General features: G+C 70.7%; 51 protein-coding genes and 2 tRNA genes (2 of these 53 cut by a window edge). 11 read left to right on the forward strand and 42 right to left on the reverse strand.

The annotated features are described in order from the left end of the window. The 3 genes from AB0I16_RS08525 to proB form a co-directional block, all read right to left on the reverse strand. Positions 1 to 600 carry the 5' portion of a glutamate-5-semialdehyde dehydrogenase gene (locus AB0I16_RS08525; protein WP_363248545.1) on the reverse strand. The gene continues 693 nt to the left of window position 1, outside the view, so 600 of the gene's 1293 nt are visible here — the first part of the coding sequence; the start codon lies at positions 598 to 600; the stop codon falls past the left edge of the window. A gap of 82 nt (positions 601 to 682) precedes the next feature. Beyond that, the gene (locus tag AB0I16_RS08530) at positions 683 to 1171 is read right to left on the reverse strand and encodes a hypothetical protein (RefSeq protein WP_363248546.1); all 489 of its coding nucleotides are present in this window, start codon (positions 1169 to 1171) and stop codon (positions 683 to 685) included. 217 nt (positions 1172 to 1388) lie between these two features. Then, positions 1389 to 2516, reverse strand: coding sequence for a glutamate 5-kinase (gene proB, locus AB0I16_RS08535; RefSeq protein WP_363248547.1), 1128 nt, complete (start codon positions 2514 to 2516; stop codon positions 1389 to 1391). Between the two features lie 310 nt (positions 2517 to 2826). Here proB and AB0I16_RS08540 point away from each other — a divergent pair, with 310 nt between their 5' ends. Next, positions 2827 to 4917 carry a hypothetical protein gene (locus tag AB0I16_RS08540; RefSeq protein WP_363248548.1) on the forward strand — a complete coding sequence of 697 codons (2091 nt, stop codon included), beginning with the start codon at positions 2827 to 2829 and terminating at the stop codon, positions 4915 to 4917. A 143-nt stretch (positions 4918 to 5060) separates the two neighbouring features. On the opposite strand, the gene obgE is transcribed toward AB0I16_RS08540, so the two are convergent. The 18 genes from obgE to AB0I16_RS08630 form a co-directional block, all read right to left on the reverse strand. Beyond that, positions 5061 to 6500, reverse strand: coding sequence for a GTPase ObgE (gene obgE / locus AB0I16_RS08545; RefSeq protein ID WP_363248549.1), 1440 nt, complete (start codon positions 6498 to 6500; stop codon positions 5061 to 5063). Between the two features lie 160 nt (positions 6501 to 6660). Further along, positions 6661 to 6915, reverse strand: a complete 255-nt coding sequence (gene rpmA, locus AB0I16_RS08550; RefSeq protein WP_062773847.1) for a 50S ribosomal protein L27 — start codon at positions 6913 to 6915, stop codon at positions 6661 to 6663. A gap of 14 nt (positions 6916 to 6929) precedes the next feature. After that, a complete protein-coding gene (rplU, locus tag AB0I16_RS08555; RefSeq protein WP_055566950.1) occupies positions 6930 to 7250 on the reverse strand; it encodes a 50S ribosomal protein L21 in 321 nt (106 codons plus the stop codon). Positions 7251 to 7445: 195 nt separating this feature from the next. Continuing rightward, the gene (locus AB0I16_RS08560) at positions 7446 to 8792 is read right to left on the reverse strand and encodes a phospholipase D-like domain-containing protein (RefSeq protein ID WP_363248550.1); all 1347 of its coding nucleotides are present in this window, start codon (positions 8790 to 8792) and stop codon (positions 7446 to 7448) included. Positions 8793 to 9015: 223 nt separating this feature from the next. Beyond that, positions 9016 to 13083 (reverse strand): Rne/Rng family ribonuclease, encoded by a 4068-nt coding sequence (locus tag AB0I16_RS08565; protein WP_363248551.1) that lies wholly within the window; start codon positions 13081 to 13083, stop codon positions 9016 to 9018. A 236-nt stretch (positions 13084 to 13319) separates the two neighbouring features. Continuing rightward, the gene (locus AB0I16_RS08570; protein ID WP_363248552.1) at positions 13320 to 14117 is read right to left on the reverse strand and encodes a TIGR03936 family radical SAM-associated protein; all 798 of its coding nucleotides are present in this window, start codon (positions 14115 to 14117) and stop codon (positions 13320 to 13322) included. A 132-nt stretch (positions 14118 to 14249) separates the two neighbouring features. Next, complete coding sequence (locus AB0I16_RS08575; RefSeq protein WP_363248553.1) at positions 14250 to 15710, reverse strand: hypothetical protein; 1461 nt, start codon at positions 15708 to 15710, stop codon at positions 14250 to 14252. 6 nt (positions 15711 to 15716) lie between these two features. Further along, a complete protein-coding gene (locus tag AB0I16_RS08580; RefSeq protein WP_363248554.1) occupies positions 15717 to 16262 on the reverse strand; it encodes a GNAT family N-acetyltransferase in 546 nt (181 codons plus the stop codon). Positions 16263 to 16308: 46 nt separating this feature from the next. Then, a complete protein-coding gene (locus tag AB0I16_RS08585; RefSeq protein WP_363248555.1) occupies positions 16309 to 18234 on the reverse strand; it encodes a TIGR03960 family B12-binding radical SAM protein in 1926 nt (641 codons plus the stop codon). Positions 18235 to 18347: 113 nt separating this feature from the next. Then, positions 18348 to 19961: a CYTH and CHAD domain-containing protein gene (locus AB0I16_RS08590; protein WP_363248556.1), complete on the reverse strand. Its 1614-nt coding sequence runs from the start codon at positions 19959 to 19961 to the stop codon at positions 18348 to 18350. Positions 19962 to 20004: 43 nt separating this feature from the next. Next, the gene (gene rodA / locus AB0I16_RS08595; RefSeq protein WP_363248557.1) at positions 20005 to 21204 is read right to left on the reverse strand and encodes a rod shape-determining protein RodA; all 1200 of its coding nucleotides are present in this window, start codon (positions 21202 to 21204) and stop codon (positions 20005 to 20007) included. Between the two features lie 3 nt (positions 21205 to 21207). After that, a complete protein-coding gene (gene mrdA, locus AB0I16_RS08600; RefSeq protein WP_363248558.1) occupies positions 21208 to 23382 on the reverse strand; it encodes a penicillin-binding protein 2 in 2175 nt (724 codons plus the stop codon). Further along, positions 23379 to 24050: a rod shape-determining protein MreD gene (gene mreD / locus AB0I16_RS08605; protein ID WP_363248559.1), complete on the reverse strand. Its 672-nt coding sequence runs from the start codon at positions 24048 to 24050 to the stop codon at positions 23379 to 23381. Before mreD ends, mrdA begins: the two co-directional genes overlap by 4 nt. Before the next feature lie 13 nt (positions 24051 to 24063). Further along, positions 24064 to 25080, reverse strand: a complete 1017-nt coding sequence (mreC, locus tag AB0I16_RS08610) for a rod shape-determining protein MreC (RefSeq protein WP_363248560.1) — start codon at positions 25078 to 25080, stop codon at positions 24064 to 24066. Positions 25081 to 25245: 165 nt separating this feature from the next. Then, the gene (locus tag AB0I16_RS08615; protein WP_030362602.1) at positions 25246 to 26265 is read right to left on the reverse strand and encodes a rod shape-determining protein; all 1020 of its coding nucleotides are present in this window, start codon (positions 26263 to 26265) and stop codon (positions 25246 to 25248) included. A 305-nt stretch (positions 26266 to 26570) separates the two neighbouring features. Further along, on the reverse strand, positions 26571 to 26984 hold the full coding sequence (gene ndk, locus AB0I16_RS08620; RefSeq protein WP_055702325.1) for a nucleoside-diphosphate kinase: 414 nt from the start codon (positions 26982 to 26984) through the stop codon (positions 26571 to 26573). Between the two features lie 68 nt (positions 26985 to 27052). Beyond that, a complete protein-coding gene (locus AB0I16_RS08625; RefSeq protein ID WP_363248561.1) occupies positions 27053 to 27418 on the reverse strand; it encodes a DUF4233 domain-containing protein in 366 nt (121 codons plus the stop codon). A 6-nt stretch (positions 27419 to 27424) separates the two neighbouring features. Beyond that, positions 27425 to 28963: a folylpolyglutamate synthase/dihydrofolate synthase family protein gene (locus AB0I16_RS08630; RefSeq protein WP_363248562.1), complete on the reverse strand. Its 1539-nt coding sequence runs from the start codon at positions 28961 to 28963 to the stop codon at positions 27425 to 27427. Positions 28964 to 29118: 155 nt separating this feature from the next. Between AB0I16_RS08630 and AB0I16_RS08635 the strand changes: the two genes are divergently transcribed. Then, entirely contained in the window at positions 29119 to 30129 is a 1011-nt protein-coding gene (locus tag AB0I16_RS08635) for a rod shape-determining protein (protein WP_363248563.1), read from the forward strand. Positions 30130 to 30238: 109 nt separating this feature from the next. Then, positions 30239 to 30889: a hypothetical protein gene (locus AB0I16_RS08640; RefSeq protein ID WP_363248564.1), complete on the forward strand. Its 651-nt coding sequence runs from the start codon at positions 30239 to 30241 to the stop codon at positions 30887 to 30889. A gap of 146 nt (positions 30890 to 31035) precedes the next feature. Here AB0I16_RS08640 and AB0I16_RS08645 read toward each other — a convergent pair whose 3' ends face one another. Further along, the gene (locus AB0I16_RS08645; protein ID WP_363248565.1) at positions 31036 to 33687 is read right to left on the reverse strand and encodes a valine--tRNA ligase; all 2652 of its coding nucleotides are present in this window, start codon (positions 33685 to 33687) and stop codon (positions 31036 to 31038) included. Positions 33688 to 33824: 137 nt separating this feature from the next. On the opposite strand from AB0I16_RS08645, the gene AB0I16_RS08650 reads away from it, so the two are divergent. The 4 genes from AB0I16_RS08650 (at position 33825) to AB0I16_RS08665 (ending at position 37758) form a co-directional block, all read left to right on the forward strand. Beyond that, the gene (locus AB0I16_RS08650) at positions 33825 to 34745 is read left to right on the forward strand and encodes a hypothetical protein (RefSeq protein ID WP_363248566.1); all 921 of its coding nucleotides are present in this window, start codon (positions 33825 to 33827) and stop codon (positions 34743 to 34745) included. Between the two features lie 206 nt (positions 34746 to 34951). Next, positions 34952 to 35998, forward strand: coding sequence for a hypothetical protein (locus AB0I16_RS08655; protein WP_363248567.1), 1047 nt, complete (start codon positions 34952 to 34954; stop codon positions 35996 to 35998). Positions 35999 to 36106: 108 nt separating this feature from the next. Next, positions 36107 to 37042 (forward strand): hypothetical protein, encoded by a 936-nt coding sequence (locus tag AB0I16_RS08660; protein WP_363248568.1) that lies wholly within the window; start codon positions 36107 to 36109, stop codon positions 37040 to 37042. Beyond that, complete coding sequence (locus AB0I16_RS08665; protein WP_363248569.1) at positions 37039 to 37758, forward strand: hypothetical protein; 720 nt, start codon at positions 37039 to 37041, stop codon at positions 37756 to 37758. Before AB0I16_RS08660 ends, AB0I16_RS08665 begins: the two co-directional genes overlap by 4 nt. A gap of 99 nt (positions 37759 to 37857) precedes the next feature. Here AB0I16_RS08665 and clpX read toward each other — a convergent pair whose 3' ends face one another. From clpX to AB0I16_RS08690, 5 genes are all read right to left on the reverse strand, one after another. Further along, entirely contained in the window at positions 37858 to 39144 is a 1287-nt protein-coding gene (gene clpX / locus AB0I16_RS08670; RefSeq protein ID WP_363248570.1) for an ATP-dependent Clp protease ATP-binding subunit ClpX, read from the reverse strand. Positions 39145 to 39311: 167 nt separating this feature from the next. Next, on the reverse strand, positions 39312 to 39992 hold the full coding sequence (locus AB0I16_RS08675) for an ATP-dependent Clp protease proteolytic subunit (RefSeq protein WP_363248571.1): 681 nt from the start codon (positions 39990 to 39992) through the stop codon (positions 39312 to 39314). Positions 39993 to 40055: 63 nt separating this feature from the next. After that, on the reverse strand, positions 40056 to 40661 hold the full coding sequence (locus AB0I16_RS08680) for an ATP-dependent Clp protease proteolytic subunit (RefSeq protein ID WP_062774006.1): 606 nt from the start codon (positions 40659 to 40661) through the stop codon (positions 40056 to 40058). A gap of 333 nt (positions 40662 to 40994) precedes the next feature. After that, positions 40995 to 42374, reverse strand: coding sequence for a trigger factor (tig, locus tag AB0I16_RS08685; protein ID WP_363248572.1), 1380 nt, complete (start codon positions 42372 to 42374; stop codon positions 40995 to 40997). Between the two features lie 148 nt (positions 42375 to 42522). Then, a tRNA-Pro gene (locus AB0I16_RS08690) sits at positions 42523 to 42599 on the reverse strand. A gap of 141 nt (positions 42600 to 42740) precedes the next feature. On the opposite strand from AB0I16_RS08690, the gene AB0I16_RS08695 reads away from it, so the two are divergent. Continuing rightward, positions 42741 to 42811, forward strand: a tRNA-Gly gene (locus AB0I16_RS08695). Positions 42812 to 42880: 69 nt separating this feature from the next. Here AB0I16_RS08695 and AB0I16_RS08700 read toward each other — a convergent pair. The 12 genes from AB0I16_RS08700 to AB0I16_RS08755 form a co-directional block, all read right to left on the reverse strand. Next, positions 42881 to 44014 (reverse strand): site-specific integrase, encoded by a 1134-nt coding sequence (locus AB0I16_RS08700; protein ID WP_363248573.1) that lies wholly within the window; start codon positions 44012 to 44014, stop codon positions 42881 to 42883. Beyond that, positions 44014 to 44214, reverse strand: a complete 201-nt coding sequence (locus tag AB0I16_RS08705) for an excisionase family DNA-binding protein (RefSeq protein WP_363248574.1) — start codon at positions 44212 to 44214, stop codon at positions 44014 to 44016. Before AB0I16_RS08705 ends, AB0I16_RS08700 begins: the two co-directional genes overlap by 1 nt. Next, positions 44207 to 45604, reverse strand: coding sequence for a replication initiator protein RepSA (gene repSA, locus AB0I16_RS08710; RefSeq protein WP_363248575.1), 1398 nt, complete (start codon positions 45602 to 45604; stop codon positions 44207 to 44209). Before repSA ends, AB0I16_RS08705 begins: the two co-directional genes overlap by 8 nt. Next, a complete protein-coding gene (locus AB0I16_RS08715) occupies positions 45601 to 46053 on the reverse strand; it encodes a Pycsar system effector family protein (protein ID WP_363248576.1) in 453 nt (150 codons plus the stop codon). Before AB0I16_RS08715 ends, repSA begins: the two co-directional genes overlap by 4 nt. Then, positions 46050 to 46241 carry a hypothetical protein gene (locus tag AB0I16_RS08720; protein WP_363248577.1) on the reverse strand — a complete coding sequence of 64 codons (192 nt, stop codon included), beginning with the start codon at positions 46239 to 46241 and terminating at the stop codon, positions 46050 to 46052. Before AB0I16_RS08720 ends, AB0I16_RS08715 begins: the two co-directional genes overlap by 4 nt. A 91-nt stretch (positions 46242 to 46332) precedes the next feature. Continuing rightward, the gene (locus AB0I16_RS08725) at positions 46333 to 46668 is read right to left on the reverse strand and encodes a SpdD-like protein (protein ID WP_363248578.1); all 336 of its coding nucleotides are present in this window, start codon (positions 46666 to 46668) and stop codon (positions 46333 to 46335) included. A 14-nt stretch (positions 46669 to 46682) separates the two neighbouring features. Further along, positions 46683 to 46838: a hypothetical protein gene (locus AB0I16_RS08730; RefSeq protein ID WP_363248579.1), complete on the reverse strand. Its 156-nt coding sequence runs from the start codon at positions 46836 to 46838 to the stop codon at positions 46683 to 46685. A gap of 21 nt (positions 46839 to 46859) precedes the next feature. Further along, positions 46860 to 47051, reverse strand: coding sequence for a mobile element transfer protein (locus AB0I16_RS08735; protein WP_363248580.1), 192 nt, complete (start codon positions 47049 to 47051; stop codon positions 46860 to 46862). A gap of 17 nt (positions 47052 to 47068) precedes the next feature. Then, positions 47069 to 47737, reverse strand: a complete 669-nt coding sequence (locus AB0I16_RS08740) for a DUF2637 domain-containing protein (protein WP_363248581.1) — start codon at positions 47735 to 47737, stop codon at positions 47069 to 47071. A 76-nt stretch (positions 47738 to 47813) separates the two neighbouring features. Continuing rightward, positions 47814 to 47996, reverse strand: a complete 183-nt coding sequence (locus tag AB0I16_RS08745) for a hypothetical protein (protein ID WP_363248582.1) — start codon at positions 47994 to 47996, stop codon at positions 47814 to 47816. An 80-nt stretch (positions 47997 to 48076) separates the two neighbouring features. After that, the gene (locus AB0I16_RS08750; RefSeq protein WP_363248583.1) at positions 48077 to 49414 is read right to left on the reverse strand and encodes an FtsK/SpoIIIE domain-containing protein; all 1338 of its coding nucleotides are present in this window, start codon (positions 49412 to 49414) and stop codon (positions 48077 to 48079) included. A 2-nt stretch (positions 49415 to 49416) separates the two neighbouring features. Continuing rightward, the gene (locus tag AB0I16_RS08755) at positions 49417 to 49773 is read right to left on the reverse strand and encodes a hypothetical protein (protein ID WP_363248584.1); all 357 of its coding nucleotides are present in this window, start codon (positions 49771 to 49773) and stop codon (positions 49417 to 49419) included. Positions 49774 to 49928: 155 nt separating this feature from the next. Here AB0I16_RS08755 and AB0I16_RS08760 point away from each other — a divergent pair, with 155 nt between their 5' ends. After that, positions 49929 to 50660 carry an XRE family transcriptional regulator gene (locus tag AB0I16_RS08760; RefSeq protein ID WP_363248585.1) on the forward strand — a complete coding sequence of 244 codons (732 nt, stop codon included), beginning with the start codon at positions 49929 to 49931 and terminating at the stop codon, positions 50658 to 50660. A gap of 28 nt (positions 50661 to 50688) precedes the next feature. After that, positions 50689 to 51159, forward strand: coding sequence for an NUDIX domain-containing protein (locus AB0I16_RS08765; RefSeq protein WP_363248586.1), 471 nt, complete (start codon positions 50689 to 50691; stop codon positions 51157 to 51159). Here the strand turns inward: AB0I16_RS08765 and AB0I16_RS08770 are convergent. Next, positions 51147 to 51707, reverse strand: coding sequence for an HDIG domain-containing metalloprotein (locus tag AB0I16_RS08770; RefSeq protein WP_363248587.1), 561 nt, complete (start codon positions 51705 to 51707; stop codon positions 51147 to 51149). The two genes, AB0I16_RS08765 and AB0I16_RS08770, sit on opposite strands and share 13 nt — an antisense overlap. Positions 51708 to 53492: 1785 nt before the next feature. Further along, on the reverse strand, positions 53493 to 53687 hold the full coding sequence (locus tag AB0I16_RS08775) for a hypothetical protein (RefSeq protein ID WP_062774008.1): 195 nt from the start codon (positions 53685 to 53687) through the stop codon (positions 53493 to 53495). A 609-nt stretch (positions 53688 to 54296) separates the two neighbouring features. On the opposite strand from AB0I16_RS08775, the gene AB0I16_RS08780 reads away from it, so the two are divergent. Continuing rightward, positions 54297 to 55502: an acyltransferase family protein gene (locus tag AB0I16_RS08780; protein WP_363248588.1), complete on the forward strand. Its 1206-nt coding sequence runs from the start codon at positions 54297 to 54299 to the stop codon at positions 55500 to 55502. Positions 55503 to 55620: 118 nt separating this feature from the next. Here the strand turns inward: AB0I16_RS08780 and AB0I16_RS08785 are convergent, their stop codons facing one another. Continuing rightward, positions 55621 to 56961: the 3' portion of an FtsX-like permease family protein gene (locus tag AB0I16_RS08785; RefSeq protein ID WP_363248589.1), read on the reverse strand. Its footprint extends 1110 nt past the window's final position; only the last 1341 of its 2451 coding nucleotides appear in the window; the start codon falls outside the window, past its right edge; its stop codon occupies positions 55621 to 55623.

Consider the following 56961-nt stretch of genomic DNA (forward strand, 5'->3'; position numbering starts at 1 on the left):
CTCGCGCACGGAGTCGCGGTTCTCGCCGGGGACCAGCTGGACGGCGTCCGCGGGCAGGCCCGCGCCGTGCACGGCGTCGCGCAGGACCCGCACCAGCGCGGTGTTCGAGGCGTACGCCGATGACGAGCCCCGCAGCAGGACGGCGTTGCCGGACTTCAGGCAGAGGGCGGCGGCGTCCACGGTGACGTTGGGGCGGGCCTCGTAGATGATCCCGACGACGCCGAGCGGGACGCGGACCTGGCGCAGGTCGATGCCGTTGGGGAGCGTGGAGCCGCGGACGACCTCGCCGACCGGGTCGGGCAGGGCGGCCACGTCGCGCACGTCGCAGGCGATGGCGCGGACCCGCTCGGGGGTCAGGGTGAGCCGGTCGATGATGCCCTCGCTCGTGCCGGCCTCGCGGGCGCGGGCGATGTCCTCGGCGTTGGCCGCGACGATCTCGCTGGTCCGCACCTCAAGGGCGTCGGCGATCGCGAGGAGCGCGTCGTCCTTCGCGGCGCGTGGCAGCGGCGCGAGCGCGGCGGCGGCGCCGCGGGAGCGGTAGGCGGTCTGGGCGACCGGCGAGAGGTTGTCGTACGGCGAGACGGGAGAGAGCGACGTCATGCCCGCAGGGTAATCCCCGCGCGCGGGGCGTCCACCCGGTATTCCAGTCCCCGAGACCGGCGGGCGCGGCGGGGACGACGGCTCAAAACGGGTGCACGCCGACCGGGGTGGCGGGCAACGGACCGTAGCCCTCCGCCACGCGCTGGTGGTAGGTGTCGCGGTCGATCACTTCGAGGCCCACGATCTCCCACGGGGGCAGCCGCGCGCTCTGCCGGTGCTCGCCCCAGAGGCGGAGCGCGACCGCGGCGGCGCCGTGCAGGTCGCGGGCCTCCTCCCAGTAGCGGATCTCGGCGTGGTCGGGCGCGTAGCGGCTGGTGAGGAGGAAGGGGTGGTCGTGGGCGAGCTGTTCGAGGCCACGCCTGACCTCCTGCAGCGGGGCCCGTGCCCCCGAGACGCTCAGGGTGACGTGCCACAGGCGGGGCGCCTGGGCGGGCTCGCCGTCCCCGCTCTCGCGCGCGGCGCCCTCCGGCACGGTCCGCGGCTCGCTCTCGTACGCCTCCCCCGCGGCGACGCTCGTCAGCGCCCGCTCCGCGGAGCCGCGGGACGCCGCTCCCGGGCGCACTCGTCTCACGACGGCCTCCTTCACGCGATGGCGATGCGGATACGTGACGGTTCGACGGAACCGTTCTCGTCAAAGTTGAGCAGGCCAAGCGGTCCCGCGGGGCCGTTTCGCGGAGTTTCCCCTCCCTCGGGCCGCCCGCCGGGGACGGCCCGTGACGGTTTTCGGCCGGGGCCGAGGAGGCTGATGTGACCCGTGTGGCGAGGCGACCTGCGGGCTTCTCCCCGCGTCACCCGTGCAGCAGCACCAGATCGTCCCGGTGGACGACTTCCCGCTCGTACGCAGGTCCGAGTTCGCGCGCGAGGTCCCGCGTGGAGCGGCCGAGGAGCTGCGGCAGCTCCTTGGCGTCGAAGTTCACCAGGCCGCGCGCGACGGCACGCCCGCCGGTGTCCCGCAGCTCGACCGGGTCCCCCGCGGCGAAGTCGCCCTCGACCTCCGCGATCCCCGCGGGCAGCAGCGACTTGCGGCCCTCGACGACCGCGCGTACGGCCCCGTCGTCCAGGGTGAGCGCGCCGCGCGGCTCGGAGGCGTGCTGGAGCCAGAGGAGCCGGTCGGCGGAGCGGCGCCCCGTGCGGTGGAAGTACGTGCCGGTGGCGCCGCCCGCGAGGGCGTCGCCCGCCTGGCTCGCGGAGGTCAGCACGACCGGGATGCCTGCGGCCGCGGCGATCCGCGCCGCCTCGACCTTGGTGACCATGCCGCCGGTGCCGACCCCGGCCTTGCCCGCGCTGCCGATCTGGACGTGCGCCAGGTCGGCGGGTCCGGTGACCTCGGAGATCCGGGAGGTGTCCGGCCTCGCCGGGTCGCCGTCGTAGAGGCCGTCCACGTCGGACAGGAGTACGAGGAGGTCGGCGCGGACGAGGTGGGCGACGAGGGCCGCCAGGCGGTCGTTGTCGCCGAAGCGGATCTCGTCGGTCGCCACCGTGTCGTTCTCGTTGACCACGGGCAGCGCGCCCATGGCGATGAGCTGGTCCAGGGTGCGGGAGGCGTTGCGGTGGTGGGCGCGGCGCGCCATGTCGTCGGAGGTGAGGAGCACCTGTCCGACACGTACGCCGTAGCGCGCGAAGGAGGCGGTGTAGCGGGCCACGAGCAGCCCCTGGCCGACGCTGGCGGCGGCCTGCTGGCGGGCCAGGTCCTTGGGCCGCTTCGCGAGGCCGAGCGGGGCGAGTCCCGCCGCGATGGCGCCGGAGGAGACCAGGACGATCTCGCGCGCGCCGTCCCCCCTGGCCTTGGCGAGCGCGTCCACGAGCGCGTCGACGCGGTCCGCGTCCAGGCCCCCCGACGCGGTCGTCAGGGACGAGGACCCGACCTTGACGACGACCCGCTGGGCCCCTGCCACCGACTGCCTTGCCGCTGCCACGCTCTTCCCCAAGTGCTCCTGGTGCTCCGGAGCCCGCGAACCGGGGCCCGGGATGTGCCGGACCAGCAATCTACGCGAGCATCCCGGCCGGGCGCCCGTGCATTCCGAAGGGCGGACCCAACACCGCCGAACGGGTGACGAGGAAGAAGACAACCCCCCGGTTCAGTCCTGTTTGCCCCAGTTTTCGGTGATTGTTGTCACGGAAGATTGCTACGGAGGTACCGCGCGTCATACGGTCAGTGGTCGACTTCCTCGACTTCTTCGACTTCCCCCCCGATCCCTCTCCATCCCCCGCCAGGAGCCCACGCCCGTGCCCTCTGCCGGACTCGTCCCTCGACGCATCGTGCAGCTGTCAGCGCTGTTCTCGATGTTCGCGCTCTTCACGGCCCAGCTCGTGAGCGCACTGCTCCCCTACGTGCCGGTGTTCGTCGCCGCGGCGGCAGCGAACCTCGCGCTCGACATCTACCTGCAGTACAAGCAGCCGGGCCTCCTGTCGCTCCTCGGCAAGATCCGGTTCGACGTCACGGTCCGCCAGCTGCTGCGGGACATGCTGATCCTGGTCGGCCTGCTGCGCATAGACGGCATCGAACCGCTGGCCGAGCAGTCGCCGCTGACGATCGCGCTGCTCGCGTTCTACGCCCTGCACTTCGTCTGCCAGGCCCTCGCCGTGCTCGTGCGCCGCAGCCGTTCGCTGCCGATCGTCACGCGCAACATCGACACCTCGGCGCTGCACCTGACGGCCGCGCCGCCGCGCATCCTCTCCCGCCGGCAGGCCCACCGCCTGCTGACGTTCTCGGTGCCCGCCACGGCCGGCCTGCTGGCCACCGCGGCCACCGCCGACGCCTACTGGGGCGGCATCGGCCTCGGCGTGTCGATCGTCCTGATCGGCTTCGGCGCGGCCTACCTCGGCACCTGGCTGCTGCCGAAGAAGCGGGCGAAGAACGACCAGAAGGTCATGGAGTGGCTCGACGAGTGGCTGGCCGAGTACAAGCCGACCGTCGGCATGTACTTCTCGGGCGGCACCACGTCGGCGTACCAGGCCAACATGTGGCTCTCCACCCTCTCCCGGCTCGACGGCAAGCCGCTGATCGTGCTGCGCGAGCGGTTCATGGTCCAGAAGATCGACGCGACCGACGTCCCGATCATCTGCTTCCCGAAGGTCGCCACGATGTTCTCCCTGGAGACGTCGACGCTGAAGATGCTGCTGCACCCGGCGAACGCCGCGAAGACCTCCCAGGTCCTGCGCATCCCCACCATCAAGCACGCCTTCATCAACCACGGCGAGAGCGACAAGCTGTCCTCCTGCAACCCCTACGCGAAGGCGTACGACCAGGTGTGGGTGGCAGGCCCCGCGGCCCGCGACCGCTACCAGCTCGCGGACATCGGCGTGGACGACAAGGACGTCGTCGAGGTGGGCCGCCCGCAGCTGTCCCCCATCAAGCCCTACTCGGGGGCGCCCACGGGCCCGTACACCACGGTCCTCTACGCCCCCACCTGGGAGGGCTGGGACGGCAACCCCGGCAACACCTCGGTCGTCCTGGCCGGTGAGAACATCGTCCGCGAGCTGCTCGCCGACCCGGGCGTGCGCCTCCTGTACAAGCCGCACCCGATGACCGGCTCGCAGGACCCGCGCGCCGGTGCCGCCAACGAGCGCATCAAGGCGATGATCCTCGCGGCCAACACCCAGCGCTCCGGTGCCCGCCCCGGGCCCGAGGCCGCCGCCGAGCTGGCCCGGCGGGCCGCCGCGCTCGACGAGCTGACGGCGACCCGGTTCCGCAAGAGCGCGGACGAGCAGGAGCGGATGATGCTCCAGGGCTCGCCCGACGGCGACCAGCAGGCCGCCGTGGCCGAGGCGACCGCCGCCTGGGAGGCGGCGTACTGGGCCTCCTTCCCCGAGTGGGAGCACCAGATCATCACGTCGGCGCGCCCGGCGATCTTCTCCTGCTTCAACCAGGCGGACCTGCTGATCAGCGACGTCTCCTCGGTGGTCTCCGACTGGCTGAGCAGCGAGAAGCCGTACGCCGTCGCCAACACGGCGGGCATGTCGGAGGCGGAGTTCCGCGCGAGCTTCCCGACGGCGTCCGCGGGGACGATCCTCACGCCCGAGGCGGACGGCGTGGCGGCCCTCCTGCGGTCCGTGCGCTCCCCGGAGCTGGACACCCGCGCGGAGGACCGTGCCGAGCTCAAGGAGCACCTCCTGGGCCCCTCGGACCCGCCGTCCCTGGTCCGCTTCAACGCGGCGGCCCTCGCCCTGAGCGCCCAGGCCGACGCCAGGCGCGCCCGCATGGCCTCCCGCATCGACGCGGACATCCCCGGCCAGCGGGTCGCGGAGGAGGCCGCGGAGGAGACGGAGCAGGACCCGGCGGAGTCGCCGGGCGCGGAGGACTCCGTCACCGCGTAGTCCTCCCGGACGGATGACAGGAAAGGGCCCCGGAGCTTGAAGCTCCGGGGCCCTTTCCTTGTGATCGGCGCACCGCGGCGCCATCGTGGCTGGTCGCGCGGGTCCCCGCGCCCTTCGGGGCACTGTCCCCCGGGGACGAGGGCCTAGAACGGCTCGAAGTCGTCGTACGCGCGCTGCGCCTCGTCGCGCTCCGCCTCGCGGTCGCGGCGGCGCTGGGCGGCGGGGCGCGGGGCCTCCAGGCGGTGGTCCTCGCCGCGGCGGCCCAGCATCTCGGCGCCGGCCATCATCGTCGGCTCCCAGTCGAAGACGACCGCGTTCTCCTCGGGGCCGATCGCGACGCCGTCACCGGCGCGCGCGCCCGCCTTCATCAGCTCGTCCTCGACGCCGAGGCGGTTGAGGCGGTCCGCGAGGTAGCCGACGGCCTCGTCGTTGTTGAAGTCCGTCTGGCGCACCCAGCGCTCCGGCTTCTCGCCGCGCACGCGGAAGATGCCGTCGTCCTCGCGGACGACCGTGAAGCCGCTGTCGTCCACGGCCTTGGGCCGGATGACGATACGGGTCGCCTCCTCCTTCGGCTTCGCGGCACGCGCCTCGGAGACCAGCTCCGCCAGGGCGAAGGAGAGCTCCTTGAGGCCCTTGTGCGCCACGGCGGAGACCTCGAAGACGCGGTAGCCGCGCTCCTCCAGGTCGGGGCGGACCAGGTCGGCGAGGTCCTGGCCGTCCGGCACGTCGATCTTGTTCAGGACGACGACGCGCGGCCGGTTCTCCAGGCCCGCGCCGTACTCCCGCAGCTCGGCCTCGATGACGTCGAGGTCGGAGACGGGGTCGCGGTCGGACTCCAGGGTCGCCGTGTCGAGCACGTGCACGAGCACGCTGCACCGCTCCACGTGCCGCAGGAATTCGAGGCCGAGGCCGCGGCCCTGGCTCGCGCCCGGAATGAGGCCGGGCACGTCGGCGACGGTGTAGACGGTCGAGCCCGCGGTCACGACGCCGAGGTTGGGCACCAGCGTGGTGAAGGGGTAGTCGGCGATCTTCGGCTTCGCGGCGCTCAGCACGGAGATCAGCGAGGACTTGCCCGCGCTCGGGTAGCCCACGAGGGCGACGTCGGCGACGGTCTTGAGCTCAAGGACGATGTCCCGCTCCTCGCCGGGCACCCCGAGCAGCGCGAAGCCGGGAGCCTTGCGGCGGGCCGAGGCCAGGGCCGCGTTGCCGAGGCCGCCGCGGCCGCCCTGGCCCGCGACGAACGTGGTGCCCTGGCCGACGAGGTCCGCGAGGACGTTGCCCGCCTTGTCGAGGACGACCGTGCCGTCGGGGACGGGCAGGATCAGGTCCTGGCCGTCCTTGCCCGAGCGGTTGTCGCCGGCGCCGGGCTGGCCGTTGGTGGCCTTGCGGTGCGGGCTGTGGTGGTAGTCGAGCAGTGTCGTGACGTCCTGGTCGACGACCAGGATGACGTCACCGCCACGGCCGCCGTTGCCGCCGTCCGGGCCGCCGAGCGGCTTGAACTTCTCACGGTGGACGGAGGCACAGCCGTGGCCTCCGTTACCCGCGGCGGCGTGCAGCTCGACGCGGTCCACGAAGGTGGTCATAGCGGGGTGCCTCCTGCGAATTGCTTACTGCTGGGTATGTCTTTCTGGGCGTGCTTCTTCTGAAACACGCGAAAGGCGGACCCGCTTCCCGAAACCGGGAAGAGAGGTCCGCCCTCGCAGAACTCGCTCGACGAGCGCCTAGTCAGTCGGAAAGACGGACTCAGGCGACCGGAACGATGTTCACGACCTTGCGGCCACGGTGGGTACCGAACTCCACCGAACCGGCGTCCAGCGCGAACAGGGTGTCGTCCTTGCCGCGGCCGACGCCCGAGCCCGGGTGGAAGTGGGTGCCGCGCTGGCGGACCAGGATCTCACCGGCGTTGACGACCTGACCGCCGAAGCGCTTCACGCCGAGCCGCTGAGCATTGGAATCGCGCCCGTTCCGAGTGGACGATGCGCCCTTCTTGTGTGCCATCTTGTCTCAGTCCCTTACTTCGCAGCCGTGGGGATGCCGGTGATCTTGATCGCCGTGTACTGCTGACGGTGACCCTGACGGCGGCGGTAGCCGGTCTTGTTCTTGTACCGCAGGATGTCGATCTTGGCACCCTTGTGGTGGTCCACGACCTCGGCCTGCACCTTGATGCCGGCCAGGACCCACGGGTCGCTGGTCACGGCGTCGCCGTCGACAACGAGCAGGGTCGAGAGCTCGACCGTGTCGCCAACCTTGGCAGTGGAAATCTTGTCAACCTCAACGATGTCGTCGACAGCAACCTTGTGCTGGCGACCACCGCTGCGCACGATGGCGTACACGCGGATCTCTCTCTCGCTCGGAACGGGGCCCCCGCAGTCCAGCCGCCCGCGGAGCGAGCGGCCTCTCCCGACCCGGGACAGTGCCCACGACTCGGGAGGAAAGAGGTTTACAGGGGGTGGCGGTGCATAGGAACACGCCGACGGTCAAGGTTACGGGGCCGACCCGGACGGGTCAAACCGGCCCCGCACCCCGGCTCACGTGGGCTCGCCGTCCGGCGGCAGCGGCTTGACGCCCTTGCACAGATCGGTCTTGTCGGCACTGCCCGGCCAGGCCACGGTCCGGGTGCGGTTGAAGTGCGAGCGGTAGGTGTCGTGCACCGAGTCGTCGTCGATCTTCACGATCGCCTCGTCGTTCTCGCGCAGCGCGGGAGCGGTGTAGTTCTGCGACCCCGTGAAGGAGACCTTGTTCCGCTTGCCGTCGTACATGCCGTCGATGAGCAGGTACTTCGAGTGGATGATGTACGGCGTGGTCAGCCGGGAGCCGGGGCGTGAGGGGTCCCGGTCGTCGTTGAAGCAGCGCACCGAGGGGCCGCCGGACTTGTGGAGCTGCTCCCAGGTGCCGGGGGTGCCGTTCTGGCTCTTGGCGCTGTCCGTCTCGGCGTAGAGGATGCTCACCGAGCAGCCGGCCTTCTTCAGCGAGACGAGCTTGTCGGCGATCTGCTTGCGCGTGATCTTGAATATCGCGGCACGGACCTTGGTGTGCTGCGTCACACCCGCGGTGTCCTTGTACGTGCACTTCACGTTGTTCAGGACGGAGTACATGGTGTCGGTCTCGTTGACCGAGCCGTTGCGCGGGAAGAAGTACGACTTGTAGCGGCCGCTGCTGACCGTGCGGTAGTCCCAGTCCTGCCAGCGCTTGCCCAGCATGTCCGTGAAGTACTCCGCGTAGGCGTCGTACATCGCCGGGTTGTCCGGCAGCAGCAGGGCGTCGTTGTAGAACTTCGTGTGCGCCGACGGCGTCGAGTTCGACGTGGTCTGCACGACGACGTCCTTGGCGCCCTTGACCTCCGAGAACAGCCAGAACTTGTTGTGCATGATCGACTTGCCGTACCGCGGGTTGCCGAGGCACGACTTGTCGGTCGGGCAGAGCGCCACGAAGGACGACTTGCTCTTGTTGGTGCCGAGCGCCTCCTTGAGCGTGGCGTACGAGGTGTTCGTCGGCCGGTCGCTCCTGCTGGTCTCGTCCAGCAGGATCTGCACGTGGACGCCGCGCTTCTTGGCGTCGACCAGGGCGTTGACGACCGTGGCCTCCCACACGTGGTAGACCGCGACCTTGATCGTCGAGCCCTTCACCGCCGACTCGGTCAGCTCCACGAGCCGGCTGCGGACCGCGTACTGCTGGTCGGGGGTGCCCTTGGGGTCGTTGAAGATCGGCCCCTCCGTCCAGGTCCTCGGCGCGTCCGCGGACGCGGTCCCCACCGAACCTGCGGCCTGGATGCCCGCCGCCGAGAGGACCGTGGCGAGCGCCACGGCCTGACGGCCGCCCTTGACCGGCTTCACCGCACGGTGCCGTCCCGTGCCACGCAGGCGCGCTTGCGCCATCTGTCATCCCTCCCCCGAGGCCCGGGCACGGTCTCCCCAACCGCGCGCTCACGCCTCTGTTCATCCGTCGGACCGCATGAGTTTTGCAGGTGGCCACACGCGCACCAAGGCCAGGGGGTGTGGTTCACGCTTTCGAGCCACGGCGGCGCCGCTTCTCGGACACGCGTGTGCCCCCCTGTCCGGCCGCGGGGGCCGGGCAGGGGGGCACGGGTCGCGCCGGGCGTCAGCTCTCGCTGGACGCCGAGACCGAGGGCGCCGACTGCTCGGCCGCCACCGTCTTCTTGGCGGTCGCCTTCGTCGCCTTCTTGGCCGTCGTCTTCTTGGCCGCGGTCTTCTTCGCGGTCGTCGTCTTGGCGGCCGTCTTCTTGGCGGCGGTCTTCTTGGCCGCCGTCTTCTTCGCGGGCGCCTTCTTGGCCGCCTTGCGCGCCGTCTTCTTGGCCGGAGCGGGGGCCTCGGCCTCCGCCGCGGGCTCCTCGGCGGCCTGCGCCTCCGGGACCTGCGGCTTCTCCGCCGCGGGGACGACCACGACGGCCGCCTCCTCGGACGCGGTCGGCGCGGTGGCCTTGCGCACCGCACGGCGGCGCGGACGGGCCGGAGCGGCGTCCGCCGCGGGCGCCTCCGCCACCGGCTCGGCGGCGGGCTCGGCGGCGGGCTCCGCCACCGGCTCGGCCTTGGGCGCCGGGGCCACGACGACCTCGGCGGCCTCGGGCGCGCTCTCCGCGGCCTTCGGCGAACCGGCGGGCGACGTCGCCTTGCGGACCGCGCGGCGGCGCGTACGCCCCTTCGGCGCGGCGTCGTCCACGGGGGCCTCGGCAGCGGCCGCGGGGGCCTCGTGGGCGGCCTCGACGGCCTCCGGGGTACCGACGACCGGGTCCTCGGCGGCCGGCGCCGCGGTGCGCGCCACGTCGGACTCGACGACCGGCACCTCGGCCTCGGCGACCTCGGCGGGCTCGGCGGTCTCGGCCGCCTCGGCCTGCGCGGCCTTCTCCGCCGCCCGCTCGGCGGCCCTGGCCCGCTTGCCCGACTTCTTGGGCGTACGCGCCTTCGGGGCCTCCTCCTGCGGGACCTCGGAACGCTCGGCCCCGGCCTCGCCCCGCGGCTCCTCCACCGGAGCGGACTCCGCCCGGGGAGCGCCCGCCGGAGCCGACGCCCTGCGGGTCGCACGGCGGCGCGAGCGGCCACTGCGGGACGCGGCGGCCTCGGCCTCGGCGGCGCTGCTGTACAGCTCCTCGTCCGCGACGAACTCCGGCTCGGGCAGGGCCACCGGGGCGGCGGCCTCCGCCGCGACCTCGGCCTCGGTCTCGGCCTCGACGCTCTCGGAGCCGTCGGCGACCTCGTGCTCGTGGGTGTGCTCGTGACTGTGGTCGTGCTGGTCGGAGCCGCCGCGGCCGCGCTTCTTGCGCTTGCCGCCGCCACCGGCGGAGGTGGGCTGCTCCATGTGCACGATGACACCGCGGCCGTTGCAGTGCACGCACGTCTCGGAGAAGGACTCCAGGAGCCCCTGGCCGACACGCTTGCGGGTCATCTGGACCAGGCCGAGCGAGGTGACCTCCGCGACCTGGTGCTTCGTACGGTCGCGCCCGAGGCATTCGAGCAGACGGCGCAGGACCAGGTCCCGGTTGGACTCAAGGACCATGTCGATGAAGTCGATGACGACGATGCCGCCGAGGTCGCGCAGCCGGAGCTGACGCACGATCTCCTCGGCCGCCTCCAGGTTGTTCCTGGTCACGGTCTCTTCGAGGTTGCCGCCCTGGCCGGTGAACTTGCCGGTGTTGACGTCGACGACGATCATCGCCTCGGTCTTGTCGATCACCAGCGAGCCGCCGCTCGGCAGCCAGACCTTGCGGTCGAGGGCCTTCGCGAGCTGCTCGTCGATCCGGTACGTCGCGAAGACGTCGACCTCGGAGGTCCAGCGCGTGAGGCGGTCCGACAGGTCGGGCGCGACGTGCTCGACGTAGCCGTGGATGGTCTCCCACGCCTCGTCGCCGCTGACGATGACCTTGGAGAAGTCCTCGTTGAAGATGTCGCGGACCACCCGGACGGTCATGTCCGGCTCGCCGTACAGCAGGCTCGGCGAGCTGGTGATGGACATCTTGGACTTCTTCTGGATGTCCTCCCACTGCGCCTGGAGCCGCTCGACGTCGCGGCGCAGCTCGTCCTCGCTCGCGCCCTCGGCGGCGGTGCGCACGATGACGCCCGCGTCCTCGGGGACGATCTTCTTGAGGATGGTCTTCAGCCGCGCGCGCTCGGTGTCGGGCAGCTTGCGGCTGATGCCGGTCATGGAGCCCTCGGGCACGTACACGAGGTAGCGGCCCGGCAGCGAGACCTGGCTGGTCAGGCGGGCGCCCTTGTGGCCGATCGGGTCCTTGGTGACCTGCACGAGGACCGACTGGCCGGACTTCAGGGCGGACTCGATGCGCCGGGGGCCGTTGGCCATGCCCAGCGCCTCGAAGTTGACCTCACCGGCGTACAGGACGGCGTTGCGGCCCTTGCCGATGTCGATGAAGGCGGCCTCCATCGACGGCAGCACGTTCTGGACCTTGCCCAGGTAGACGTTGCCGACGTACGAGGTGGCCTGCTCCTTGTTGACGTAGTGCTCCACGAGCACGTTGTCTTCCAGGACGCCGATCTGGGTGCGCTCGCCGTTCTGCCGGACGACCATCACGCGCTCGACGGCCTCGCGGCGGGCCAGGAACTCGGCCTCGGTGATGATCGGCACGCGGCGGCGGCCCTGCTCACGGCCCTCGCGGCGGCGCTGCTTCTTGGCCTCCAGACGGGTCGAGCCCTTGATGGACTGGACCTCGTCGGCGCCGGTGCCGGGCTCGCGCTCGGTGTCCTTCGCGCGCCGCTCCCGCGGCTCGCGGACCTTGACGACCGTACGCTCCGGGTCGCCGTCGCCCGGCTCGCCCTCGGCGGAGTCACCGGCGCGACGGCGGCGGCGACGGCGACGGCGGCTGCTGCTCGAACCCGAGCCGGCGGACTCGGCGGCGTCGTCCGCGTCGTCGTCCTGCTCGGCGCCGTCGGCGGCGTCGGCGGCGTCCTCGTCGGCGTGCTCGGCGGCGGTCTCCTCGGCGTCGGCGTCGTGCTCGCCCTCGTGCTCTGCGGCGTCACCACGGCGGCGACGACGGCCACCGCGGCGGCGGCGACGGCCCTGACGCTCACCGGAGTCGTCGCCGTCGTCGTCGGCGTCGGCCTGCTCGGCCTCGGCGGCGGTGTCCGTGTCGCTGTCGGTGTCGCTGTCGTCGGGAGTCCGGGCGGGCTGCTCCTCGACCGCGGCCTTGGCGGGCTCGCGCTCCTCGGCGGCGGGCTGCTCGTCGGCGGCGCGGCGGCGACGGCGCCGGCGCGGTGCCGGCTCCTCCTCCGCCACCGGGGCGACGGTCTCCTCCTCGGCCTCCTCGGCGGCCTCGGCGGCGGCTGCCGCGGCGGCGCTCTCCGGGGTCTGGAACATCGGCGCGGCGAACACGGGCGCCTGGAAGACGGCGACGGCGGGGCGGGCCGGCTTGCGGCGGCCTTCCTCACCGGACTCGTCGGCGACGGACGCCTTGCGGGCCTTGTGGCCGGCGGGCGCGGAGAAACCGGCCGCGGCCTTGCGCGTGGCACGGCGGCGACGGCCGCGCGGGGCACCGTCCTCGGCGGGCTCGGCGGGCTCGGCGGCGGGCTCATCGGCCGGGGCCGCCTTCTCGGCGGTCTTCGCGGGAGCCTTCTCGACGGCCTTCGCGGGAGCCTTCTCCTCGGCGGCGGGGGCCTCGGCGGCGGGCGCGGAGGTGCCACGGGTGGCGCGGCGGCGCGCACGGCGCGGCGCGGCCTCCTCCGGCTGCTCGTCGGCGGCCGGCGCGGGAGCGGTGGCGGGCGCCTCCTCGGCAGCGGCGGCCGTCTCATCGGCGGCGGACTGCGGGGAGCCCGCGGGCGCGGAGGCGCGGCGGGTGGCGCGGCGGCGCGGGCGCGGGGCCGGTGCGGCCTCTTCGGCGACCGGCTCGGGCTCGGGCTCGGCGGCCGGCGCGGCGGGCTCCGCGGCCTCGGCGGTCCCCGGCGAACCGGCCGGCGCGGAGGCGCGGCGGGTGGCGCGGCGACGCGGGCGCGGGGCCGGTGCGGCCTCTTCGGCGGCGGGCGCGGGGGCCTCGGCGGCCGGTGCGGCCTCTTCGGCGGCGGGGGTGGCCGCTGCGGCCGGGGCGGCGGCCTCGGCGGGCGGGCCCGCGGGGCGGGAGGCGGCGCGGCGCCTGCGGCGCGGCGGCAGGGTGTCGCTGGGGCTGTCGTTCTGCGAGCCCTCAGTGGGGTCGTTCGGCTCAAGCATGCGGGCGGTTCTCCCGTCACGCTCCCGGGCGCCGCGCCTGGTCCGGTGATGTCCACGGCTCGCGCTAGGTGCGCGGGGCCGTCATCCGGGGGCGGGGGCGCCGCACGGGAGCTCTCTGTGTCTTGTCTCGCCGGTTCCGTACGCCCACTTGCGGACGGCCTGGCGAAAGTCTCGGTCAGTGCGCTGCCCGACCCAGATGGCTCCCGAGTACGAGGGCGGCGCTTCGACGTACGTCCTTACCGGGGGCCTTCCGTCGCAGGCGCCTTCGCGGCGGCAGTCACGGCGGCCGTTGATGCGGCCGGAACTGCCTCGCGGTCGGGCGCGAGCGGGTCGGTCACCGTGCCGGTCTCTTCATCGAAAAGCCCCTGCGCCAGCCTGGTCACCGCTGCGGGGACCGGCGGCGCCAGGTCGGCCACGGCTCGGAGACCGGACAGGACGTCGTCAGGTCGTACGGCAGGTGTTACGTGCCGAACAACCAGCCGCAGTATCGCACAGGGCTTGTCGCTCGGCCTATCGGTGTCGTGCGTGATCGCCTCGTCGTCGGCGACCGCTTCGAGGCTCACGACCGCTTCGCGGGCGTCGAAGGTGCGCATGCCGTTCTTCGTGCGGCGCTGCACCTCGACCGTCTCCGCCTCCCGGAACCGCTCGGCGGCGCGGGCCGCGTCCGCGGTCTCGACGCCGGCCAGGCGCAGTTCCCAGACGGACGCGGTCAGCCGGTCGGCGAGGCCCGAGGTGCGGGACTCGACGGCGTCGGTGATGTCGAGGCCGTCCGGCAGCGACTCGTTGAGCAGGTCGCGCAGGGTCTCGGGGTCGCGCGGCGCGGTGAGCGCGATCTCCAGGTACTCGGCCTCGCTGCCCGTGCCGGTGGGTGCGGCGTTGGCGTACGACACCTTCGGGTGCGGGGTGAACCCCGCCGAGTAGGCCATGGGCACCTCGGCGCGGCGCAGCGCACGCTCGAAGGCGCGCTGGAAGTCACGGTGGCTGGTGAACCGGAGGCGGCCGCGCTTGGTGTAACGCAGGCGGATGCGCTGCACCGCGGGTGCGGGCGGCGGGCCTTCGGGCTGTCGCTTGCCCAGTGGAACGTCTCCTTGTGTGCGGTCCGGGAAGGGCCCCGCCTGGGCGGGGAGCAGTCCGGACGGCGCCTGCCCGGCGTCGTCCGGTCGGGATCACCCCCGCGCAGGCGGGGAAACTGCACTCCCGGGGTTCTTCTCTAGATTACGCGGCTCGGGCGTGGCGAGTTCCCGCCGGGCCACCGGTACGGGCTCCGGTCGCGGCCGTGCGGGCACCGGCCGGGGCTCGGCGGGTGCCCCGAACAGGGTGCGGCGGACGTCGGCCCGCGCCTGCCGGATGCTCGCGCGTGCGGAGGCCAGGGCCTGCCGGGCCGTGGCGCGCACCTCGCGTACCGCTCGGGCCGCGGGGCGCCACACGGTGTCGCGGACCATGTGGCCCGCGGGGGTGAGCACGGAGCGGTAGGCCCAGCGCACCGGCTCGACGAAGATCCACCGCAGGAGCCTGGCGAGGAACCGGCCGATGGCGAGCGAGACGTGTCCGGCGACGCGCCAGGCGTGGCCGAGCGCGGCGCCGACCTCGCGGGCCACGACGGCGACGGCGCGCCCGAGCGGGGCGAGCACCCAGCGCCACACGGCGACGGCGGGGACGACGAGGACCCAGCGGCAGAGCGTGGCGACGACGGCCCAGAGCCCGCGCCCCACCCACGAGACCCCGGCCCACAACCCGCGCCCCACCCACGAGACCCCCGCCCACAACCCGCACCCCACCCACGAGACCCCGGCCCACAACCCGCGTGCCAGCCAGGCGGTGCCCGCGCCGATCCCCCGGCAGCACCAGGCGATGCCGTGCCCGGCCGGCGTGAGCACGGTCCGGTACAGCCACACCGCGGGCACCACGAACAGCACCCGCCCCAGCCACGCGAGGCCCGCCCCGAGCGGCACCACTCCGTACCGCCACAGCCCGATCCACGGCCACACGAAGACCGCCCTGGCCAGCCAGACCAGGGCCGCCCCGATGGCGCGCCCCGCGGCCGTGGCGCCGGTGCCGAGGCCGCGGGCCAGCCGGGCGAGCGCGTGGCCGAGCGGGGTCAGCGCGTGGGCGTGGAGCCAGCGGGCCGGGATCACCGCGAGGCAGCGCCAGAGCCGGACCGCCGGGGTCACGGCCAGGTTCCGCACCAGCCAGGCGATGCCCGCCCCCGCGCCGAGGACGCCCGCCACGATGCCGCGCCCGACCGGCGCCAGCACGGCCCGGTACAGCCACACCGCGGGCACCACGAACAGCACCCGCCCCAACCACGCGAGCCCCACTCCGAGCGGCACCATCACGTACCGCCACAGCGCCGCCCACGGCCACACGAATACGGCCTTGAACAGCCATGTCAGTACGGCGGCGACGCCCCGCCCGACCGGCCTGAGCGCGCTGCGGTACACGAACCGCCCTGCCACGGCCAGCGCGTCCCACACGAGGCGCACCGGCACGACGAGCACCAGCACCACGATGCGCACCGGGACGCGGATGGCGACGGCGAGACACCCCTCGGCCCGCTCGGGTGCCCGCTGCGGCTCGGCGCCGGGGGCAGGGGCGACGCCGGGGACGGGACGTTTCTCCAGGTCCATGTCGTCCTAGACGCACACGGGCGCGGTACGGATCCAGTACCGCAGCTTTCCGCCCCGCGCGTCCTCGAACGTGCCGCCCGCCGCCTCGATGACCTTGCGCGATCCGGTGTTGTCGGTGTCGCAGGTGACGAGGACGGACTCCAGGCCGAGGGCCGCGGCGTACGGCAGGCAGGCGCGCAGCATGTCGGTGGCGTGGCCGCGGCGGCGCGCGGTCGGCCTGACGTCGTAGCCGATGTGTCCGCCGTACTCGCGCAGGAAGCGCGTGGCGATGCTGTGCCGTACGGCGATGCGGCCGACGTAGTCGGTGCCGTCGACGTACCAGAGGGACGTGACGGGGACGGAGTACGGCTCGGCCGGGTGGGCGGCGGCACGGGCCTCGGCGACGTACCGCTCGAAGACCGCGGGGTCGTGCCACGTGCCGCCGTAGACCCGCAGGGTGTGACCGAGCGTCGTGTCGTCGGCGTCCCCGCCGCGCCCCTCGGCCCGGAACTCCTCCATCGCGGCGATGAAGGAGCGGTGCACCAGACCGGTGGGCAGGGCGAGTTCGGGCACGCGGACGCGACGCTTCGGTCTCTGTCTTCCTGCTCTTCCCCCGCCGCTACTTCACGACCGTGAGCGGCAGCAGCTTCTTGCCGGTCGGGCCGATCTGGATCTGGGTGTCCATCTGCGGGCACACGCCGCAGTCGAAGCAGGGCGTCCAGCGGCAGTCCTCGACCTCGGTCTCGTCGAGCGAGTCCTGCCAGTCCTCCCAGAGCCAGTCCTTGTCGAGGCCGGAGTCCAGGTGGTCCCAGGGCAGGACCTCCTCGTACGTGCGCTCACGCGTCGTGTACCAGTCGACGTCGACGCCCATCTCGGGCAGCGTCTTCTCGGCGCACCGCATCCAGCGGTCGTAGCTGAAGTGCTCGCGCCAGCCGTCGAAGCGGCCGCCGTCCTCGTAGACCGCGCGGATGACGGCGCCGACGCGGCGGTCGCCGCGCGAGAGGAGGCCCTCGACGATGCCGGGCTTGCCGTCGTGGTAGCGGAAGCCGATCGAGCGGCCGTACTTCTTGTCGCCGCGGATCTTGTCGCGCAGCTTCAGGAGGCGGGCGTCCGTGTCCTCGGCCGAGAGCTGCGGGGCCCACTGGAAGGGCGTGTGCGGCTTGGGGACGAAGCCGCCGATGGACACCGTGGCGCGGATGTCGTTCGACCCCGACGCCTCGCGGCCCTTCTGGATGACCTTGGTCGCCATGTCGGCGATCTGCAGGACGTCCTCGTCGGTCTCGGTCGGCAGGCCGCACATGAAGTACAGCTTCACCTGGCGCCAGCCGTTGCCGTACGCGGTCGCGACGGTGCGGATGAGGTCGTCCTCGGACACCATCTTGTTGATGACCTTGCGCATGCGCTCGGAGCCGCCCTCGGGGGCGAAGGTGAGGCCCGAGCGGCGGCCGTTCCTGGTCAGTTCGTTGGCGAGGTCCACGTTGAAGGCGTCGACGCGGGTCGAGGGGAGGGACAGACCGATCTTGTCCTCCTCGTACCGGTCGGCGAGGCCCTTGGCGATGTCGCCGATCTCGCTGTGGTCCGCGGAGGAGAGCGAGAGCAGGCCGACCTCCTCGAAGCCGGTCGCCTTCAGACCCTTGTCGACCATGTCGCCGATGCCGGTGATGCTTCGCTCCCGCACGGGGCGCGTGATCATGCCGGCCTGGCAGAAACGGCAGCCGCGGGTGCAGCCGCGGAAGATCTCCACGGACATGCGCTCGTGGACGGTCTCGGCGAGCGGGACGAGCGGCTGCTTGGGGTAGGGCCACTCGTCGAGGTCCATGACGGTGTGCTTGGAGACCCGCCACGGCACACCGCTGCGGTTCGGCACGACACGGCCGATGCGGCCGTCCGGGAGGTACTCGACGTCGTAGAACCCCGGGACGTACACCGAGCCGGTCCTCGCCAGGCGGAAGAGGACCTCCTCGCGCCCGCCGGGGCGGCCCTCGGCCTTCCAGGCGCGGATGATCTCCGTCATGTCGAGCACGGCCTGCTCGCCGTCGCCGATGATCGCCGCGTCGATGAAGTCGGCGATCGGCTCGGGGTTGAAGGCGGCGTGGCCGCCCGCGAGCACGATCGGGTCGTCGAGCGTGCGGTCCCTGGACTCCAGCGGGATGCCCGCGAGGTCGAGGGCGGTCAGCATGTTGGTGTAGCCCAGCTCGGTGGAGAAGCTGAGCCCGAAGACGTCGAACGCCTTCACCGGGCGGTGGCTGTCGACCGTGAACTGCGGGACCCGGTGCTCGCGCATCAGCTCCTCCAGGTCCGGCCAGACGCTGTAGGTGCGCTCGGCGAGGACGCCCTGGCGTTCGTTGAGCACCTCGTAGAGGATCATGACGCCCTGGTTGGGCAGGCCCACCTCGTAGGCGTCGGGGTACATCAGCGCCCAGCGGACGTCGCAGCTGTCCCACGGCTTGACGGTGGAGTTCAGCTCACCGCCGACGTACTGGATGGGCTTCTGCACATGCGGGAGCAGAGCTTCGAGCTGTGGGAAGACCGATTCGACAGACATCGCGAACCTTCATGAGCCGGCAGGGGTGACCCTCAAGCCTAACGCGGCTGAGGAGTCCTCCCGCACGGCCGCCGCAGCGCGGCCGTGCGGCACCGCCGCATGAGCGCCGCCGCTCAGCCGCCCAGCGGTGCCCGCAGCTTCCGGCGGGACGCCTCGGCCCACACCCGCGGCAGTTCCCGCTCGCGGTCGGCGGCCGACGCCTCCTCCTGCCCGTACAGCAGGCCCCAGCTGAAGGCGCTCTCCCCCGCCAGGTGGGCCTGGACGGCGAGGGCCCGCAGCTCCTCGCGGGCGACCACGCTGTCCTGGTGGTCGCCGAGGACGCTCTGCACGGCCTTCATCCGCCGGGCGAACCGCTTGGCCGCCTTGCCGAGCGCGGGCGTCGCCGCCTCGCCCGCGTACCTGGCCCGCTTGGCGGCCTTGCGGGCGTCGTGCATGGCGGCGTCGCGCTCCTGGCCCGCGGGCAGCCCGAGGGCGTGCTCGACGCGGGCCGCGAGGCGCGCGTAGTCCTTGAGCAGCGCCTTGGGGAGCACGTCGGCGGGCGGCTTGGCGGCGGCGGGGCGCAGCGGCGGCTCGGCGACGAGGGCGTCGACGGCGTCGAGGAGCGCGAGGTAGCGCGCGCCGTCGAGCACGGCGACGGTCCTGCCGCGCGATCCGGTGCGACGGGCCACGGCCCAGACGCGGAGCCTGCCGTGCACGGGGCCGAGCAGCAGCGTCTTGGGGAGAGCGTCGATGCGGGTGGTGAGCCGCTCGGCGAGGACCTCCTGGTCGCGGTCGACGCCCAGCTCGCCCGCGAGCCACTTCAGCTCCTCGCCGAGCGGGTCGGTGACCGTCCGGTCGAGGACCTTCCGGTACGACGTGAAGGCGCTGCGCATCCGGCGCGTGGCGACCCGCATCTGGTGCACGGAGTCGGGCAGGTCGCGGCGGACCGCGGGGTCGAGGGAGACGATCGCGTCGCGCTGGGCGCGGAGGTAGGCGACGAGGTGGTCGCCCGCGGTGCCGGGCCCCTCGCCCACGGTCTCGCGCACCGCCTGCGCCACGGCCTCGCTCTTGCCGGCCCGCTTGCCGCCGCTGACGGCCCCCTCGGAGGGAGCCGTGCGGGCCGCCCCGTCCCCCGTACGGGATGCCGGTGCCGTCTCCGCGAGGGCCCGCCCCAGCTTCGACGACGCGCCCGCCCGCCGTACGCCCGCCTTCTTGAGCTTCTTCTCGACCTTGTCGAGGAGCGCGGGGTCGGCGCCGTCGGCCAGCTCGACCTCCAGCTCGGTCCACTGGGCCGCGCCGCCGCCGTCGGTGAGCCGTTCGGCGACGACCGCGTCGACGCTGACCTCGGCGAGGAGGGCGCCCTCGGCGTCGAGGAGGTGGTGCACCCGGCGGGAGGAGAGCAGGCGGACCACGGGGACCGGCTCGGCCTCGCGGACGCGGGAGCGCACGAGGCCGAGCAGGGCGCGCGGCACGGTGTCGGAGAGCGGTTCGTGGATCTCGTCGCGCACGCCCTCCGCGAGGGAGACCGGCAGCTTCAGGTGCCAGCCCTCGTCCGCGCCGCCGGTCCGGCGGCGCAGCGTGATGGAGGCGGCGGCCAGCCGCTCGTCGGGGGTGTCCCAGTAGACGGCGTCCAGCTCGGTGACGCCCCTGTCGACGGATTCCGCGACGGCCGCGCCGGTCAGGTCGGGCAGCTCGGCGTCCGCCGCGACTTCGTACTTCCGCTCGATCTCACGCTTCGTCTCCGCCATGCACGGAACCTATCCGCCGAGCACCGATTTAGACGTGCGGCGTTCAGGCCGACAAGGGGCGTTGCACCTTGATCGACTGGAGGAGGCCGACCGCCACCCATACGGCGAACATCGACGAGCCGCCGTAGCTGACGAACGGCAGCGGGAGGCCCGCGACCGGCATGATGCCGAGGGTCATCCCGATGTTCTCGAAGGACTGGAAGGCGAACCAGGCGATGATGCCCGCGGCGACGATCGTGCCGTACAGCTCGGTCGTCTCGCGGGCGATGCGGCAGGCGCGCCAGAGGACCACGCCGAGCAGCAGCAGGATGGCGCCCGCGCCGACGAAGCCCAGTTCCTCGCCGGCGACGGTGAAGACGAAGTCGGTCTGCTGTTCGGGCACGAACTGCCCGGTGGTCTGGGAGCCCTTGGTCAGTCCGGTGCCGGTGAGGCCGCCCGAGCCGATGGCGATGCGCGCCTGGTTGGTGTTGTAGCCGACGCCCGCCGGGTCGAGCGCGGGGTTGGCGAAGGCGGCGAAGCGGGCGATCTGGTAGTCGTCGAGGACGCCGAGCTGCCATATGGCGACGCCGCCGAGCGCGCCGGTGCCGAGGAGCCCGAAGACCCAGCGGTTGGAGGCGCCGGACGCGAGCAGGACGCCGAGCACGATCATCACCATGACCATGACCGAGCCGAGGTCGGGCATCAGCATGACGATGGCGATCGGCACGGCCGCGAGGGCGAGGGCCTGCACCACCGTGCGGTGGTCGGGGTGCTCGCGGTCGCCCGCGTCGACGCGGGCGGCGAGCAGCATGGCCATGCCGAGGATGATCGTGATCTTCACGAACTCGGAGGGCTGGAGCGAGAAGCCGCCGCCGAGCACGATCCACGCGTGCGCGCCGTTGATGGTGGCGCCGAGCGGGGTGAGGACGAGCAGCACCAGGAAGACGGAGATGCCGTAGAGGATCGGCACGGCCGTGCGCAGGGTGCGGTGGCCGAGCCAGACCGTGCCGATCATCAGGGCGAAGCCGATGCCGGTGTTCAGCAGGTGCTTGAGGAGGAAGGCGTACGGGTCGTCGCCGACCAGTTCGGTGCGGCCGCGGGTCGCGGAGTAGACGAGCGCGGCGCCGATCGCGGAGAGCGCGATCACGGCGAGCAGTATGACCCAGTCGAGCCGGCGCACCATCGAGTCGCGGGCGAGCAGCCGTGACAGCTGGGAGCGCTCGGGGCCGTACCCGGATACGGAGAAGCCGTTGTTCGTCACCATGGGTCAGTCCCGCTTCCAGGCGGCCGGGGGCCCCGCGAGCTCCTGTGGAGCCGTCGGCGGCTTGGGCGCCGCGGGCTTGTACGGCTTGATCTTCGGGGAGTGGATGGAGCCGTCGCCCTTGATCTTGGGCAGGGACTTCTGCGGCTCGGGCAGGAGGGCCTTCTTCAGGTCCTGCTTGCCCTCGTCGTCCAGGCCGTAGATGGCGTTGTAGATCTGGCGGACGGCGGGGCCGGAGGCGCCGGAGCCCGTACCGCCCTGGGAGATCGTCATGACGATCGTGTAGTCCTTGGTGTACGTCGCGAACCACGAGGTGGTCTGCTTGCCGTAGACCTCGGCGGTACCGGTCTTGGCGTGCATGGGGATCTTGTCCTGCGGCCATCCCTGGAACCGCCAGGCGGCCGTGCCGCGCGTGGCGACGTCGGCGAGGGCACCGTCTATGTCCTTGCGGAGCCGGGCGTCCATGGGCAGCCTGCCGTGGGAGCGCGGCTTGATCTCCTGGACCTGCCGGCCGTCGGCGCTGATGATCGCCTTGCCGACCGTGGGGTCGTACATCGTGCCGCCGTTGGCGATGGCGGAGTAGATCGTCGCCATCTGTATCGGCGTGACGAGGGTGTCGCCCTGGCCGATGGAGTAGTTGACGGAGTCACCGGCGCGCATCTTCATGCCTTCGAGGCAGTTCTCGTACGCGATGCGCTCGGCGTACTCGCCGCCCTTCTTGCCCTGCTTGCACCAGGCGTCCTTGTTGGCCTTCCAGTAGTCCTTCTTCCACTGGCGGTCCGGGACGCGGCCGGTGACCTCGTTGGGCAGGTCGATGCCGGTCTCCTTGCCGAGGCCGAACTGGTGGGCGGTCTTGTAGAACCAGTCCTTGGCGTCCTTCTTCGGCTTGTTGCCGCCGTCCTTGATCCACTGGTCGTGGGAGAGCTTGTAGAAGACGGTGTCACAGGAGACTTCGAGGGCCTTGCCGAGGCTGATGGAGCCGTGGCCCTTGGACTCGTAGTTCTGGAAGGTCTGGCCGCCGATGGAGTACGAACTCGGGCAGGGGTAGCTGGCGTGGAAGTCGTAGCCCGCGTTGACCGCCGCGGCCGTCGGGATGACCTTGAAGATGGAGCCGGGGGCCGCCTGGCCCTGGATGGCGCGGTTGAGCAGCGGGTAGTTGGACTCCTTGCCGGTGAGCCTGGTGTAGTCCTTGCCGGAGATGCCGCCGACCCAGGCGTTCGGGTCGTAGGTCGGGTTGGAGGCCATGGAGACGACGCGTCCCGTCTTGTTCTCCATGACGACGACGGCGCCCGCGTCGGCCTTGTAGTTCTGGTTGGTGTTCTTGTCGTGCTCCTTGCGGGCCTTCTTCATCGCGTCGTTCAGCCAGTACTCGGCGACCGCCTGCACGCGCGCGTCGATGCTGGTGACGACGTTCGCGCCGGGCTGGGCCTCGTCGTCCTTGGCCTTGCCGATGACGCGGCCGAGGTTGTCGACCTCGTAGCGGGTGACGCCGGCCTTGCCGCGCAACTGCTTGTCGTAGGTGCGTTCGAGACCGGAGCGGCCCACCATGTCCGAGCGCAGGAACGGCGAGTCGGTGTCCTCGGCCTTCTTGATCTCCTCGTCCGTGACGGGCGAGAGGTAGCCGAGCACCTGCGCGGTGTTGGACTTGCCGGGGGCGGCGTAGCGGCGCACGGCGGTGGGCTCGGCGGTGATGCCGGGGAAGTCCTCGGAGCGCTCGCGGATCTGCAGGGCCTGCTTGGGCGTGGCCTCGTCGGTGATCGGGATCGGCTGGTAGGGCGAGCCGTTCCAGCAGGGCTGCGGCGTCTTGGCGTCGCAGAGGCGGACCTTGCCCTCGACCTCCTGGACCGTCATGTCCAGGACGTCGGCGAGCTTGGCGAGGACCGCCTTGCCGTCGTCCTTCATCTTCATCAGGTCCGTGCGGGACGCGGAGACGACGAGGCGGGTCTGGTTGTCCGCGATCGGCACACCGCGCGCGTCCAGGATCGAGCCGCGTACGGCGGGCTGGACGACCTGCTGGACGTGGTTGCCCGAGGCCTCCTTGGCGTACTCGTCGCCGTTGCGGACCTGGAGGTACCAGAGCCGCCCGCCGAGGGTGAGCAGCAGGGACACCACGAGGATCTGAATGATCATCAGACGGATCTGCACGCGGGGCGTACGTCCCGTCTCGGGGATGTTCGTCACAGCCGCTTGACCCCCTTGATGCGTCCGGCGCGGGCGGCCCGCGCCTTGGCCGACTTCATCCGCAGCCCCCCGCGCTGGCTGCCGATGCGCAGGCCGGTGCCGGAGGAGAGCCAGCCCGAGGTGACGTCGGCCGCCTGGTTGGCGGGGCCGTTCTCCCCCAGCGGGTCGTTGTCGGCCTTTCTGGCGAGCGCGATGATCAGGGGCACCGTGAACGGCGCGAGCAGCAGGTCGTAGAGCGCGGCGGTGAACAGCAGCCCCGTCAGGCCCACGTGGCGGGCCGCGGTGTCCCCGACCAGGGAGCCGACGCCCGCGTACAGCAGGGTCGAGCCGATGGCGGCGGCGAGGACCACGACGAGCGGGCCGCTGACGGAGCGCAGCCGGCCGCTCTCCGGCTTCGCGAGGCCCGCGAGGTAGCCGATGACGCAGAGCACGAGGGCGTAGCGCCCCACGGCGTGGTCGGCGGGCGGGGCCAGGTCGGCGAGGAGGCCCGCGCCGAAGCCGACGAGGGCGCCGCCGGTGTGGCCGTAGACCAGGGCGAGCCCGAGGACGGTGAGCAGCACCAGGTCGGGCACGGCGCCCGGGAGCTGGAGCCGGGCCAGGACGCTGACCTGGATCACCAGGGCGACGACGACCAGCGCGGCGGAGAGCAGGATTCGGTTGAAGCGCATGGGTCCGTCTCTCCTACTGCTCGTCGTCGTCGGCGGCGCCGTCTGCGGGGTTGCCCGCACCGTCCGCCGGGTCGGCGGCCCCGTCCGCCGGATTCGCGGCGCCGTCTCCCTCGGGCTTCCCCGACGGGGTGGCCGTCACGGTCACCGTCGGCGTCGGCTTGGGCTTCTCCGGCTTCTTCGGCAGGACCGTGTCGCGCGGGTCCTCACGGGGCGCCTCGACGACCACGCCGACGATGTCGAGCCGGGTGAAGCCGACGTAGGGCTTCACGTAGACGGTGCGGGTCAGATCGCCGCCGGAGGGGTCGACGCGGACGACCTCGCCGACCGGCACGCCGGGCACGAACGGCTTGTCCTTGCGGGAGCCGAAGGTGACCAGGCGGTCGCCCTTCTTCACCTCGGACTTGCCGTTGAGGAGCTGGACGGAGAGCGGGCGGTCGCCCTGGCCGGTGGCGAAGCCCAGCTCGTCGGTCTTCTCCATGCGGGTGCCGACGGTGAAGTCGGGGTCGTTGGCGAGCAGGACGGTCGCGGTGTTCGGGCCGACGGTGGTGACGCGGCCGACCAGGCCGTCGCCGTTCAGTACGGTCATGTCGCGCTTGAGCCCGTCCTCGGCGCCGGCGTCGATGGTGACGGTCCAGGAGAAGCCCTGGGCCGCTCCTATGCCGATGACCTCGGCGCCCTTGATGCCGTACTGACCCGCGCCCGCCGTCTTGAGCATGCTGTCGAGCTGGCGCACCCTGCTGCGGTTGCGGTCGTCGCTGCCGAGCCTGGCCTTCAAGGCGGCGTTCTGGCGCTCCAGTTCGGCGATGCGGTCGTGTCGCTCGCCGGAGTCGCGGACCGCGCCGATGGCGTTGCCGATCGGGTCGACGGCGGAGGACATTCCCTCCTCGACCGGGCCGAAGACGGTGGCGGCGGCCCGGCGGGCACCGTCGACCGGTGAGTCCTCGCCTCCGCGGATGTCCACCGTGATCAGAGCGAACGCGATGGCGATCAGCAGCACCAGGAGCAGCCGGCTCTCTCGTGTGTCCCTCACGTGCGGCGGCGTGCCTTCCTCAATCGGAATGACGTGGAAGCTACGTGTTCCACGGAGTTCGGGGGAATTCTCGTGCCTTGCCGGAAATCTTCTGTCTTGCCTCTATATCAACGATCCGCCGCACGAAGTGGCAGGCACTCGTACGGCGGATCCTCGCGCGTCAGTTCATCTGCGCGGCTGGGCGTCGAGCACCTGCTGCAACGCCTCGAACTCCTCGACACACTTCCCGGAGCCGAGCGCCACGCTGTCCAGCGGGTCCTCGGCGATGTGGATCGGCATGCCGGTCTCGCGGCGCAGCCGCTCGTCGAGACCGCGCAGCAGGGCGCCGCCGCCGGTGAGGACGATGCCGCGGTCCATGACGTCGCCCGACAGCTCGGGCGGGCACTTGTCGAGGGTCGTCTTGACCGCGTCGACGATCGCGTTGACCGGCTCCTCGATGGCCTTGCGGACCTCGGCGGCGGAGATCACGACGGTCTTGGGGAGCCCGGAGACCAGGTCCCTGCCGCGGATCTCGGTGTGCTCGTCGGCGTCCATGTCGTACGCCGAGCCGATGGTGATCTTGATCTGCTCGGCCGTGCGCTCGCCGAGGAGGAGGGAGTACTCCTTCTTGATGTGCTGGATGATCGCGTTGTCCAGCTCGTCGCCCGCGACGCGGATCGACTGTGCCGTGACGATTCCGCCGAGGCTGATGACCGCGACCTCGGTGGTGCCGCCGCCGATGTCGACCACCATGTTGCCCGTGGCCTCGTGGACCGGCAGGCCCGAGCCGATGGCCGCGGCCATGGGCTCCTCGATGATGTGCACCTGGCGCGCGCCGGCCTGCGACGAGGCCTCGATGACGGCGCGGCGCTCGACGCCGGTGATGCCGGAGGGCACGCAGACGACGACGCGCGGACGGGCGAGGTAGCGCCGCTTGTGGATCTTCAGGATGAAGTAGCGGAGCATGCGTTCGGTGATCTCGAAGTCGGCGATCACGCCGTCCTTCAGCGGACGTACCGCGACGATGTTGCCGGGCGTGCGCCCGATCATCTTCTTCGCTTCCGCGCCGACCGCGAGGATGCCACCGGTGTTGGTGTTGATCGCGACGACGGACGGCTCGTTGAGTACGATCCCCCGACCCCTGACGTACACCAGCGTGTTGGCGGTCCCGAGGTCGACAGCCATGTCACGGCCGATGAACGACATGTTGTTCCCCATGAGGATGCGTCTGGCCTTCCCTATTGGAGCGTTTGATGGCTTTTTAGGTAGGCGAGGTGGGTGCTGTGTGGCAGTGGAGGCTTCCATCGTAGTCTCGGCCGCGAGAAGACGGCGCGAGGGTCTTCGCCATTGTCAGCAGATGATGTGCCGCCTCGCCCATGCAGACGTGCCATAAGGGCCACGCGTTCCCCCGATCGGGGTGCATATGCCAAAGGACGGCCGAATTTCTTCGGCCGTCCGAGGTCAGGCGGGTTTCCTACTGACGTATTGTCAGAGCGCGTCGCCGGGATGTGTCACGCCACGCCCGGGAAGAAGATCTTCAGCTCGCGCTCGGCGGACTCCTCGGAGTCCGAGGCGTGGATCAGGTTCTCCCGGACGATGGTGCCGAAGTCGCCGCGGATCGAGCCCGGCGCCGCGGCGATCGGGTCGGTCGGCCCGGCCAGCGCGCGCACGCCCTCGATGACCCGCTCGCCCTCGACGACGAGCGCGACGACGGGACCGGACGACATGAAGGCGACCAGCGGCTCGTAGAAGGGCTTGCCCTTGTGCTCGCCGTAGTGCTGCTCCAGGGTGTCCTGGTCCAGCGAACGCAGCTCCAGCGCGGAGATCGTCCAGCCCGCCTTGCGCTCGATGCGGCCGATGATCTCGCCGATCAGGCCGCGACGGACTGCGTCGGGCTTCAGCAGGACGAGGGTGCGCTGGCTCATGTGCGGCTCCAAAGTGTTTTCACGATCTTTACGATCAGGTGGGATGGCCCGCACGATACCGGGGGCGGCTACGCGGTGTTACCTCCGGCCTCCGCCGGGCCGTCCGCCATGGCCGCGAACCGGGCCTTCGCCTCGTCGATCTGGCGTCCGAAGTGCACCGAGGCCCACCACAGGGCGGCGAACACCGCACCCATGAAGAACATCGCGGGGACCGCGAAGCCGCTCGCGATCAGCCCGATCTGCAGGGCCCAGCCGAGCTGCACCCCGCCGGGCCTGGTGATGACACCGCAGAGCAGCACCGAGAGCAGCATCGCGATGCCGCAGACCGTCCAGACCGTGCCCATCGACAGGTCCGGGTCCTTCATGGCGACGAGACCCGCGAAGCCGATGACGAAGAACTCGCCGATCAGGGTCGAAGCGCAGAGCGTACGCATAAGGGGTCAGCCCCTCCCGAGGAGCAGCCGGGCCTCGCCGACCGTGATGACGGAACCGGTGACGAGGACGCCGGCGCCCGCGAACTCCCCCTCGTCCTCGGCCAGGGTGATCGCGGCCTCCAGGGCGTCCGGGAGCCGCGGCTCGACCTGGACCCGGTCGTCGCCGAAGACCTCGACGGCGATGGCGGCCAGGTCGTCCGCGTCCATCGCGCGGTGGCTGCTGTTCTGCGTGACGACGACCTCGGCGAAGATCGGCTCGAAGGCCTCCAGGAACCCCCTGACGTCCTTGTCGTCGCTCGCGCCGACCACGCCGATGAGGTTGCTGAAGTCGAAGGCCTCGCTGACGCCCGCCGCCGCGGCCCGCGCGCCCGCCGGGTTGTGCGCGGCGTCCAGGACGATGGTGGGCGAGCGGCGCACGACCTCCAGGCGGCCGGGCGAAGCGACCGACGCGAAGGCCTTGCGGACCACGTCGATGTCGAGCGGGCGCGCGTGCTGCGCGCCGATGCCGAAGAACGCCTCCACGGCCGCGAGCGCGACCGAGGCGTTGTGCGCCTGGTGCTCGCCGTGCAGGGGCAGGAACACCTCTTCGTACTCCCCGCCGAGTCCGCGCAGTGTCATCAGCTGGCCGCCGACCGCGACCTGCCGGGACACGACGCCGAACTCCAGGCCCTGGCGGGCGACGGTCGCGTCGACCTCGACGGCCTTCTTCAGGAGCACCTGCGCGGCGTCCACCGGCTGCTGGGCGAGGATGACTGTCGCGTCCTGCTTGATGATCCCGGACTTCTCGGCGGCGATCTCGGCCGGCGTGGAGCCGAGGCGGTCGGTGTGGTCCAGGTCGATGGGGGTCACGACGGCGACGGAGCCGTCGATGACGTTCGTCGCGTCCCAGCTGCCGCCCATGCCGACCTCGACGACGGCCACGTCCACCGGGGCGTCGGCGAAGGCCGCGTACGCCATGCCGGTGAGGACCTCGAAGAAGGAGAGGCGGTACTCCTCCTTGGCGTCGACCAGCTCCACGTACGGCTTGATGTCGTGGTACGCCTCGACGAAGCGCTCCGCCTCGATGGGGGCGCCGTCCAGGCTGATGCGCTCGGTGATCGACTGCACGTGGGGCGAGGTGTACCGCCCGGTGCGCAGCTCGAAGGCGGAGAACAGGGCCTCGATCATCCGGGCCGTGGACGTCTTGCCGTTCGTCCCCGTGATGTGGATCGAGGGGTACGCCCGCTGGGGCTCGCCCAGGACGTCCATCAGCGCGGCGATGCGGCTGACGGAGGGCTCCAGCTTCGTCTCGCCCCAGCGTCCGGCGAGCTCGGCCTCCACCTCGCGCAGCGCCTTGTCCACCTCGGGATCGGTGGGGCGCGCGGGGATGTCGCCCTGCGGCGGGCCCGCCTGGGTGCGCAGGGTGCGGCTGCCCGCCTCGATCACGGCGAGGTCGGGGTCCCGGTCGGTCTCGGCACCGACGATGTCCTCGAAGGCGTCTGAGGCGTCGGCGGGCCCGGTGGGCTCGATGGGTCGGTCGTCGTCGTGCGGGGGGAGGTCACTCACGTACGCCAGTCTACGGAGCGGCACCGACACGCGCGGGCAGGCCCCGCCCGGGGCGCCCGAGGTGGAGGGAGCGGCCCTCGTCGGGACCTTCGGCCCGTCCGATTCGGGACCAAGGTCCCTCCGCTTCGCTGGACCGCCGGGCAAACTTGGCGATCATGGACATAGGCATCGACCTCGGCACGGCGAACACCCTTCTCTACGTACGCGGCAAGGGCATCGTGCTCAACGAGCCGTCCGTGGTCGCCGTGCGGGAGGGCGGCAAGGGCGGGGTGCTCGCCGTCGGGACCGAGGCCAAGGAGACGATCGGGCGGACCCCCGGGTCCATCACCGCGATCCGGCCGCTGCGGGACGGCGTGATCAGCGACTACGAGGCCGCCGAGGAGATGATCAGGCACTTCGTGCGCAAGGCCCTCGCGGGCCGGCGCCCCCGCACCCGGATGGTCGTGTGCGTGCCCAGCGGGGTGACGCCCGTCGAGCGGCGGGCCATCGTGCACGCCGCGCAGCGGGCGGGTGCGAAGGCCGTGCACCTCATCGAGGAGCCGATGGCCGCCGCGATCGGGGCGGGCCTTCCGGTCGCCGAGCCGCGCGGCTCGATGGTCGTCGACATCGGCGGCGGCACCACCGAGGTCGCCGTCGTCTCGCTCGGCGGCATCGTCACGGCCCAGTCGCTGCGGGTGGGCGGGGACCGCTTCGACCAGGCGATCACCGACTTCGTGCGCAAGCAGCACGGGCTGCTCGTGGGCGAGCGCACCGCCGAGGACATCAAGGTCGCCATCGGCTCGGCGTGGCCGGTGCCCGGCGAAGAGGAGTTCGAGCAGCGGACGTTCACCGTGCGGGGCCGGGAGAAGGTGGGCGGGCTGCCGAAGACCCTGGACCTGACGGTGCGCGAGGTCCGCTCGGCCCTCGACGAGCCGGTGGAGCAGATCATCGCCGCCGTCCGCGTGACGCTGGAGGAGTGCCCGCCCGAGCTGTCCGGCGACATCATGGAGCACGGCATCATCCTGACCGGCGGCGGCGCCCTCCTGCCCGGCCTCGACCTGCGGATCGCCTCCGCCACCGGCATCCCGGTCTTCGCGGCCGAGGACCCGCTGGACAGCGTCGCGCAGGGCTGCGGCAAGTGCGTGGAGGACTTCGACGGCCTGGCGAAGGCCACATCGGCCGCCTAGGGGTCATTCGTCTCACTTATGAGACCCAATGACCCTGATGCGGTGATTAGCGGCACCGGTTACCGCGCGGCTCACGGCATCCCGAGCACATCATGGGTCAAATCTGACCATGTGGTATGCCCAGAATTCCGCGCGAAGGACCCATCAGCTCGTCGGTGACGCCGTGGTCTTCCTGTGGACCGCGCTGTGGGCCGCCGCCGCCGTCATCAGCTACCGGCTCACCTGTTCCCTCGCCCTCCCCCGGGCATTGCGGGAGCACCGGACGCCCCTCCCGCTGATCGGCGGGAGCGTCGACGGCGCCGTGCGGCGCGTGTCGGACGCCGTCGACGGCATGCACCCGGTGCTCGTCCGCGTCGGCGTGACCGTGGGCGCCCTCGCCCTCTTCGCCGTACCGGTCGGCGTGCTCCTCGCGGTCTGGCTGCCGCGCAGGCTCCGCTGGGTCCGGCAGGCGGGCGCGGCCCGGGACCTCGCCGCCTCGGAGGACGGCCGCGACCTGCTCGCCCTGCGCTCCCTGCTCCGGCCCCTGGACGAGCTGGCCGTCACCGCGTCGGAGATCCCCGGCTCGACGGTCGGGAGCCTCGCGGGCGGCTGGCGCCAGGGCGACCCGGAGACCCTCGACGCCCTCGCGGACGCGGAGCTCGACCGGCTCGGCCTGGTCGCGCCGCCGACGGGCGGCCGGGAACCGGCGGGGCAGGTCGGGCTCGTCGCACCCTCACCCCCGGGCGACGACCGGACCCGGGACCCGCACGGCGTGGGCTGAACGCGCGGCCCTTCGCCCCTCCGGCCGGTACGCCGAAGGCCCCCGGAACCGACAGGGTTCCGGGGGCCTTCCGTCACGTACGCCTCGAACGCTCCGTACGCCTCACGCGCCGTCGCGCGGCCGGTGGCGTCGCGCGGCCGGTGGCGTCACGCCGCCGGCAGGGCCTCCAGCTGGGCCTGGAGGCGGGCGATGTCGGCCTCCGCCTTGGTCAGACGGCCACGGATCTTGTCGACCACGTTGTCGGGGGCCTTGGCGAGGAACGCCTCGTTGCCGAGCTTGGCCGTGGCCTGCGCCTTCTCCTTCTCGGCGGCGGCCAGGTCCTTGGCCAGGCGCTTGCGCTCGGCGGCCACGTCGATCGTGCCGGACAGGTCGAGCGCGACGGTGGCGCCCGAGACCGGCAGCGTGGCGGTGGCCGTGAAGCCGTCGCCCTCCGGCTGGAGGCGGAGCAGCTGGCGGATGGCCGCCTCGTGCGGGGCGAGCGCCGTGCCGTCCAGGGTGAGCCGGGCCGGGACCTTCTGGCCCGGCTGGAGGCCCTGGTCGGCGCGGAAGCGGCGGACCTCGGTGATGACCTGCTGGAGGGTCTCGATCTCCCGCTCGGCACCGGCGTCGCGGAAGCCGCCCGGGGCGTCGGCCCCAGGAACCAGCACAGCGCTGGGCCAGTCGGCGATGACGAGCGACTCGCCGCCGGTCAGCGCCGTCCAGAGCGTCTCCGTCACGAACGGGACGATCGGGTGGAGCAGCCGCAGCGTGACGTCCAGGACCTCGCCGAGGACGCGGGCCGAGACCTTCGCGCCGTCGCCGCCCGCCATGAAGGTGGTCTTGGACAGCTCGACGTACCAGTCGAAGACCTCGTCCCACGCGAAGTGGAAGAGGGCGTCGGAGAGCTTGGCGAACTGGTAGTCGTCGTAGAGCGCGTCGACCTCGGCGACCGTCGCGTTCAGCCGGGAGAGCACCCAGCGGTCGGTGGCGGACAGTTCCTCGGCCGGGGGCAGGTCGCCCTCGATCGTGGCGCCGTTCATCATCGCGAAGCGCGTGGCGTTCCAGATCTTGTTGGCGAAGTTGCGCGAGCCCTGGACCCAGTCCTCGCCGATCGGCACGTCCGTGCCGGGGTTGGCGCCGCGGGCGAGGGTGAAGCGCAGGGCGTCCGAGCCGTACTTGTCCATCCAGTCCAGCGGGTTGACCGCGTTGCCGAAGGACTTCGACATCTTCTTGCCGAACTGGTCGCGGACCATGCCGTGCAGCACGATCGTGTGGAACGGCGGGGTGCCGTCCATCGCGTACAGGCCGAACATCATCATCCGGGCGACCCAGAAGAAGAGGATGTCGTAGCCGGTGACCAGGACGGAGTTCGGGTAGAACTTCGCGAGGCTCTCGGTCCGCTCGGGCCAGCCGAGCGTGGAGAACGGCCACAGGCCGGAGGAGAACCACGTGTCGAGCACGTCGTTGTCCTGCGTCCAGCCCTCGCCCGTCGGGGCCTCGTCGTCGGGTCCGACGCAGACGACCTCGCCGTTCGGCCCGTACCAGACCGGGATGCGGTGGCCCCACCAGAGCTGGCGCGAGATGCACCAGTCGTGGAGGTTGTCGACCCAGTCGAAGTAGCGCTTCTCCATCTCCTGCGGGTGGATCTTGACCTTGCCGTCGCGGACCGCGTCGCCCGCGGCCTTGGCGAGCGGGCCGACCTTGACCCACCACTGCAACGACAGGCGCGGCTCGATGGTGGTCTTGCAGCGGGAGCAGTGGCCGACCGAGTGGGTGTACGGGCGCTTCTCGGCGACGATGCGGCCCTCGGCGCGCAGGGCGCCGACGATGGCGGAACGGGCCTCCAGGCGGTCCAGGCCCTGGAAGGGACCGTGCGCGGTGATCACGGCGTGCTCGTCCATCACCGCGATGTTCGGCAGGGAGTGGCGCCGGCCGATCTCGAAGTCGTTCGGGTCGTGCGCCGGGGTCACCTTGACGGCGCCGGTGCCGAACTCGGGGTCGACGTGCTCGTCGGCGACGACGGGGATGGTGCGGTCGGTCAGCGGCAGCTTGATCTGCTTGCCGACGAGGTGCTTGTACCGCTCGTCCTCGGGGTGGACCGCCACGGCGGTGTCACCGAGCATCGTCTCGGCGCGGGTGGTGGCGACGACGAGCGTCTCGTCCCCCTCGCCGTACGTGATCGACACCAGCTCGCCGTCGTCGTCCTGGTACTCGACCTCGATGTCCGAGATCGCCGTGAGGCAGCGGGGGCACCAGTTGATGATGCGCTCGGCGCGGTAGATCAGCTCGTCGTCGTAGAGCTTCTTGAAGATGGTCTGGACGGCCTGCGAGAGGCCCTCGTCCATGGTGAAGCGCTCGCGGTCCCAGTCGACGCCGTCGCCGAGGCGGCGCATCTGCCCGGAGATCTGGCCGCCGGACTCGCCCTTCCACTTCCAGACGCGCTCGATGAACGCCTCGCGCCCGAGGTCGTGGCGGGACTTGCCCTCCTTGCCCAGCTCGCGCTCCACCACGTTCTGCGTGGCGATGCCCGCGTGGTCCATGCCGGGCTGCCAGAGCGTCTCGTGGCCCTGCATGCGCTTGCGGCGGGTGAGGGCGTCGATCAGCGTGTGCTCGAAGGCGTGGCCCAGGTGGAGCGCGCCCGTGACGTTCGGCGGGGGGATGACGACGGTGTACGGAGGCTTCTCGCTCTTCTCGTCGGCGGAGAAGTAACCCCGTTCCACCCAGCGCTCGTACAGCGGCCCCTCTACCTCGGCCGGCGCGTACTGGGTCGGCAGTTCGGGGGTGGTCGCTGGGGGCTGCTGCTGAGCGTTCTCGGTCACGCGGCCAGTTTAGAGGGGTGACCGAGCGGTCCCGAAACCGGAATCTTCGGTAACGGTTGTCACCGGGGCCCCCAAGGGGCCATGGCTTCGTTCAGGATGTCCGGAACACATCAGCGTTCCCAGGGGGGACCCACACCATGAGCGACAACCAGCCGGGGCCGTACGGGCAGCCGCCCCAGCAACCGGGGCCGTACGGACAGCCGCAGCAACCGGGGCCGTACGGCCCGCCGCAGCAGCAGCCCGGCTACGGCTACCCCCAGCAGCCCCAGCAGCCCCCGCAGCCCGGCTACAGCCAGCCGCAGCAGCCGGGCCCCTACGGGCAGCAGCCCCAGGCCCCCTACGGGCAGGTCCCGCCGCCGCCCCCGCCGTCCGGCGGCGGCAGGAAGAAGACCGGCCTGGTCATAGGCGCCGTGGCCGTGGTCGCGGCCATCGGTGTCGGTGCGTACTTCGTCTTCGGCGGGGGCGGCGGCTCCGCCTCGGTCGAGGACGACGGGGCGCACAAGCTGGTGCCGCCGGCCTCGGTGGGCGAGTACAAGAAGAGCGACAGGGACAGCGACACGCCCGACGACGGCCCGCTCGGCTCCGGCGACAAGAAGAGCGCCGAGGAGATCGGCATCGAGAACCCGCGGAACGTGGCGGCTGCCTACCAGGTGGGAGAGGCCTTCAAGGGGAAGCAGATGAGCTTCCAGGGCATGTACGGCCAGATCGACGACCCGGAGAAGTCCGTCGACGACGGTTTCGCCAAGGCCAAGGAGAACGCCGAGAAGGAGTCGGGCGGCGACGCGGGCGACCCGGAGGAGTTCCGGCTCGTCGGCGAGCCCGAGACCGTGGAGCCCGACGGCCTCGACAACGCCGTCATGAAGTGCCAGTCGGCCGCCATCAAGGAGGGCGACAAGGAGACGAAGCTGCCGATCTGCATGTGGGCCGACCACAGCACGTACGGCATCGTCTTCGGCCTCGACGTCGCCGCGATGCTCAAGGGCGGCGACGGCATCCCCACGGACGACGTGGCGCGGTTCGCCACCGACCTGCGCGAGGCGGCCCGCGTCAAGGCGTGAGCGCGCGCCGCGCCCGTACATGAACGTACGTGGACGAAGGGCCCGGGAGCGCCGCGTGCTCCCGGGCCCCGGTGCGCCGGACGTCAGGTCCGGTCTCTGGTACAGCCCTTCAACAACTGCGCATCGATCCGGTCCGGCCGCCCCGCGCCCTCCCCGTGTCCGACAGGATGTTCGTCAGACATAAGCATCGGGAGGGAACCCCAGTAATGAGCTACAACCAGCCGGGCCCGTACGGCGGGCAGCAACCCCAGCAGCCCGGTCCCTACGGCCAGCAGCCGCAGCAGCCCGGCCCCTACGGCCAGCCGCCGCAGGCCCCGCAGCCCGGCTACGGCTACCCCCAGCAGGCACCCCCGCCGCAGCAGCCCCCGCAGGGCTACGGCCACCCGCAGCAGGCCCCGCAGCAGGGCTACAGCCAGCCCCAGCAGCCCGGCGCCTACGGGCAGGGGCCGGGCCAGTTCCCCGGCCAGGTGCCGCCCCCGCCGCCGGGCGGAGGCGGCGGCAAGAAGGCCGGCCTCATCATCGCCTCGGTCGTCGTGGTCGCCGCGGCGGCGGTCGGCGGCTACTTCGCCTTCACCGGCGGTGACGACAAGGGCGGCAAGAACGGCGGCTCGTCGAACGTCGCGGGCGGCGGGGGCGACGACGGCGGCGTCAAGGACGACGGCCCGCACAAGCTCACGACGCCGGAGACGGTCCTCGTGGACTACAAGAAGGAGCCCGGCAGCGCCTCCGACTCCAGCGGCGTCGACCTCGACAAGGCCGAGGCGGCCGGGGTGAAGAACGCCAAGGACGTGTCGGCCCAGTACAAGTCGGGCAGCGAGGACAACCCGATGGCCCAGAAGATCCTGAGCTTCGGCGGCGTCTACGGCGAGATCGCGGACCCCGAGGGCGTCGTCGACAAGATGTTCGCCAACGCCGAGAAGGAGCAGCAGAAGGGCGCCACCGCGGGCGGCGGGAAGGTCACGCTGGTGGGCAGCCCCAAGGAGTACACGCCGAGCGGACTCGACGGTGCCGTGCTCAAGTGCCAGGAGATGAAGGTCGACATCAGCGGCGGCGCCGGCACCTCGGGCACCACGGCCGGCTCCTCCGGTTCCAAGGGCATGTCCGCGTCGACGTGCATCTGGGGCGACCACAGCACCATCGGCTACGTCGTCGGCACGGACGTGGCGAGCGCCCTTTCCGGCACGTCCGTCGACCTCGACGAGGCCGCGACGAACTCCGCCGAGCTCCGCAAGGACGTGCGCGTCAAGCTCTGACACCACCCCACCGCACGCCGAAGGAACGCGGGGCCCCGGTCTGCCGACCGGGGCCCCTGCGTGCAGGATGTCGGCAGCACACGAACGCTCCGAAGGGGAAGTCACGCGATGAGCCACAACCAGCCGGGTCCGTACGGCGGCGGGCCCCAGCAGCCGGGCCCGTACGGCCCGCCGCAGCAGCCGGGGCCCTACGGCCGGCCGCCGCAGGCCCCCCAGCCCGGCTACGGCTACCCCCAGCAGGCGCCCCCACCGCAGCCCGGCTACGGCTACGGCTACCCCCAGCAGGCCCCGCCGGCCCAGCCCGGCTACGGCCATCCCCCGCAGCAGGGCGGCTACGGCCAGGTGCCGCCCCCGCCGCCCGTCGGGGGCGGCGGCGGGAAGAAGGCCGGGATCGTCGTCGGCGCGGTCGCCGTGGTGGCCGCGATCGGCGTCGGCGCGTACTTCGTCCTCGGCGGCAGCGACGGCGGCGGCTCCTCCTCGGTCACGGACGACGGCCCGCACAGGCTGACCGCGCCCGCCACGGTCCTCGGCGACTACGAGAAGCAGGAGGGCGGGAGCGACGACGGCTTCAACTCCAGCGACATCGCCGCGGCGGAGAAGGCCGGCGTGAAGGACCCCAAGGACGTCAACGCCGCGTACGAGACGGGCGACGACAGCAACCCGCTGGCGCAGAAGGCCATTCAGTACATGGGGGTCTACGGCGAGATCGAGGACCCCGAGAAGGTCGTCGACGGCATGTTCGCCAAGATCAAGAAGGACTCCGAGAAGAGCAGCACGGAGACGGGCAGCCTGGTCGGACCCGTGAAGGACTTCAGCACGGACGACGCAGTCCTCAAGTGCCAGGAATCCGTGATCAAGAACGACAACCCCGGCACCTCGGCCCCCAAGGAGATCCGCATGCCGGTCTGCATGTGGGGCGACCACAGCACCGTCGCCGTCGTGGTCCCCGTCGAGGTCGCCGACGCCATGGCGGGCAAGGTGTCGCTCGACGACGCCTCGGCCACCGCCCTCAAGGTCCGCGAGGAGGTGCGCGTCAAGCTGTGACGGGCGACAGAGCAGGCAGAGGACGGAGCGGAGCGTGCGTCGGCGCCGCGCTCATCGTGGCCATGGCGGCCCTCGGCGGCTGCCGGCTCCTCGGCGGGAGCGACGGCGACGGCGGCGGCGGTTCCGTCGCCGACGACGGCAGGACGTACGAGCTGACGGCGCCCGCGACCGTCCTCGGCGGCGCGTACGAGAAGGTCGACTCCATCGGCGGCATCGCCGTCCGCAGCGGCGAGCTGAAGGGCATGAAGAGCCTCGGCGTCGCCCACCCCGAGGCCGTCACCGCCATGTACGTGGCAGGGAAGGGCACCGGTCAGCGTTCGGTCTCGTACTCCGGCGTCCACGGCGAGGTCGAGGACCCCGAGAAGGTCGTGGACGCGCTGTTCGCCGAGATGGAACGGCAGGCGGCGGAGAGCGACGGCGCCGCGACCTACGTCGGCAGCCCCGAGGAGTTCACGCCGGCCGGCTTCGAGAACGGGATCATGAAGTGCCAGACGTCGGAGTTCCGGACCAGCGGTCCGAACCCGGCGGCCGGTGAGGACGGCGGCGAGGAGAAGACCTACCAGAACCCGATGTGCGTCTGGGGCGACCACAGCACCGTCGGCTACGTCTCCCCCACCGACGCGGCGGCCGCCGCCCGCGGCGAGAAGCCCTCCCTGGCCGCCACCGCGAAGCTGACCGCCGAGCTGCGCGCCGACGTCCGCGTCGAGGCGAAGTAGCACCGGACGGCGAAGGGCCACACGCACGCCACACGCACGACACGAAGGCGCCCCGCGGCCGGTCGGCCGCGGGGCGCCCCCGTCTCGTACTGCTTCCGCCTAAGCGGACTTCATCTCCCCGGCACCGGAACCGCGTGCGTCACGCGGCACCAGCGTGGGGTTCACGTTCGAACGGACGACGTCCGCCGTGATGACGACGCGGGCGACGTCCTTGCGGGACGGCACCTCGTACATCACCGACTGGAGGACCTCCTCCATGATGGCGCGCAGGCCGCGCGCGCCGGTCTGGCGGAGGATCGCCTGGTCCGCGATGGCCTCAAGGGCCTCGCGCTCGAAGTCCAGCTCCACGCCGTCGAGTTCGAACAGGCGCTGGTACTGCTTCACCAGGGCGTTGCGCGGCTCGACGAGGATCTGGAGCAGGGCCTCGCGGTCGAGGTTGTGGACCGAGGTGATCACGGGGAGGCGGCCGATGAACTCGGGGATCATCCCGAACTTCACCAGGTCCTCCGGCATGATGTCCTCGAACTGGTCCTTCTCCTCCATCTCGCGCTTGGAGCGGATGGTGGCGCCGAAGCCGATGCCCTTCGCGCCCGCCCGCGACTCGATGATCTTTTCGAGGCCGGCGAAGGCGCCGCCCACGATGAAGAGCACGTTCGTCGTGTCGATCTGGATGAATTCCTGGTGCGGGTGCTTGCGGCCGCCCTGCGGCGGGACGGAGGCCGTGGTGCCCTCCAGGATCTTGAGCAGGGCCTGCTGGACGCCCTCACCGCTGACGTCGCGCGTGATCGACGGGTTCTCGCTCTTGCGGGCGACCTTGTCGATCTCGTCGATGTAGATGATGCCCGTCTCGGCCTTCTTGACGTCGTAGTCAGCGGCCTGGATGAGCTTGAGCAGGATGTTCTCGACGTCCTCGCCGACATAGCCCGCCTCCGTCAGCGCCGTCGCGTCCGCGATGGCGAACGGGACGTTCAGCATGCGGGCGAGCGTCTGCGCCAGCAGCGTCTTGCCGGAGCCGGTCGGGCCGAGCAGGAGGATGTTGGACTTCGCGAGTTCGATCGCGTCGTCACGGCCCTGCGCGCCGCCGTTCTCACCGGCCTGGACGCGCTTGTAGTGGTTGTACACCGCTACCGAGAGGGCCTTCTTCGCGGGCTCCTGGCCCACCACGTAGCCCTCAAGGAATTCGTAGATCTCGCGAGGCTTGGGCAGTTCCTCCCAGCGCACCTCGCTCGTCTCCGCGAGCTCTTCCTCGATGATCTCGTTACAGAGGTCGATGCACTCGTCGCAGATGTACACACCGGGGCCTGCGATGAGCTTCTTGACCTGCTTCTGACTCTTTCCGCAGAACGAGCACTTGAGCAGATCGCCGCCGTCACCGATGCGTGCCACGAGGTGCTTCCCCTTCGCCTGGGAGACGCCACGTTCAGCGGCTCCTGGTGCCTCATATCCGACGGTACCTTGCCGGAGGCCCCGTACGGGCCCCCCTTGGCACGGTTCGCTTCGGCGCGAGCCGTCGGCGAACCATGCCAAGGAGCGGCAGATGCTACAGCGCCGCGTCAGGCAACCGAGGCATTGTTCATCTTGCGGGTGGAGATGATCTGGTCGACGAGACCGTACGAGAGCGCGTCCTCGGCCGTGAGGATCTTGTCGCGCTCGATGTCGTCGCGGATCTTCTCGATCGGCGTCGTGGAGTGCTTGGCCAGCATCTCCTCCAGCTGCGAGCGCATCCGGAGGATCTCGTTGGCGGCGATCTCCAGGTCCGAGACCTGACCGCGGCCCGTCTCGCTGTACGGCTGGTGGATCAGGACGCGGGCGTTCGGCAGCGCCATGCGCTTGCCCGGCGTACCGGCCGCGAGCAGGACGGCGGCGGCCGAGGCGGCCTGGCCCATGCAGACGGTCTGGACGTCCGGCTTCACGAACTGGATCGTGTCGTAGATGGCCGTGAGGGCCGTGAACGAACCGCCGGGGCTGTTGATGTAGATGGAGATGTCGCGGTCGGGGTCCATCGACTCCAGGCACAGGAGCTGCGCCATGACGTCGTTGGCCGACGCGTCGTCGATCTGCACGCCGAGGAAGATCACGCGCTCCTCGAAGAGCTTCGCGTACGGGTCGTACTCGCGCACGCCCTGCGAGGTGCGCTCGACGAAGCGCGGGACGATGTAGCGGGATTCGGCGCGGGCGCCGGTGAACTCGGCCTGGGTGCGCTCGTAGAGGCCGCTGCCGGGGTGGTTGTTCATCTCTTCTTCGTCTCCTGAGGAGCGTGGGCTGAGGTTTCGGCTGAGAGGCGCTGAGGGGATGCCTCAGGCTCCCGTGCCGCCCCCGCCCGGCATGCCGGCGGCGGTGGGCATGATGTCGTCGATGAGGCCGTACTCCTTGGCCTCCTGCGGGTCGAACCAGCGGTCGCGGTCCGAGTCGCGGGTGATCTGCTCGACGGTCTGGCCGGTGTGGTGAGCGGTCAGCTCCGCCATGCGGCGCTTGGTGTGCAGCAGGCGCTCGGCGTGGATCTTGATGTCCGAGGCGGAACCCGCCAGGCCCGCGGAGGGCTGGTGGATCAGGATCTCGGCGTTCGGCAGGGCGAAGCGCTTGCCGGGCGTACCGGCGCTGAGCAGGAACTGGCCCATGGAGGCGGCCATGCCCATCGCGATCGTCACGACGTCGTTCTTGATGTACTGCATGGTGTCGTAGACCGCCATGCCGGCCGTGATCGAGCCGCCGGGGCTGTTGATGTAGAGGAAGATGTCCTTGTCCGGCTCTGCGGCGAGCAGCAGAAGCTGCGCAGTGATCTTGTTGGCGATGTCGTCGTCCACGGCCTGGCCGAGGAAGATGATCCGCTCGCCGAGCAGCCGGTTGTAGACCTGGTCGCCGAGGCCACCACCGATGGAGGGGTCGCCGGCGGCGGAGGGCATCAGATTCGTCACGTATCCACCTGCTCGTCTTACGACGGCGCCGGGCCGTCTCACGTCTTCAGCTGGGGCTGGGACCCCGCGTGCCAGCCGCTCCGGGGCGGCTTCGGGGACTCCCCTGCCCTCGTATTCATGGACCCTAACGCTCAGCCCCGTCCGGGGAATCCCGCAAAGGTGACTGTTCGCTGTGAGCGCATGTTCTGGCGGGGCACCGCCGCCTCGGCTCAGGGGTGCCCCGTCAGGGGCTGAGCGGGCAGTTCCCCGCGCCCCTCAGGGCGCGACAGGCCCCCGGGACCGAGATCCCGGGGGCCTGTCGTACGAGCGTCAGAGCGAAGCTCAGGCTTCGGTCTTCTCCTCGGCAGCTTCGGATGCCTGCTCGCCCTCGGCGGCAGCCGTCTCGTCGTCCTCGTCGTCGAGGTCGACGACCTCACCGTTCGTGTCCTTGACCGTGGCGGCCTCGACGACGACCGCGAGGGCCTTGCCGCGGGCGACCTCGCCGACCAGCATCGGGACCTGGCCGCCCTCGACGACGGCCTGGGCGAACTGGTCGGGGGACATGCCGGAGGACTGCGCGCGACGCATGAGGTGCTCGGTGAGCTCCTCCTGGTTCACGTTCAGCTTCTCCTTGTTGACGAGCTCGTCGAGGACGAACTGCGTCTTGATGCCCTTCTCGGCCTGCTCCTTGGTCTCGGCGTCGAACTCCTCGCGGGACTTGCCCTGGATCTCCAGGTACTTGTCCAGGTCGAGGCCCATCTGGCCGAGCTGGTGGTGCTCCAGGTTGTGCGTGCGGGTCTGGATCTCGTCCGCGAGCAGCTTCTCGGGGACGGGGACCTCGACCAGCTCCAGCAGCTTCTCCAGGACGCGCTCCTGGGCCTGCGTCGCCTGGTCGTACTGCTTCATGTTCTCCAGGCGCTTGCGGCTGTCGGCACGCAGCTCCTCAAGGGTGTCGAACTCGGAGGCGAGCTGGGCGAAGTCGTCGTCGAGCTCGGGCAGTTCGCGCTTGGCGACCTGGGAGACCTTGACGGTGACCTCGGACTCCTTGCCGGCCGCCGAGCCGCCCTTCAGCTCGGAGGTGAAGGTGGCCTCGCCCCCGGCCTCCAGGCCCTTGACGGCCTCGTCGATGCCCTCCAGGAGCTCGCCGGAGCCGATGGTGTAGGAGACGCCGGACGCGACGCCGTCCTCCAGGACCTCGCCCTCGACCTTGGCCTGCAGGTCGATCGTCACGACGTCGCCGTCCTCGGCGGCACGCTCGACCGGCGAGGTGGACGCGAAGCGCTCACGCAGCTCCTCGACGGCCTTGTCGACGTCCTCGTCGCTGACCTCGACCGCGTCGACCTCGACCTCGATGCCGGAGTAGTCCGGGATCTCGATCGTCGGGCGGACGTCGACCTCGGCGGTGAAGTTGAGGGTCTCGTTGTCCTTCAGCTCGGTGATGTCCACCTCGGGCTGGCCCAGGACGTTGAGCTCGGCCTCGTTGACGGCCTCGGTGTAGAACTTCGGGAGCGCGTCGTTGACGGCCTCTTCGAGGACGGCGCCGCGGCCGAACCGCTGGTCGATGACACGGGCCGGGATCTTGCCCTTGCGGAAGCCCTTCACCGTGACCTGCTGGTTGATCTTCTTGTAGGCCGCGTCGAGGCTGTCCTTGAGCTCCTCGAAGGGCACCTCAACAGTGAGCCGAACCCGGGTCGGGTTCAGGGTCTCCACGGCGCTCTTCACGGTTCGGTCTCCTTGGGGCTGACTTCTTGGGATTGAGCCCGGTTCAGAGACACACGGGCACACAGCTTGCATAGTAACGGCAAGCGGGAGCCGACCCACAATGCGATCCCGATGCGGCCTCGATGCGATCTTGCGAGGGAGTTCCTGCTGGTCGGGGTGGCGGGATTTGAACCCACGGCCTTCCGCTCCCAAAGCGGACGCGCTACCAAGCTGCGCCACACCCCGTCGGTGCGACACGTAGGGTACATGCCCGCAGGCAGTGCGGCCCCTCGTCGGCGGGGAGCCGTCCGGGGTGTGCGGGGAGGGGCTCCGACCCGCTACGATGCCTGTCGTGCCGCGGCCCCTGTGGGCCCTGGCGCGAGCCGTGCGGGCGTAGCTCAATGGTAGAGCCCTAGTCTTCCAAACTAGCTACGCGGGTTCGATTCCCGTCGCCCGCTCTGAACGACGTAGGGCCAGGTCAGAGGTTCATTCCTCCGCCTGGCCCTTGTCTCGTCCTGGGGCTCCGTTCAGTCTGGCGTGTCCCCCGCGTGCCCCTGTGACTTGCGATCTTGCTTCACGAGGCCGCTCACTGCATCAGCGATCAGCCGGTCCCGATCGGCGCTCGCGTGCTGGTAGATCAACGCGGCACGGGCCGAACTGTGCCCCATTCGAGACATCAGCTCCCGCGTGCTGGCACCCGTGGACGCGGCGAGAGTGTTCCCCGTGTGCCGCAGATCATGGAAGTGCAGCCCCTTGATCCCCGCGTCGGCGCACGCCTTGCGCCACAGCTTGTTGAAGTGGTTCCGGCGCGGAATGGCGCCCTTGGCTCCGACGAAGACACTCCCGTCGGCTCCCGGCTCGGCGTACCGCGTCAGGTGATCCAGGATGTCCGGGACGATCACTGCCGGAATGGCGACCGTCCGCTTGCCCGCCGCACTCTTGGGTGCTTTGATCTCGCGTTGTCCATTGAACAGCTCTGCCACGGAGCGACGCACACGCAGGGTGCCGCGGTCGAGGTCGAGATCCCGGCGGTGCAAGCCGACCAGCTCACCCCAGCGCAGGCCAAGGAAGCCGCCCAGCAGGACGAGCACCCGGTAGCGGGGCTGGATGGCGTCGGCGAGCGCATAGACCTCTTGCACCGTCGCAGTCGGCCGCTCCGGGGTGTGCACGATGCTTGCGCCCTTGATCTGGCACGGATTCCGCCTGATCATCTGGTCCGCAACAGCGGTGGCCAGGATCGAGCGAAGCAGTGCGTACGCCTTGGCCACCGTCGCCGGTCCGGTGCCGGACGCGAGCTTGTCGGCACGCCAGCGGCGGACGAGCGGGGGCGAGATCCGCGCGACATCGACGCCGGCGAAAGTCGGTGCAAGGTGATGTTTCAGGAGCGAGCCGTAGAGCTGCCGGGTCGTCGTTGCGATCTCCCGTTCCTCGATCCAGGAGGCGGCATACGAGCCGAAGGCGACCTTGCCCGCGTCCGGGTCGTGCCAGTCCCCCCGGCGCATCTCGGTCTGCTTGTCGGCCAGCCAGTCGTCAGCGTCCCTCTTCGTGCGGAACGTCTCGGGCGCCGGTCGGAGCAGACCGTCAGGAGCGACGTAACGGGCCTGGTAGCGGCCGGACGAGAGCTTGCGGACACGGCCGAAGGTGCGACGCTTGCCAGCCATCAGGCGGCCACCCCCAGCCGCCGCCGGGGCTGCACCGTGTGCGCGGCGAGGTAGTCCCGCACGGCGCTCTCGGGGATGCGGACGTGCCGACCGACCTTGACGTAGGTGATGCGACGCTCTTCGACCAGCCGCCGAGGGAAGCGCACAGTCGTGCCGAGGAGTTCGGCGACCTCTACGACGCTCAGGTATCGCTCATTCATGGCCGTGCCTTCCTTCCGTGACGCGCTCGTCGTGCAGGGCTTCACGTGCGGTTTCGCGGTTGAGCTGAAGATTGCGGGCGATGGTGGCGGCGAGGACGGATTCGCCGGGGGTGTGGCCGTGGCCGGCGTACTGCCAGTCGGCGAGCACGAGGACGGTGTCCGGCTCGCGGTCGTCGAGGCCGAGGGCTTGGCGTTCCTGGGCGGCGCGGAAGTCGGCGCGTGCCTGGCGAAGCTCACCGAGGGTGGTGGAGTAGCGGCGGGATTTCGAGGAGAAGTGGCCGCGGAAGCCGAGCATGTGTGCCCAGGCCCACAGGCGGCGGTCAGGGTAGAGCGGATCGAGCAGCTTGCAAGCTTCGATCAGGCGGCGAGCGTGGTCGGGTACGCCGTGCCGGTCGAGTTCGGCGAGTTCGCCGATGCGGCGGTCCAGGGTGCCGGTGTTCTCCGCGGCTTTGGTGGCGTATTTGGCGACGTAGGAGGCCACGGCCTGCTCGGTGATGTCGGAGCCGTTGCCGAAGGCTTTGACCGGGCGCACGTCGAGCTGCCGCCCCCAGCGGAAAGTGCGGGCCGGTTGGCCGGTGGCGGCGGGGACACTGACGTTCGTGTAGGAGTGCACCGCGGCGGCGCGGATCGCCTCATCAAGAAGGTCAACACTGGCCCAGGACGGGGGTGGGGTCTCGGGCCCTTCGGGTCCGTCGAGGCGGATCACGGCATGGAAGTGGATGGCACCGCGCTTCTGGAACTCGGCGACCTTGCCGAAGGAGAGGCGGGCGGCTTCCTTCAGTTCGCGTTGGGTGAGGCCGGCGCGGGCGGCGATCTCGCGGCGCAGTCGGGTGGTGAAGCGCTGCCACAGATTCCCGGCGTGGTTGTTGAAGAGGACCGCTCCCACGTAGTCGTAAGTGGCCGGGTCAAGGGCGGTGCCGAGGGCGGGATCATCGGCGGGGTGCCGGATGCCGCAGCGGCAGGTTCCGCGGTCAGGCCGGTTGTGGACGGGGCCGAAGGACGGGGCGGTGAAGGTGGCGAAGACGCGGGGGTGGTCGCGGACGGTAGGAGGGATGTCGCGGCGGTCGTCGCCGGCGAGTCCGGCGCGGATCAGGTGGTAGGTGTCCCCGGCGTAGGTGAAGGCGCAGGAAGGGCAACGCGAGGCCCGGCGGTTGCCGCAGGCCAGCCGCAGCCGCCCACCGGGTTCACCGTCGGTGGAGTAGTGGTGCAGGGTTTCGCCGGTGGTCTTGTCCTTGGCCAGAGTCCAGCCGGTGAGGTGGATCGGGTCGGAGCAGCCGCCGGTACGGCGGATCTGGTCTTCCCAGCGGTCGAAGTCGTCGGCCGATGCCACGCGGAACAGGTCGCCCAGGGTGATCTGATCCATGTTCGCCAGGGCGGTGGAGGCGGTCATGCCACACCCCCGAGAGCGATCAAAGCCGCGGTAATCAGCAGGAGACCACCGATGCGGGTAAGGTCTACGGCCCGTTCCAGGCGAGTGAACTTGGCGACCGCGATGCGGGACAGTTCCGCGATGTACTGCGTGCTGCGGTAGTCGGATAGCTCTGCGTCGAGCTGTTCGGCGTTCAGGGTGGCCCAGAGCGGGAAGCCGCGCCGACGGGAGCCGCCGAGGTTGGGGCGGACCGAGCCGAGCAGCAGTCCTGCCGCAGCGATGAGCAGGCCCGTACCGAGGCCGGCCACGACGACAGCGGCCGGATTCAGAGGGGCATCTTTGGCGATGGTCCAGCCGCCGGCGAACACCGCACCGACGAAGGCGAGCAGAAGAGCGGCCTTGGTGTCGGTGCGGGCGATCTCGGCTTTCACTTCGGCCAGGGCGGCGGTCAGGTTCTCCGAGGTGGTCATGCCGCCACCTGCCAGAGGCGACGGGCCCGGCGGACGGTGCGGGTGCCGGTGCCGTGGCACGTCCCGCAGTGCAGGGTGAGGGTGCGAAGATGGCCGTGCCGGTCGCGTCCACCGAGGGTGGCCTTGACGGTGGCGAATCCGTCGCAGTCCGGGCAGATCCGGCCCGCGGGCCGGGTGCGGTCGGTCATGATGGAGGTTCCTTCCGGTTGTCGAAATCGGATAGGGGCACAGCTCCCGGGCGGCGGATGCTTGGCGGTATCGAGGCCGCCCGGGGGCCGTTCAGCGGTTCTTGCGGTCGGAGACGAGCAGGGAGCGGATCACCAGTGCGCACACGGCGAGCGAAGCGGCGGTGATGGCGACCGCCAAGAGCATCGAGACCAGCACCGCGCCGACGACCAGCACCACGGCCGTGCCGGCACCGACGAAGGCGAGGACACTGCCGGGGGTGATCTGCACGGCCGGTCGGGCAGGTGCCGCGGCCGGGGCCGGGGGTTGGTGCTGGCACGAGCACGCGGCGGGGGCGTGCGGGTGGCCGGGCAGGACCGCCGCAGTGGTGATGACCGGGATGATCTCGCCGGTCGGCGCGGGGTTGACGGGGATACGGGGCTCGAACATGGGCAGGACTCCTCTCACTTCGTAGCGGTGTCGATGGCGGGGGCAAGGACGCTGTCGGCGAGGAGGTAGCCGCCCAGCAGCAGGACGATCACGAGCCACCAGGGCGGACGGACGAGCTTGACGCCGACCAGGCCCAGGCAGGCGATGAAGAACCACAGCGGAACAGACACGAGGCGTACTCCCCTCTGGCGTCAGCGGACGCGGCAGCGGTGGCCCTGGGCGGCGACCATGGCCGCGGAGGGCTCTTCGTATTCGGCCGACCAACCGCAGTCCTCAGCCATGCAGGCGGCGACGTAGGCGATGTGGCCACGCTTGCCGTGGGCGGTGCCGACGGTGACGTTGCCGACGCGGCGCAGTTCGCGAAAGATCCGGTAGATGCCCATCAGGGGTAGTCCTTTCGTCAAGCGAGTTGGGCGGCGATGACGTCGGCCATGGGAGCCGGAACCCCGAGGCGGGCGCGCAGGGTGTCGGTGTCGATCGGGGTGCCGGTGCGGGCACGGTGGTCCTCGGCGACCTTGCGGGCGTGGTCGACCAGCGCGGCCGGGACCGGCGGGGTAGCAGGCTCCGGAGCCGGTTCTGAAGCGGGCAGAGCCGGGGGCGTCTCGGCAGCAGCGACCGGTGCGGGCTCCGATTCCGTCTGCGGAACGGGGTCCGGCTCGATCGGGGGGGCCGAGGCAGGGACCGCAGGCGCAGTCGGCGCGGGGTCCGCAGCGGGTGAGTGGGTCAGCAGCGTGCCGCCGAGGAAGGCCAACGCAGGCCATCCAGCGACACCGAACCGCAGCCAAGCCGGCGGGTGCCCCAAGTCGAGGAACCCGGCGGTGGCGACGTTGGCACCGAGCGAGGCGACCAGTGCGATCAGGAACCAGCACCACGCCAGGCGGGAGGAACCGTCACTACGCAGCCGTCGCCAGGCAGCCACGAGCAGCAGATCCACGGAAATCGGATAGGCCCATGCCTTCCAACCGGTCTGTCCCGCCGCGGCGGCCAAATCGTGCAGGTGGGCGAAGGACAGCGCACCGGCGATCACGGCTTGGATCAGTACGGCGTCCAGACGGATCGAGCGGGTCATGTCATCACCTCCTCTACGGGGTTGGTGCCGGGACGGGGCGGGGAATCGGTGTCCGGCCGCCCGGTCCCGGCGGTGTTCAGTCGGTGGGGGCCTCGCCGCTGCCCCAGCACGTGAGGCACAGGGCGGCTTGTTGATCGGTGGTGGCGCGGCCCTTGCGGGCACCGACGCGGACGGTTTCGGCGATCTCGCCCATGCCCTTGCAATCCGGGCACTTCGCAACGGCAGGCTTGGCAGCCAGCTTGCGGGCGCGTGCGGCCATGAGCGGCTTCCTTCCTTCAGGCATGGAGGGGCTAGGGACCCGGCGCGAGACGCTCACGCCAGCCGATCAATCGGAAGAAGTCAGGCGGCTTCTACGACGGTTGCGGGTGCCTTCGAAGCGGCGTCGACCAGCGGCCGGAAGCGGTCCAGCTCCGGAAGATCCGGGGTGAGATGCGCGTGCTTGTTGCAGGCACTGACCGCGCGGCGCATTGAGGTGTGCGGGGTGCGGATGCGCGTCCACTCGCCGGTGGAGTAGCCGACAATCGCCATGCCACGGCGCGTGTTGGGAATCTGCGTGGCGGCGAACACCGCATGCGGGGAGATGTCCCCGAAGGTCATCTTGGCGGTCGACTCGTCGTTGACGCGGTGCACGATCCGACCCGTGAGCTGCGCGCGGAGCATGGTGATGCCGTCCCCGAGTTCGGAACCGAAGCGCTGACCGTAGATGTCAAGGAACATGCCCGCGGCGCGGCCGAGCTGAGCCAGGCGGACCAGGGCGGTGATGATCCGATCCCGGCGGGGATCGTTGCGCTTGGCGCTCATAACGATCTCAGCGATCTCGTCGATGGTGATCACGACGGGGACCGGGCGCAAGGACTCCGGGAGATCCCAGATGTTCGCGGCGATCTCCGCATCCGGGGTATCGGCACTGATCCGCTGTTCGCAGCGGATCAGTTCATAGATGCTCTCCATGCGCTGCACGAGCGCTTCCAGCAGATCGGCGGCATCGTCACGGTTGTCGGCCAGGGCGGAGAAGCGGCGCGCGAAGGGACCGAGTTCGATCTTCTTGCAGTCGATGCCGACCAGGGCCACCGGCTGTGAGGCGAGTTCCTTGATCACGGTGCGCTGGAAGACGGACTTGCCCGACTGCGTGGCACCGGCGGTCACCGAGTGCGGAATCTCGCGGTAGTCGCGGTAGTGCACCGAGCCGTCCTCCACCAGCGCCACCGGGACCTTCAACAGGCCGCGGTCCGTCTTCACCGGCATGCGCACAGTCTTGAGGACATCAAAGCCGGTCAGCGTGATCTCGATGATGCCCGGCTTGATCTCCCGCGAAATGACCTGATGCACGGCGAAGGAGTGCCGCAAGCGATCCGCGGCGGCGGAGAACTCGAACGCATCCTGTCCGGGCCACATCCTGATCCGCAGCTTCACCCCGGTACGGGTGGGGCGCAGCCATAGCAGCCGAGGAACCCTCTGGCGGGGAACCTCCCGCTTGAACGTGCGTGCCATGGCCAGCCGGAAGCGGGAGGCCGGCATCGTCAGGTGACAGGCATCCATCACATCCGCGTAGCGCAGCCGGATGCGCACCACCGTGAAGACGATCCCGAAGCTCATCCAGTACCAGGCGGGGCGCTGCCACCGCAGCAGACCCGCAGCAGCGACGACCGCCAGCACGAAGGCGAATAGCCACCCCATGATCAGGCAGCCTTGGGCTTCGAGGCACCCGCGGCGAGCGAGGTAACCGCGACCGCACGGAAGGAGATGCCGTGCCGCTTGCCGTTGCCGAAGTCGTTCTCCCAGGGACGGGCGATCAGTCCGGTCAGCGCCACGGGCGTGCCCATCACCAACTCACCGGTCACGCCCGGCTCAGGGACCGTCACGGCCAGAAGCTCCACCTCGTCGTTCGCGGAGAACATGACCTCCACGGTCATCAGCGTCGCGCCGGTCTCGGCATCGGTCGCGACCTCACCGGTACGCCGGTCCTTCACCTTCGGCTGCGGGGGCTTGGCCACCATCACGGCGGCGGTGGAGGTGTCGACGGGAATCTGACGCATCGTCTGTCTCCTGCTCTAGCGGTGTTGTTGCCGCCGTTTAGCGGTGAGATCAGGAGACCGCGAAAGGTAGTGGACACATCACGGTCCGTATGGACGTTTGGGGACGTCTCCGCTATCGTCAAAACGTCCCTAGTGGTCCTGCGGAAGGTCACATCATGGCGAACGAACGTCTGCGCGCTGCGATTTCAGCAAAGGGCGAGACGATCCAATCCGTGGCCGAGCACGTCGGAGTTGACCCGAAGAGCGTCGAGCGGTGGATCACCACCAACCGAACTCCACACCGAGGGCACCGATGGAAGACCTCTGGTTTCCTGGGCATTGACGAGATCTATCTGTGGCCGACGGTCGAGAAGCAGGCCGAGAAGGCCAGCACATCAGAACTGATCACGTACTACCCGCACCGGGGGGCTGTGCCTACCGCACTCTGGTCCTCCCTGATTGAGAGGGCGACGGATCAGGTCGACATCCTTGTCTACGCCGGGCTGTTCTTGTTCGACAGCCACCCTGATCTCCCCGACCAGTTGGCGGAGAAGGCGAAGGCCGGCGCGCAGGTCCGCGTTCTACTCGGCGACCCAGACTCCGAGGCCGTCCGCCAGCGTGGCGAGGAGGAAGGCATCGGCAACGACCTCGCAGCTCGGGCCCGGATCACCCGCCGGTACATAGAGCCCGCCATGGCGACACCAGGGGTCGAGGTCCGGCTGCATGACACGATCCTTTACAACTCGATCTATCGCTTCGACGAGGATGTGTTGGTGAACCCTCACGTTCTCGGAGCGCCAGCCGGCCAGAACCCAATGATGCACTTCCGGTACCTTCCGGGTGCCCGGACCTTTCGGCACTACATGCGCAGTTTCGACTACGCATGGGAACGCGGCCGGGCGGCATGACAGGGCACGGGCGTGCGACGCTAGACGTATGGCTCGCGTCGACTACGTCAATGATCCGAACGCACCGAAGGCGAACAGCCTCGTCCCCTCAGTGACTGCCGTTGCCCGCAATGGAGCCGGCGAGGTTCTGCTGATTCACAAGACCGACAACGACCTATGGGCCCTGCCTGGCGGCGGTGTCGACTTGGGAGAGTCAGCACCCGACGCAGCGGTACGTGAGACCAAGGAAGAGACGGGCTTCGACGTGGAGGTCACCGGCATCGTCGGGACCTACACCGACCCCAGGCACGTCATGGCGTACGACGACGGTGAGGTACGTCAGCAGTTCTCAATCTGCTTCCGTGCCCGCATCCTCGGTGGTCAACTCCGTACCAGTAGCGAGAGCAAGGAAGTAGCGTTCGTAGCACCCGACAGGCTGCACGAGCTGAACATTCACCCTTCAATGCGGATGCGGATCGAGCGCGGCCTTGATGACCAGGCGGAACCCTACGTCGGTTGAGAAGCCACGCGGATACGCGTTCGCTCGACGGCATCCTTGAGGTATGGGCGCGCCTTGCTGATCGCGTTGTGGACCTCGCTACCTGGCTCGTAGCGCACAAGGATTTCGTCGATCCGCGTATCGAAGTCGAAGGACTGTCCAGCGGGGCCGGTCGTCATGTCCGCGTAGATCAAGGCATCCAGGACCGGGGAGTCTTCCCGGTCATAGACAGCCAGTTGCGCCGACAGCCCCCGCTGTTCCGCCTCGTACACGGCTCCAGAGTGATGGGCGACCAGCCGCACGAGACGTACAGGCGCACCCAGCGCCTCCAGATGGCGAGCCCCGTCGAGGGGGTGAAACCCGGTATCACGCAGTTGAGGGGCGTACCCGATGTCATGCAGCCAAGCAGCAGCAACGAGGAGCCCCCGGTCAGGGTGAGGGACAGCCGTGGAAACCTCCTGTGCCCGAGCGGCTACGGCCTGAGTGTGGAGCCAGCGGTTGCCGAGCGGGGGAAGTAGCGACTCGGCGAGTTCCGCCGCTCCGCGGGGCGTGTCCAGTGCAGAAGGCATGGACGAAACGGTAGCCGAGGCCACCGACAGGCCGACAGGTCACGTCGAGCGGGCACGGGACCTGAGCGCGGTAGAACTTTCCCTACTTCATCAAGGCTCGCTGCGCTCGCGGCCGCCCATGCCAGCCGCGAGCGCCAACCAGCCCTTGGCCGGGGCCTTGGCCCCTGGTGACGCGGGTGAGCCCGCCGCGTACCGCCGCCGCGATCCGGCCTTGGAGGGGGAAGACCCCAAACAACCGTAGGACCACAAGGCGCACGCACGGACACACAAACACCCCAACAAGACCAAAAACCCGAGCCGCCCCCGAAGGGGATCAATCCAAGGGACCGAGGGCCGCACACAGCGCGGCGGCGCCGGCCGGCCGCCGCCACGCTGCCTCTATGTCTCCGCCACCGGCTGCGCGGCGGCGTCCGTCCGTCGCCCCACACAGCGGCCAAAACCCAGCACCGGGACATAGGGCACAGGGGATAGCCGCACAGCAGGTCACAGACGCTTTGGGTTCCCGAATAGGCCGGATCGCGGCGGCGGTACGCGGCGGGCTAACCCACTACCCGTGGCCGTTGCCCCAAGCCCGGATGGTTGACCCCCACCAGGGCCATGAGCGGCCCCAGCGCGCACGCCTCGAAGGCAGCAGGAAGACCACCCGGCGTCCCAACCAGGCAGGCCCGCACGCCTGGCCGAGCCCGCAGCAGTTCCCAGCGTGCGCCGGCACCAGACCACCCTGCCGACCGTGGACCACCACTCGCCGCGGTGAGCAGGAGGCGGGGAAGGATGAGGCGGGGTGGGGGTGGGGTGGGGAAGGTGGGGGCTGGGGCGGTCGGCTCCACGGCTTTAGGCAGCCACTTTGGGGCGAGCCTCTAAGATCATGGCCCCGATTCGGACCTTGCGGGCAGGTCCACTGACTGCCCGAATCGCGATGAGCTTAAGGGGCCATGATCACTCGCCCCAAAGCAGCTCCCGCCCAAAGCCGCTCCACCGACCTCACGTTTTCGGCCAACCTCTGAACCGGGCAAGAGGCGGCGCAACACCCAACCCACGCTGAACCAACACGCAAGTACGTGTAAGTACTCGTGCTACTTGGTACGTCTCAGGCCAAGCGCCTCGTTGCTGGAAGTGAGTGGCAGCGCATGCGGCCGGATCCGAACCCTGCGGTCTCGCTGCTACGGTCAACGACAGGCGTCTGATCCGTTACCCCAACACCTGGGTAGTACACGGGCAGTTGGGACGCCACGCCTGTTACAGTTCCTCAAACTGCACACAGCGAAGACCCGTATGGCGTTGAGTCTTGGCGGACGCGCCGTACGGGTCACTCGAAGGAGCCGATCATGCCCAAGCCCGATCGACCACCACAACCTGAAACCTATGGCGTACGCCATAGGTTATGCGTTACTGAGGACAGTACAGCCATGAGATCCGACGAAGCAACTAAGTGGTATCCGGCAGCAGCGCTGATCACCGCATTCGCCGCTCTCCTCCAGGCTCTGACGGGGCTGGCAGTCGTGTTGCTGCACTACTTCTGACCGGTCAAGCAGCGTGCCCCCTGTGTGCCCGCTCAACGGGTGGCTGACAGGGAGCCGCGGGGAACCTCGGGGCGAGCGGAGGGAACCCGCAGGTCACCGTTTCCCCAGCTCAGCGTGGGCGTAGCTACGCGATCTTCCAAACTAGCTACGCGGGTTCGATTCCCGTCGCCCGCTCCACCACCTCCGGCCCGGTCCGCTGAAATCCCAGCGGCCGGGCCGGTGGCGTATCCGCGTACGCCACCGCGCGCCGGCCGTCCGCGCCGGGTCAGAAGCTGATGGAGTTGATGGTCTCCGCCAGCTCGTTCAGGAAGCGGTTTATGGACGGCGCCATGCCCGTGGACGCCAGGAAGAATCCGAAGAGCACCGCGACGACCGCGGGGCCCGCCTTGAGAGACCCCCCTCGGATCAGCACTACGAGGATGATCGCCAACAGCAGCACCACTGACAGCGAAATTGCCACACTGATCACACCCTAGGTCGGTCGCTCTCCCGGCCCGGGGGGTACGGCCGCGCACTCCCCCGCCACGACCCATCGTGCCACCAACGCGCCCCCCTTATGCGGCCGGTGACGCATCGTCGGCCAAGGCTTCCGCGTCCGTGACCGCGGGGATGCCCTTGGGGCGCATGTGCCTGGATGGCCGCCACGGCATTTCGGCGACCTGCGGGCACGCGTAATTCGGCTTGATCGTTTCTGTTGCCACACACGATGTTCGCAGGAAATTCGAATTGCCGCCGGAGACACATCCGGGCACGTTCACCCGCCGACCTAACGGACATTCGACCGGAGTCGCCTCCGGGTTTTATGCCCCATTTTTACCGGATGAAATGTGACGTATCGGGCGCCCAGGTGTGAGATCTTCCTGTACTACGAGACGGAATCGCGGGTACCTGGTCGCGATAAGCGGTAATCGCCTCAGGGATAGACACGGATTGGGCGGACGGAAGTGAACAGGGTTTTACGAAGACACTGCGGCGACGCTAGGGTGCGTCAGATGTTCCACGCTGCCACCATCCCCCCAGGCGCAGTGCGGTCCCGGGTCGTCCCACCGAGCTCTGGGTGGGAGGGCCTGTGACGAACTCGGTGCACCCGCACGGACGCCATCGGGCGCCGCTCCCCCCGGCCCAGATGCCGACGGCCGGAGTCGCCTCCCGCACCCTCACCCATCCGACCCGGCAGCCCGCCGCCGCTCCCCCCACCTCCAGCGGTCACCGCGCGGCCGAGAGCGGGGCCAAGCCCGCCAAGCAGCGCGACGCGTTCTTCGACAACGCCAAGTACCTGGCGATCGTCCTCGTGGCGATGGCCCACGCGTGGGAACCCCTGACGGACCACAGCCGTACGGCCGAGGCGCTGTACATGACCGTCTACACCTTCCACATGCCGGCGTTCATCCTGATCTCCGGCTACTTCTCGCGCAGCTTCGACATGCGCGCGGACCGCCTCAAGCGCCTGGTCACCGGCATCGCCGTGCCGTACGTGATCTTCGAGGTCGCGTACACGCTCTTCAAGCGCTGGGCGGACGACGACCCGGGTCAGCCGATCAGCCTGCTCGACCCCTGGTACCTCACCTGGTTCCTGGTCGCGCTGTTCGTGTGGCGGCTCACCGTGCCGCTGTGGAAGATCGTCCGCTGGCCCGTGCCGCTCGCCCTGGCCATCGCCATGCTCGCCGTGATCTCCCCGGACATCGGCGACGACCTCGACCTCCAGCGCGTGCTGCAGTTCATGCCGTTCTTCGTGCTCGGCCTCTTCATGAAGCCCGAGCACTTCCAGCTCGTACGCCGCCGCGAGGTGCGCGTCCTCTCCGTGCCGGTCTTCGCCGCCGCCGTCCTGCTCGCCTACTGGGCGGCGCCGCGCATGACGTCCGTGTGGTTCTACCGCCGCGACAGCGCCCAGGAGCTGGGGTTCCCGTGGTGGGTCGGCATCATGATGACGCTGGCGCTCTTCGGCTGCTCGGTGGTGCTCACCGCGTGCTTCTTCGCGTGGGTGCCGCGCCGCAGGATGTGGTTCACGGTGCTCGGCGCGGGCACGCTGTACGGCTACCTGCTCCACGGCTTCCTCGCCAAGGGCTCCCGCTTCTGGGGCTGGTTCGAGGACTACGAGTGGCTGCACCGGCCGTTCGGCGAGCTCTTCGTGACGGCGGTCGCCGCCACCGTGGTGACGCTGCTGTGCACGCCCCCGGTGCAGCGGATGTTCCGTTTCGCCATGGAGCCCAGGATGGAGTGGGCCTTCAAGCGGGACGCCGCGCAGCTCGCCAGGGAGCGGGCCAGGTCCTCGTAACGGGTGTCGTCCCGCGGTCCCGGCAGGGCGCGCACGCCGGCGTACTCCGCCGGCGTGCGCGCCCTCGTCGTTTCGTCGAGCACCGGGAGAGGCCCTTCGGGCCCCGCCCGGAAGCCCCTCAGTTCCGCAGGGCCGCCCTCGCCGGAATCGTCGCCGAGGCCAGGCCCAGCAGCAGGATGGCGGCCACGAAGGCGCCGTAGATCTGCGGCGGGATGTACGGGGCCTCGCCCGTGAGGCCGTTCATCATGGGGACCAGCGTGGCGAGCGCGATGCCGGAGCCGATGACGATGCCCGCGACCGCCACGATCAGGGCCTCCCAGCGGACCATCCGCAGGACCTGGCCGCGCGTGGTGCCGATCAGGCGCAGCGTGCCCAGTTCGCGGCGGCGGTCGAGGACCGTCATCACCAGGGTGTTGACGGCGGCGATGGCCGCGAAGCCGCCGAGGACGGCCGCCATGGTGGTGTTGGCCCAGGCGTTCAGCTCGCGGTCCAGGGACTGGGCGGTGGTGTAGCCGTCCCGGGTCGTCGGGGTGCCCAGGGCCGCGAGGGACTTGACCGAGCCGCCCTTCGTCCAGATCTCGGAGGGCAGGGGCGAGGTGACGTGGTGGCGTACGTCGGCGGCCGGCAGCGTCACCTGGGAGAGGCCGAGGCCCCTGCCGTACGTCGCCACGACCTTCGGCTCGGCCCTGGTGCCGTCGGGCAGGCGGATGGCGATGCGGTCGCCGGTGCTGACGTCGGCGGAGTGGGCGAGGTTCGTGTCCAGGGCGATCTCGTTCCTGCCGAGCTTCAGGGCCCCCGTCTCCACCTTCAGGTCCTGCACCTTCGCCAGGTCGGTGGCCGAGCCCGTGATGCCCTGGGCGGACGCGGACTGCAGCAAGGTGTCCCCCGCCGATTCCATCGGCACGAGCACCGACGTCCTGAGCAGCCCGACGGCCGCGGTGACCCCGTCGGCGCGGGCGGCCTCGCGCACCGCGCCGAGGGCGAGACCCGCCTGCGAGGTGACGATGTGGTCGGCGGTGATGCCGGCGCGCTGCTGGTCGGCGGCGGCCCTGTCCTGGCTGGTGTGCATGAAGACGAGGACGGAGGAGAAGGCCATGGCGAGCACGATGGGGGTGATCGCCGAGGCGAGCCTGCGGGCGTTCGTACGGGAGTTGGCGGCGGCGAGGGAGCCGGGGGCGCCCGCTCCGCGCAGCGGGAGGCCGAACAGGGTGGCGCAGGCGCGGGCGACCAGGGGGCCGAGCAGGGCCACGGCGAGCATGAAGAGCATCACGACGCCGAGGGCGGCGTTGGCCGCGTCGTCGCCGCTGGTCTGGGCGGCCACTCCGGAGAGGACGGCGCCGCCCGCCGCGGCGGCGACGCCGAGCGGTGTGCGGATCCAGCCGGCGCGCACCCGCTCCACGGAGGCCTCGCTGAGCGCCTCGCCCGGCTTGATGCGGGAGGGGCGGCGGGCCGCGAGGTA

Source organism: Streptomyces sp. NPDC050703 (assembly GCF_040654435.1).
Lineage (GTDB): Bacteria > Actinomycetota > Actinomycetes > Streptomycetales > Streptomycetaceae > Streptomyces.

Bases quoted from the DNA above. Each gene is read 5' to 3' on its own strand.
- AB0I16_RS08680 (WP_062774006.1), bottom strand. From the start codon at position 40,661: ATGCCCTCCGCCGCCGGCGACCCCTCCATCGGTGGTGGCCTCGGCGAC.
- AB0I16_RS08660 (WP_363248568.1), top strand. From the start codon at position 36,107: ATGAGCCACAACCAGCCGGGTCCGTACGGCGGCGGGCCCCAGCAGCCG.
- AB0I16_RS08740 (WP_363248581.1), bottom strand. From the start codon at position 47,737: ATGACCCGCTCGATCCGTCTGGACGCCGTACTGATCCAAGCCGTGATC.
- AB0I16_RS08770 (WP_363248587.1), bottom strand. From the start codon at position 51,707: ATGCCTTCTGCACTGGACACGCCCCGCGGAGCGGCGGAACTCGCCGAG.
- AB0I16_RS08720 (WP_363248577.1), bottom strand. From the start codon at position 46,241: ATGACCGACCGCACCCGGCCCGCGGGCCGGATCTGCCCGGACTGCGAC.
- AB0I16_RS08705 (WP_363248574.1), bottom strand. From the start codon at position 44,214: ATGAATGAGCGATACCTGAGCGTCGTAGAGGTCGCCGAACTCCTCGGC.
- AB0I16_RS08715 (WP_363248576.1), bottom strand. From the start codon at position 46,053: ATGACCACCTCGGAGAACCTGACCGCCGCCCTGGCCGAAGTGAAAGCC.
- AB0I16_RS08750 (WP_363248583.1), bottom strand. From the start codon at position 49,414: ATGGGGTGGCTATTCGCCTTCGTGCTGGCGGTCGTCGCTGCTGCGGGT.
- AB0I16_RS08560 (WP_363248550.1), bottom strand. From the start codon at position 8,792: ATGGCGCAAGCGCGCCTGCGTGGCACGGGACGGCACCGTGCGGTGAAG.
- repSA (WP_363248575.1), bottom strand. From the start codon at position 45,604: ATGACCGCCTCCACCGCCCTGGCGAACATGGATCAGATCACCCTGGGC.
- AB0I16_RS08615 (WP_030362602.1), bottom strand. From the start codon at position 26,265: ATGTCGTTCATCGGCCGTGACATGGCTGTCGACCTCGGGACCGCCAAC.
- AB0I16_RS08760 (WP_363248585.1), top strand. From the start codon at position 49,929: ATGGCGAACGAACGTCTGCGCGCTGCGATTTCAGCAAAGGGCGAGACG.
- ndk (WP_055702325.1), bottom strand. From the start codon at position 26,984: ATGAGCCAGCGCACCCTCGTCCTGCTGAAGCCCGACGCAGTCCGTCGC.
- rpmA (WP_062773847.1), bottom strand. From the start codon at position 6,915: ATGGCACACAAGAAGGGCGCATCGTCCACTCGGAACGGGCGCGATTCC.
- AB0I16_RS08765 (WP_363248586.1), top strand. From the start codon at position 50,689: ATGGCTCGCGTCGACTACGTCAATGATCCGAACGCACCGAAGGCGAAC.
- AB0I16_RS08650 (WP_363248566.1), top strand. From the start codon at position 33,825: ATGAGCGACAACCAGCCGGGGCCGTACGGGCAGCCGCCCCAGCAACCG.
- AB0I16_RS08655 (WP_363248567.1), top strand. From the start codon at position 34,952: ATGAGCTACAACCAGCCGGGCCCGTACGGCGGGCAGCAACCCCAGCAG.
- AB0I16_RS08700 (WP_363248573.1), bottom strand. From the start codon at position 44,014: ATGGCTGGCAAGCGTCGCACCTTCGGCCGTGTCCGCAAGCTCTCGTCC.
- AB0I16_RS08635 (WP_363248563.1), top strand. From the start codon at position 29,119: ATGGACATAGGCATCGACCTCGGCACGGCGAACACCCTTCTCTACGTA.
- obgE (WP_363248549.1), bottom strand. From the start codon at position 6,500: ATGACCACCTTCGTGGACCGCGTCGAGCTGCACGCCGCCGCGGGTAAC.
- AB0I16_RS08625 (WP_363248561.1), bottom strand. From the start codon at position 27,418: ATGCGTACGCTCTGCGCTTCGACCCTGATCGGCGAGTTCTTCGTCATC.
- AB0I16_RS08675 (WP_363248571.1), bottom strand. From the start codon at position 39,992: ATGAACAACCACCCCGGCAGCGGCCTCTACGAGCGCACCCAGGCCGAG.
- AB0I16_RS08585 (WP_363248555.1), bottom strand. From the start codon at position 18,234: ATGTCTGTCGAATCGGTCTTCCCACAGCTCGAAGCTCTGCTCCCGCAT.
- AB0I16_RS08590 (WP_363248556.1), bottom strand. From the start codon at position 19,961: ATGGCGGAGACGAAGCGTGAGATCGAGCGGAAGTACGAAGTCGCGGCG.
- AB0I16_RS08745 (WP_363248582.1), bottom strand. From the start codon at position 47,996: ATGGCCGCACGCGCCCGCAAGCTGGCTGCCAAGCCTGCCGTTGCGAAG.
- AB0I16_RS08640 (WP_363248564.1), top strand. From the start codon at position 30,239: ATGTGGTATGCCCAGAATTCCGCGCGAAGGACCCATCAGCTCGTCGGT.
- mreD (WP_363248559.1), bottom strand. From the start codon at position 24,050: ATGCGCTTCAACCGAATCCTGCTCTCCGCCGCGCTGGTCGTCGTCGCC.
- AB0I16_RS08575 (WP_363248553.1), bottom strand. From the start codon at position 15,710: ATGGACCTGGAGAAACGTCCCGTCCCCGGCGTCGCCCCTGCCCCCGGC.
- AB0I16_RS08725 (WP_363248578.1), bottom strand. From the start codon at position 46,668: ATGTTCGAGCCCCGTATCCCCGTCAACCCCGCGCCGACCGGCGAGATC.
- AB0I16_RS08755 (WP_363248584.1), bottom strand. From the start codon at position 49,773: ATGCGTCAGATTCCCGTCGACACCTCCACCGCCGCCGTGATGGTGGCC.
- rodA (WP_363248557.1), bottom strand. From the start codon at position 21,204: ATGGTGACGAACAACGGCTTCTCCGTATCCGGGTACGGCCCCGAGCGC.
- AB0I16_RS08565 (WP_363248551.1), bottom strand. From the start codon at position 13,083: ATGCTTGAGCCGAACGACCCCACTGAGGGCTCGCAGAACGACAGCCCC.
- AB0I16_RS08735 (WP_363248580.1), bottom strand. From the start codon at position 47,051: ATGGGCATCTACCGGATCTTTCGCGAACTGCGCCGCGTCGGCAACGTC.